Genomic DNA, 57,671 nt, shown 5'->3' with positions numbered 1-57,671 from the left:
CGCCGGGCCGGGCCGACCATCTCCAGCGCCTCCCGCGCCGGCGCCTGCACGACCCTCGGCTCGGCACTGCCGTCCGGCCGGGGCGCCGAGGCCGGCGACGGTACCGTACCGACGGAGGGACCGGGGGCCGGCGGGCGCTGGACGGTCACGCAGCCGGAGAGGGCCGAGACGGCCACGGTGACCAGAAGCGTTGCGGTGGTCGTCGTTCGATGCACCCGCGCAACTCTGCTGCGTCGGCGCCCGCCGGGGTACAGCACACAGGCGGATGATGCCCCGCACGGGTGATCTCCTTCCCCGTACGAGGGGCGCCGCGCCGCCCGGGCTGACGTCAGTCGCCGGTGGCGCCGTCGATCCGCTCGCGGATCAGGTCGGCGTGGCCGTTGTGCCGGGCGTACTCCTCGATCATGTGGGTGTAGATCCAGCGCAGACTGAACGGCTCGTCGGTGAAGTGGCTCGACCCCGTGGAGAGATCGTCCAGGGCGAGTCCGGCCGCGTGGCGCCGGGCGACGGCGATCTCCGCCTGCCAGGTGCCGTACGCCTCCCGCCAGGTGTCCGCCTCCGTGAGATGGAACTCGCCGTCCCGGTCCTCGTCGCTGTAGTAGATCGGCCCCGGGTCGTCGCCCACCAGCACCTTGCGGAACCAGCCCCGTTCCACCTCCGCCATGTGCCGCACCAGCCCCATGAGCGACAGCGGGGACGGCTGAACCGACGCGGTCCGCAACTGCTCGTCGGACAGGCCCTCGCACTTGTGGGCCAGCGTCTGCCGGTGGTAGTCCAGCCAGCCCTCCAGCATCGCGCGTTCGTCGGCGTTCTGGGCGGGTTCACGGCGCTCGGTCGTCATAGCCGCATCCTGACCCACCTCGCTCCGCCCCACCAGGCAATTACGGCCGCCGTATGCTTCCAGCAGACATCGTCGGTCAACCGCTGGGGGAGGGCACGTGAAGGTCGGCTGCATCGGACTCGGCGACATCGCGCAGAAGGCGTACCTGCCGGTGCTGGGCACGCGGCCGGACGTCGAGCTGCACCTGCAGACCCGCACGCCCGGGACGCTCGCCCGGGTCGCCGACGGCCTCCGCCTCCCCGAGGACAGCCGGCACACGACCCTGGACTCCCTGCTCGCCCAGGACCTCGACGCCGCCTTCGTGCACGCGCCCACCCCCGCCCACCCGGAGATCGTCACCCGGCTCCTGGAGGCGGGCGTACCGACGTACGTCGACAAGCCGCTCGCCTACGAACTCGCCGACTCCGAACGCCTCGTGGTGCTCGCCGAGGAGCGCGGCGTATCCCTCGCCGTCGGCTTGAACCGGCGCCACGCGCCCGGCTACACGCAGTGCGCCGACCATCCGCGCGAGCTGATCCTGATGCAGAAGAACCGCATCGGGCTCCCGGAGGACCCGCGCACGATGATCCTCGACGACTTCATCCACGTCGTGGACACCCTGCGCTTCCTGGCGCCGGGCGCGATCGACGACGTCGGCGTGCGCAGCCGCGTCGAGGACGGCCTGCTGCACCACGTCGTGCTCCAGCTCGCCGGGGACGGCTTCACCGCGCTCGGCGTGATGAACCGGCGCAGCGGCTCGGCGGAGGAGATCCTCGAAGTCTCCGGGCAGGACACCAAGCGTCAGGTGGTCAACCTCGCCGAGGTGATCGACCACAAGGGCCAGCCGACGGTGCGCCGGCGCGGCGACTGGGTGCCGGTCGCCCGGCAGCGCGGCATGGAGCAGGCGGTGTGCGCGTTCCTCGACGCCGTGCGCGCGGGCAAGGTGCTCAGTGCCCGTGACGCACTGGAGACTCACGCACTGTGCGAGCGGGTGGTACGCGCGGTTCAGGACCGGTCCGGCGCAGCCTGAGCGCCCGCACGCCCTCGGTGCCGCACAGGGCCACCAGCACGAGCAGCGCGCCGTGCACCGGCCAGTCGCCGAAGCGGACGTACGGCGTGATGCCGTGCGCCAGCGGCACCTCGTACACCCGGGCGGTGCTCGCGTCGGTGCCGAGCCACGGGCCCAGGCGCTGTCCGCTCGGCCCGTAGACGGCGGAGACCCCGGTCAGCGTCGCGTGCACCATGGGCCGGCCGGTCTCGGCGGCGCGCAGCGCGGCGAGCGAGGCGTGCTGCTCGGGCGCCCAGCTGCCCTGGAACGTCGACGTGGCCGACTGGCCGATCAGCACGTCCGCGCCGTCCTCGGCGAGATGGCGGCTCATGTCCGGGAACGCGGTCTCGAAGCACACCAGCGGGCCGACCCGCATCCCGTGCCCGACGTCCATCACGACCTGCTCGGTGCCGCGCCGCCGGTCCTCGCCCGCCGCCTTGCCGACGGAGGTCGCCCAGCCCAGCAGGGAGCGCGCCGGGATGTACTCGCCGAACGGGATCAGCCGCATCTTGTCGTACCGCGCGCCGGTCGGGCCGTGCGGGCCGATCAGGACCGAGCTCTTGTAGATGCCGGGCCGGTCCGAGCGGCGGGCGTCCACGTTGACCAGGATGTCCGTGCCGGTCTCCCGGGACAGGGCCGCGACGCGCCGCGCCAGGTCGGGCCGTTGACCGAGGTCGAAGCCGATGCTGCTCTCCCCCCACACGATCAGGTCGAGGTGCTGCCCGGCGAGCCGCCGGGTCAGCTGCTCCTCCCGGTCGAAGCGCAGCCCCGCGCTGTCCGGACCGCCGATGACGCCGGGCTGGACGACGGCGATCCGCACATGCCCGTCGACATCGGGCCGGGGCGACCAGACCCAGGCCGCCGAGGTCGCCGCCGCCGTGGCGGCGAGCGCGGCGACGGCGGGTATCCGGGCGGCGCGCACCGCCACCAGCGCGGCGACCGCGACGTTGACCGCCACCACCAGGAAGCTGAGCAGCCACACACCGCCCACCGAGGCGAGCCGCAGCGCCGGTTCCAGCTGCCACTGGCTGGAGCCGAGCATGCCCCAGGGGCCGCCGAGCCCCTGCCAGGACCGGACGAGCTCCACCGCCAGCCAGGCGGACGGCAGCACCAGCAGCGCGGCCGCGCACCGGCCGGGCGAGGGCACGCCGCCGAGGAACCGCCGCGTCAGCCAGCCCCAGGGTGCCCACAGCGCGCCGAGCAGCGCGGCGATCAGGAAGATGAAGACGTGCAGGCTAGGCAGCAGCCAGTGGTGCATCGCCACCATGAACCCGAACCCGCCGAGCCAGCCGTCGTACAGCGCCCGCCGCCCGGTCGGCGCCGAGCGCGCGAGCAGCAGCCACGGGACCAGGGCGACGTACGCGAACCACCACAGCGCGGGCGCCGGGAAGGCGAACACCGGCAGGGCACCCGCGAGCGCGGCGACGACGCAGCGACGCCACGGGGAGGTGAGCCACCGGTCGAACGTCTTCATACGTCGCCTCCCTACCCGGCTGGTCCCTCCAGTGTGCGCACGGGAAGCGGATCTCCGACAGGGGGCCTCGGATCATTCGGCCGGGGCCTGGGCCGGGCGGCGCGGCGGCTCATTCGGCCGGGGCCGGGCGGCGCGGGCCGGTTCCGTCGAGCCGGCGCCACTTCTCCTGGACGACCACCTCGCGCAGCCGCCACCCCTCGGCCGTCCGCAGCAGCCCGAAGGAGTACCGGCCGCCGCACACGAAGTCCGGCGCCGTGGAGCCGCCGTCGCCGTCCCCCGCGAACCGCATCGGATTGACGTAGTCCGCCAGCACCCGCGCGGTGTCCCCGGTGTCCTGCTCCAGGATCCCGAACCGCAGCCGCCGGTTGACGATCAGATGCTGGCGCATCGAGAACAGCCCCAAACTCTCCGTCAGCCACGCGGCGACCTGCCCCGCGTCCCCCTCGATCCCGCCGGCCGAACGGTAGTCCGCCCGCCCGTCCGCCGTGAACAGCCGTCGATACGCCGCCCAGTCACCGTCGTCCACCGCCACCGCGTACTCCGTGACCAGCCCGTCCACGGCCAGTCGGTCCAACACGGTCGCGAGCTCCACGCGCTGCGTCATCGGCACAGTGTTGGGCACGGCGCGGGCGGAGCCAAGAGGCTTGCGCCGATATTGAGTGGTGTTCGAGCCGGGGGAGCCCCGACCCTGTTCGAGATGGGTGATGCCGCCAGTTGTGCCCGGATTGCCGGTCAGGGACGCAGGTGGGCCAGGAGTTCTGCGCCGGCGGGGTAATCCTGCTCCTGGGGGAGCAGTCGGGTGGCTGAGTCCAGTTCCCCGTCCCGGACGAGTGCGTGGATCTCGTCGGCGAGCGGGGTCACGTCGCTGATGGACACGATCCACTCGTCCGCGTAACGCGACGATGCCTCACCCGAGAGGCCCAGTTGCAACGAACGGTGCGGCAGGGGACGCAGGTGCAGATCGCGTTCGGGATCCCACTGGACACGGGCCGGTGCGCGCTTGAGGTCACGCTGCCAGGTGCCGCGATCGGGATGCAGTGCGCGAACGTAACTCGACAGGCAGGCATGGCGCAGCGCCCAGTCGAAGCCGTCGCGAGTGATCTCGACGGCGAGGACGGTCTCCTGACCCTCCTTCGTGCCCCAGCCGGAGCGGTACATCATCCACAGGAAACTGGGTTTGATCCACGTCATGCGGTCAGGCTTCCACGCGGCCGGAAAGCGGCCGTCTCGGATGGCGGGCAGTCCGATCTCAGGGGAGTACGCCTGGTAGACGGTGAGCGTGGACGCCGTGTGGAGCGCGCGGATCCTGCGGTGCGGTTCTTCCATGGCGTCCAGCGTGGGCTCGGTCAGCTCAGGTGACCACCGATTTTCGACCTGTTGCTCGATCCGACGGAGTACGCCGGACGCGGGCGGCGGGCAGTCGCCCGTGCGATCCACATCAGCGTCACACACGGTCTGGCCAAAGGGTCTGTGAGCAAGGCTTGGCCTGGGTCATCAAGCCGCGTCACAGCCTCTTCCGTGCTGCGGGCAGCCGCCCAGCCCAGGCTGCTCCACTCCACGTCGAGGCTGTCTCGTGGCTCACCCGCGGAGGGCCTTGCGTCCGGGTCGGCGGCTGCCGTTCGGATCACCCAAGGCTGCCCTTCAGGTGATTGCCGGACGTCTCATGGGCCAGGCAGCTGTCGCAGGGGTACGCCGTCTCAGCAGAGGACGAACCCAGAATGCCGTGAGGAGCTTGGGAATGTACGCAGCAGTCCGGCGATACGAAGGGGTGACCGATCCGGCCGAGGCGGCGCGTCTCGTGAACGAGGGGTTCGTGCCGCTCATGCGCCAGGTCTCCGGCTTCGTGGCCTACTACTGGATCGATGCCGGGGACGGGGTGGTGGTCTCGACCAGTGTCTTCCAGGACCAGGCCGGTGCCGAGGAATCGATCTCCAGGGCTGCGGACTTCGTGCGGGAGAACCTTGCGTCCGTGCTTCCCAACCCTCCCGAGGTCATGGCCGGCGAAGTGGGGGCTTCCGGGTGACAGCGTTCGGACCGGCCACGTGAACGGGAGTCGGCTGGATCCGGGAACCGCCGGAGCCGCCATCGATCAAGGCAGCGCGGAGGTCCCGGACCAGCGGCCCGGGGCGGGAACAACCGCTCGCGTCGGACGGTCGTCAGCTCAGGCTCTGGGACCGGCGGCGGCGCACGATGACGAGCAGGCCCGCACCCGTGACCACCGCCGCGGCAGCCACGCCCGTGATCGGCAGCGCCGAGGACCCGGTCTCTGCCAGGCTGCCGCCATTCGCCGTCGTCCCGTCGTCGCCTGTCGACGACGATCCGTCGGCCGATCCGCCCGAGCCACTGGTCGAGCTGCCCGTCGAGCCGGTCGGCCCCCCGTCCGTGACGTCCAGCGTGATGTCGGCCTTGTCGTTGCCCTTGTCGGGGTCGAACGGCCGCGCCTCGGTGCTCAGCGCCACCGAGCCCTTGGTGTGCGCCACCCGCTTGTCGATCTTCAGTTCGAAGGTGTAGGTCTCTCGTCCGCCCTCGTAGAGAGCCCGCTCGCTCGTGCCGCAGTCGTACGCCTCACCCTTGGCCTTGCAGAACCCGGGGGTCTTGACGACCGACGTTCCGGCGGGCGGCTTGATCATGACCCTCACGGACCGGTCCCCCACCTTGACCATGACCCAGGCGGGCCCGGCGTTGGTGAACTCCACCTTCATCGGCACCGTTTCACCGACACGCCCCTTCAACGCGGCACCCGTCACCTGGTAGTCGGCCGTGTTGATGGAGGTGACGGGCACATCGATCACTTGCGCGGACCCCTCGCCCCCGGCCTGTCCTTCGACCAGTTTCACCGCCGGTGCGGTTCCCGCCACCGGCGGAGTGCCGTTGTCGTCCGCCCCCGGATCGTCCTCCCCGACACGCAGGCGCAGCTCGTCGTTGAGCGCGCGGTCCAGTGCCTTGACACGGAGAGGCCTGTCGGGCGTGTAGACGACGCCCGGCTCCACCGCCTGGTCGAACGCGCACACCATGGTCCACCTCTCGGGCATCTCGTCGTAGGGCCGGACGTGCTGTGTCCGGCAGTTGGAGGGAACCTCCGCGAAGTCGAGTCCCCGGGTGACGGAGTAGGTGACCCACACCTTCTCGGCGGCTCCGGCGCCCTTGTTCGCTACGGTGACCGGCAGATCGAAGGTGCTCCCCGGTTTCACCCCGTCGATCGGCCCGATGCCTCCAATGACCAATTCGGGTGCGGCTTCATCGGCGAAGGCGGCGGGAGCCGCGGCCAGCGCGATCAGGCCAGCAGCGCCGAAGGGGGCAACAGCGACACGGAAGGCGCGACGGATGTGCGGGGGCATCGGCATCGAGAGCACCTCTGTTGGAGCGCGGGTAATCGGACGGTGTCTTCCAGGGGTACATCGCTTCGATCGCTAGACTCCTGCCGGTCCCGAACAGTTGCATGTCCGGTGCCTCCTCCGCTTGGCGATCGCACCCTCCGGACGCCGTGAGTCCCGATCCGATGTCGGCATCGCTCGCAGCGCATGCTCGGAACTTCGAGCCTTCGGACTCCCTCCCTCCGGGGGAACCGTCGCCGGCACGACGAGCGGCGACAGACCGCTGTGAGGGTCAGGAGACCGTCCTCGCCGTCGAGATCGACCGTGCGGGCTTCGGGTGGGCGCTGCGTCATGCCTGTCTGTCGCATCACGTGCCCGTCGGCAGTGGGACCCGGAGCGCGATCTGCACCTCAACGCGCTGCCGTATCGCTCCCTCCAGCTGGGCCTCGCCGGTGCACGCTCTGGTGAGGGCGGGTGAACTCGGCCGGGCGACCGCGTTGTTGCCGGTGGAGCGGCCCTGTCCGTTGGGCGACGACGCGGTCGGACACCTGCGGGCCTGAGCCCCGAACCGTTCCGGACGGGGCGGGTCCCGCGGTCGTAGAGTGAGTCGATCTTCGTGTCCGTCCGCCGCACCAGGAGGTCTCCATGAAACGTCTCGTCACGGTCGTCACCGGCGGCAGCCGGGGGATCGGCGCCGCGACCTGCCTGCGGCTCGCGGCCGACGGGCACGACGTGGTGGTCGGGTACGTCCGTGACGGCGAGGCCGCCGAGACGGTGGCCGAGGGCGTGCGCGCGGCGGGGGCGCGTGCCGTGACCGTGCGGGTGGACACCGCCGTCGAAGCCGATGTGGAACGGCTCTTCGCCTCCGCGGAGGAGCAGCTGGGGCCGGTCACCGGTCTGGTGAACAACGCGGCGGTGACGGGACCGCTGGGACGGCTGGCGGACACCGACCCCGCCGTCCTGCGCCGGGTCCTCGACGTCAACCTGCTGGGCACACTGCTGTGTTCGCGCCTGGCCGCCCGGCTCATGAGTGCGCGGGGGAGCGGCGCGATCGTGAACGTCACCTCGGCGGCCGCGACCCTCGGCAGCCCCGGCGAGTACGTCCACTACGCGGCCACCAAGGCGGCCGTGGACGCCCTGACCCTGGGCCTGGCCAAGGAACTCGGCCCCGACGGCGTCCGCGTCAACGCGGTCGCCCCCGGCGTGATCGACACCGAGATGCACGCGGCGATGGGCGACCCCGACCGCGCGCACCGCATGTCCGAGACGGTCCCGCTGCGCCGCCCCGGCCGGGCGGAGGAGATCGCCGCGGCGATCTCCTGGCTGCTGTCGCCGGACGCCTCCTACACGACGGGCGCGGTACCGCCGCGCCGGACGGTTCAGCCGATGCCGAACGCCCCGTCGGGCGGCACGGGCGACGGCACGGCGTCCTCGTCGCGCACCGGCCGGGCGCCGCCGATGAACTCCCTGAGCGCGGTGCCGTGTTCGACGCGGGCCGGGAACGCGTCGGAGGCGGCGCGCCGGGACAGGGCCGCCGTGTCGACGGGGTGGTGCGAGGCGACGAGGACCGCGTTGCCGAACCGGCGGCCGCGCAGCACGCCCGGCTCGGCGATCAGCGCCAGTTCCTCGAACACGGCCCCGAAGGTCGCCAGTTGGGAGCGGAGGAAGGCGAAGGGCGCCGCGTCGGCGAGATTGGCCAGATAGACACCGTCGGCCCGCAGGACGCGCTCGGCCTCACGGGCGTACGCGAGCGAGGTGAGGTGCGCGGGGACCCGGGAGCCGCCGAAGACATCGGCGACCAGTACGTCGGCCGAGTCGTCCGGCGCGGCCTCGATCCAGGCGCGGGCGTCCGCGTGGTGCAGCGCGATGCCGGCGCCCCGCGGCAGCGGCAGGTGCTCGGCGACCAGCTCCAGCAGTTTTCCGTCGGCCTCGACGACGTCCTGCCGGGAGCCGGGGCGGGTCGCCGCGAGATAGCGGGGCAGCGTGAGCGCGCCGCCGCCGAGGTGCACCAGCTCCAGCGGCCGCCCCGGCTCGCCGACCGTGTCCAGCACGTACCCGAGCCGGCGCGTGTACTCGAATTCCAGATGCGTCGGCTCGTCCAGGTCGACGTAAGACTGCGGCGCCCCGTCGACCGTGAGCAGCCAGGCCCGCTCACGGTCGACGTCGGGCATGAGTTTGGCGGTGCCGTGGTCGGTGGTGCGCAGTACGGGTATCGGGTCGCTCACGTCCCCATTGTGCCGGTGACCGGTGACATCGCGTGCGGGGGAGCCGCGTGACCGGCCGCGCGGCTCCCCCTGGTGCGACGGTCAGCCCACGGACGTGACCGTCCCCGCACCGACCGTCCGCCCGCCCTCACGGATGGCGAACCCGAGCCCCGGCTCCAACGGCACGTCCCGCCCCAGCTCCACGGTCATGCTCACCGTGTCCCCGGGCCGCGCGACGGCCACCTCACCGAGGTCGACGTCCCCGACCACGTCCGCGGTACGGATGTAGAACTGCGGCCGGTAACCGCTCGACACCGGTGTCGTACGGCCGCCCTCGCGCCCCGACAGCACGTACACCCGCGCCGTGAAGTGCCGGCGGGGCTCCACGCTCCCCGGCGCGGCCACCACGTGGCCGCGGCGCACCGTGTCCCGCGCGACGCCCCGCAGCAGCAGCGCCACGTTGTCCCCGGCCTGCGCCTCCTCCATCGGCTTGCCGAAGGTCTCGATGCCGGTGACGACGCTCTCCAGGCCGGCGCCGAGCACGTCGACCCGGTCCCCGAGCCGGAGGGTCCCGCGCTCGACCGCGCCGGTGACGACCGTGCCCCGCCCAGTGATGGTGAGCACGTTCTCGACGGGCAGCAGGAACGGCGCGTCCAGATACCGCTCCGGCATGGGCACATAGGTGTCCACGGCGTCGAGCAGCGCCTCGATCGACGCCGTCCAACGCGGGTCGCCCTCCAGGGCCTTGAGCCCGGAGACCCGTACGACGGGCACGGAGTCGCCCCCGTAGCCGTGCGAGGTGAGCAGCTCCCGTACCTCCAGCTCCACCAGGTCGGTCAGCTCCTCGTCGCCCGCGTCGGCCTTGTTGAGCGCCACCACGATGTGGTCGACGCCCACCTGCCGGGCGAGCAGCACGTGTTCGGCGGTCTGCGGCATGATCCCGTCGAGCGCGGAGACGACGAGGATCGCCCCGTCGAGCTGCGCGGCGCCGGTGACCATGTTCTTGACGTAGTCGGCGTGGCCCGGCATGTCCACGTGCGCGTAGTGCCGGGTGTCGGTCTCGTACTCGACGTGCGCGATGTTGATCGTGATGCCGCGGGCGGCCTCCTCCGGGGCGCGGTCGATGCGGTCGAACGGCACGAACGTGCCGGTGCCGCGCTCGGCGAGGACCTTGGTGATGGCGGCGGTCAGGGTGGTCTTGCCGTGGTCGACGTGACCCATCGTGCCGATGTTCAGGTGCGGCTTGGTGCGGACGTATGCCGTCTTGGGCATGGCTCTACCTCGAAGCCTCGTAAGTGGTGACGGGGACCCCAAGGACTCGCCGACCCTCCCCCTGCGGGGTCCGCCGGACGTTCCGGAGAGGGTCAGCTTCGGGCGCCGTCGACGGCGGCCAGGAAGATCGGCACGGCAGCCTTCGGAGCATCCGCGACCGCGGATGCTGCGAGGACGAAGGCGTACCGGAACATGACGCCGATCATCGCCGACGCCCGGCCCCCCGTCGAATGGTTTTTCGCAGCTCCGCGCAGCCCGGCGGCGCGCCCTCGCCCCGGATGGCCGCCGCGATGCGCGGGGTCAGACCCCGATGTTCTTCAGGGCCTCGCGGACCGTGAGCGGCGCGAACCGGCCCCGCTCGCGCGCCAGGAAGTCCCGGACGGCCTCCGGGTCGGTCTTGGCGTACTCGCGCAGGCACCAGCCGATGGCCTTGCGGATGAAGAAGTCGGGGTGGCCGGACTGGAGCAGGCAGTAGGCGAAGAGCCGGTCGGCGTCGGTCCGCTCCTTGTGACGCAGCTGGTGGAGCAGGGCGGTGCGGGCGACCCACAGGTCGTCGTCCGCGATCCACCGGTCCATGTCGGCGACCAGCTCGGGGTCGGCGGCGACGAGGGCGCCGACGAGGTGCGCGGCGAGCAGGTCGACCGTGTCCCACCAGGGGACGGTGGTGACGAGGTGGCGGGCCACGGGCAGGAAGCCGGACGAGCAGCGGGCCGCGTGCCGGCGCAGGTAGTCGACGGCGAAGTAGTGGTACTCGCGCTCGGGCAGCTCCCAGCAGCGCAGCGCGAGCGCGGTGCAGTCGCTCTCGTCGGGGCGCGGGGTGCCCGCCAGCACCGCGCGGGACAGCGCACGGCGGTCCGGGGTGGGGATCCCGAGGAAGGGGGCCACGTCCTTCATGTACGCCCGCATGGCCGCGGCGCGTTCCGGGTCGGCGGCCGCGGAGTACGCGCCGGTGAGCCGCTCCAGCAGCGTGTCGGCGAGGGCGCTGTGGGGCACGTCCACCGGGCCCGCACCTGTGACGGTCATGAGACGAACCATACGGCGATCAGACATCTTCGTCGGTTAGTGTCACCGGATGCTCGATGCCACCAACCGCTCTGGGGGCACCGCGACGGCCTGTCCCCGGGCCGCCGTCACGGAGCTCACCGCCGCCGTCGCCACGGCGGCGCCCGTGCCGCGCGCGACTCTCGCGGCGCGCTGCACGCGCGTGCTGCTGTCGCCCTGGTCGCGGCTGTCCCTGCTCGTCGTGCTGCTCGCGGCCGCCGCCTCCTCGGTGCTGCTGTTCGAGCCGCAGAAGCTGATCACCCACGGGTGGCCGCCCCAGTTCGGCGGGAGCGCGGCGGTGGCCGCGTTCGTGATGCTGTACGGGGTGTGCACGGTGGCGTTCGTGCCGCGGCCCCTGCTGAACCTGGCGGCGGGCGCGCTGTTCGGCTCCCAGCTGGGACTGGGCGCCTCGCTCGCGGGCACCGTGCTGGGCGGCGCGGCCGCCTTCGGGCTCGGCCGGATGCTCGGCCAGGAGGCGCTGCGACCGCTGCTGCGCGGCCGCTGGCTGAAGGCGGCCGACGGCCAGCTCAGCCGGCACGGCTTCCGCTCGATGATGGCGGCGCGGCTGTTCCCGGGCGTGCCGTTCTGGGCCGCGAACTACTGCGCCGCCGTGTCCCGCATGGGCTGGTCGCCGTTCCTGCTGGCGACGGCGCTCGGCTCGGTACCGAACACCGCCGCCTACGCGGTCGCGGGCGCCCGCGCCTCGTCGCCGACCTCGCCGGCCTTCCTGATCGCGATGGCGTGCATCGCCCTACCGACCGTGGTGGGCGCGGTGGTGGCCTGGCGCAAGCGCCACCACCTGCGCGCGAGCTGACGTTCCGTCACACGTTTTCGAGGATCATGGCGTTGGCGAGTCCGCCCGCCTCGCACATCGTCTGCAGGGCGTAGCGGGCGCCGCGCTCGCGCAGGGCGTGCACCAGGGTGGTGGTCAGCCGGGTGCCGCTCGCGCCGAGCGGGTGACCGAGGGCGATCGCGCCCCCGTGCACGTTGACCTTGGCGAGGTCGGCGCCGGTCTCCTGCTGCCAGGCCAGGACCACGCTGGAGAACGCCTCGTTGACCTCGAACAGGTCGATGTCGCCGATGTTCAGGCCGGCCCGGCGCAGCACCTTCTCGGTCGCCGGGATCACGCCGGTGAGCATGAGCAGCGGGTCCGAGCCGGTGACGGCGAAGCTGTGCAGCCGGGCCAGCGGGCGCAGGCCGAGGCGGGCCGCGGTCTCGCTGGAGGTGATCAGCACGGCGGAGGCGCCGTCGTTGATCGGGCTGGCGTTGCCCGCGGTGACGTTCCACTCGATCTGCGGGAAGCGCTCGGCGAAGCCGGGGTCGTAGTAGGCCGGCTTGAGGCCGCCGAGGATCTCGGGGGTGCTGCCGGGCCGTACGCACTCGTCGCGCGCCACGCCGTCCAGGGGCGCCACCTCGGCGTCGAACAGCCCCGCGTCCCAGGCGGCGGCAGCCCTGTGGTGCGAGGAGACGGCGAAGGCGTCCATCTGCTCGCGCGTGATGGACCACTTCGCGGCGATCAGTTCGGCGCTGATGCCCTGCGGGACGAGGCCCTCGGGGTAGCGCTCGGCCACTCCGGGGCCGAAGGGGTCCTTGCCGGGCGGCACGTTCGACCACATCGGCACCCGGCTCATCGACTCCACACCGCAGGCGACGACCAGGTCGTACGCCCCCGAGATGACGCCCTGGGCGGCGAAGTGCACGGCCTGCTGGGAGGAGCCGCACTGGCGGTCCACCGTGGTCGCCGGGACGGTCTCGGGGAAGCCCGCCGACAGGACGGCGTAGCGGGTGGTGTTCATGGCCTGCTCGCCGACCTGGTCGACGGTGCCGCCGATGACGTCGTCGATCAGCGCCGGGTCGACGCCGGAGCGCTCGACGAGGGTGCGCAGGGTGTGGGCGAGGAGCTCCACGGGGTGGACGTGTGCGAGGGAGCCGTTCGGCTTGCCCTTGCCTATGGGGGTGCGTACGGCTTCGACGATGACTGCGTCACGCATGGTGCGGGCCTCCTTGGCCGCCGGGCGGTGACCGGCGCGATTACCGGTGAGTAGGAAATTCAAACTCACCATAACTCGATGAGTTGGAAAATCAAACCCTCCCCTAGACTGGGCGCCATGGCCGCCACGAAGGATCCGCGCCCCTGCTCCATCGCCGACGCCCTCGCCCTCGTCGGCGAGAAGTACTCCCTCCTCGTGCTGCGGGAGGTGTGCCTGGGCAACGGCCGCTTCGACCAGCTGGTCCGCAACATCGGCGCGCCGCGCGACATCCTGGCCACCCGGCTGCGCCGGCTCGTGGACGCCGGGATCCTGACCAGGTGCGCCTACAGCGAGCGGCCGCAGCGCTTCGAGTACCGGCCCACGCGCGCGGGGCTCGAACTGGAGCCGGTCCTGATGACCCTCATGGCGTGGGGCGACCGCCATCTGCGCAAGGACGACGACCGCCCCATGGTGATCGAGCACATCTGCGGCAACGAACTGCTCCCCGTCGTCACCTGCTCGGTCTGCGGCGACGAGGTGCGCCACGAGGACGTCTCGGCCCACCCGCAGGCGCCGGGCTGGACGGTGGCGGGGCCGACGGCGGCCTGACGGTGAACGCGACGGGGTGAGCGCTCCCGTCAACTCCGCGGCCGTGGGCGACCGGTGAACCCCTGTGTCCGGCCCGTCACAGCGGGGCGCTACGCTGCCCGGGGACACGAATGATCACCATATTCATGATCATCGCACGTCCGTTCGTCGTTCGACCCGCCCCTTCCCCGATCAGCAACTGGACGCCGTACCTCCATGTCTTGGTTTGAATCCCTCGTCCTCGGACTCGTCCAGGGGCTGACCGAGTTCCTCCCGGTCTCCTCCAGCGCGCATCTGCGGCTGACCGCGGCCTTCTCGGGCTGGGAGGACCCCGGCGCGGCCTTCACGGCGATCACGCAGATCGGAACCGAGGCCGCGGTGCTGATCTACTTCCGCAAGGACATCGGCCGGATCATCGCGGCCTGGACGCGGTCCCTGGTCGACAAGTCGATGCGCGGCGACCACGACGCCCAGATGGGCTGGCTGGTGATCGTCGGCTCCATCCCGATCGGTGTGCTGGGCGTGACGCTCAAGGACCAGATCGAGGGGCCGTTCCGGGATCTCAGGGTCACCGCGACGATGCTGATCGTCGTCGGCATCGTCATCGGCATCGCCGACCGGCTGGCGGCGCGCGACGAGACGGGCGGCCGGCACCGGGCGCCCAAGCAGCGCAAGACCCTGGAGAACCTGCGCGTCAAGGACGGCCTGATCTACGGCCTCTGCCAGGCCTGCGCCCTCATCCCGGGCGTCTCCCGCTCCGGCGCCACGATCAGCGGCGGCCTGTTCATGGGCTACCGGCGCGAGGCGGCCGCCCGGTACTCCTTCCTGCTCGCCATTCCGGCCGTACTCGCCTCCGGGCTCTTCGAGTTGAAGGACGCGATGGAGAGCGACGACGTGTCGTGGGGCCCGACGCTCTTCGCCACGGTGATCGCCTTCGTGTCCGGGTACGCGGTCATCGCCTGGTTCATGAAGTGGATCTCCAACAAGAGCTTCATGCCGTTCGTCTGGTACCGCGTCGCGCTCGGCGTCGTCATCATCGGACTGGTGACGGCGGGCGTGCTGAGCCCGCACGCGGCCGAGGTGGCGGAGTAGCGGCGCCGGGAGCCGTGACCAACCCCATACGGTCTGCGTAGCGGTCCGGTAGCGCAGTGTCAGCCCCTGCGCCTACCCTTGTCCGCATGTCCCCCGAATCCGCGACCCCTGGTTCCGTGCGGTCTGCTGCCCAGGTGAACGAGCAGATCCGGGCCCTGTGGCTGCGTGCGGGCGGATACCTCTCGGCCCAGGACCGCGCGGAGTACGAGCTGCTGGTGGTCGAGTGGGCCGAGGCGGTACGGGACGAGATCATCGAGGCGGCCTGACCCCGCCGACGGACCCCGACGCGCGGCCGACGCCCGCTGCTCGACCCCCCGCCTCTCGACCGTCCGCTACTCGACCCGGGCGTCGGCGCGGGCGGCCCCGCGGCTGTCCGTGGCGTGCTTGGTGCGCAGGGTCAGATTCCGTACGTCCGGCACGGTCAGCACCGACGCCGTGACCAGTACGACCAGCCCCGAGCAGCCCCACAGCGAGGCCGTGCGGCCGAACGCCTGCTCGGCGGGGCCCGCCAGCGCCATCGCGAGGGGCAGCAGGGCGACGGAGCCGAACCAGTCGTAGGCCGAGACGCGGGAGAGTTTGTCCTCGGGTATCTCCTGGTGCAGCGCACAGCACCCCTGCGAACGTAACCTCTTTGTATGTCTGACGACTTGGTACAGCGAGCGCACTGGGGAAACCTCGAAGGCCAGAACTGGGCAGGGCTGGCCCGTCTGTCGACCGAGGAAGCTGAGGGCGAACTTGCTTCTGACGACAGCTTAGAAGGGCGTTCCGGCCCCAGGTTCATGACCGGCAGGGACATCAAGAGCACCGAGGAGCAGGAGAGGGACGGCCGTCAGTTCGTCGAGAGCCGAGGCGGACGGTACGTGTACACGTACATGGAGCCGGACACCTCGGCATGGAAGCGCCGGCGCGTGCGCCTGCCGGACGGCAGCATCGGGTATCGCGTCGTACGGCCCGTGTACGAGGGCGCGTTGGAGGACCTGAAGCAGGCGAAGGCCCCAAATGGCGAGCGCATCGACGGCCTGATCGTTTACGACATCGACCGTCTGACCCGCGACCCCCGGCACCTCGAAGACGCGATCGAGACCGTGGAGCACTACCACCGGCCGATCATCGACATCACAGGCACCTTGGACCTGCTGACCGACAACGGGCGAGCCATGGCCCGCGTAGTGGTCGCCATGGCCAACAAGCAGTCCGCCGACACGGCCCGCCGAGTGCGCCGCAACCACAAGGCGAGGCGGGACCGGGGCATACCAGTAGGCGGCACTCGCCCGTTCGGGTGGGATGAGGACAAGCGCACCCTGAACCCGCGCGAGGCTCAGCACATCCGGGAAGCGGTGAAGCGCATCATCCTGGGCGTTGAGTGGCACGCGATCGTAGCCGACTGGAACCGCCAGGGGATCACCACGTCCAAGGGCAACCCGTGGACGTGGATCGGTCTCAGGGACATGATGCGGAATCCGCGGCTGTGCGGCTATCGATCTCACGTCGTGATCGAGTTCGATCCGGAGTCAGGCCGAGAAATCAGGCATCTGACGACCGCGCACGATGACCAGGGCGAGCCGGTCAAGGGCCAGTGGACGCCGATCTTGGAGGTGGCCGAGTGGGAGGCTATCCAAGAGATCATCGGCGACGGTCCGATGCGTGGGGGCAGCCACAACACACGCGTCTACCTTGCCAGCGGCACCCTTCGCTGCGGCAAGGAGGGCTGCGGCTCGTTGCTGCGCGCGATGAAGGCTGCGCCGAGCCGGGGCAAGCCGGAAGGCTACTTCTATTACGTCTGCCCGGCGAAGACCACGGGCAGGGGATGCGGCGGGGTCAAGCTCCCCGGGCCAGAGACAGACGAACTAATCCGCAAACTGGTGATCGCGAGGTACGAGGAAGAAGCCAGCCAGCGGCAAGCCGTCAAGGCGCCGGAGGTGTGGCCGAAGGAGGCCGAACTGGCGTTGGTCCGTGAGGACCTCTCCGACCTCAAGAAGGCCCGCCGTGATCGGAAGATCAGCGCCGAACGGTACTACTCCGATCTCGCCGAGTACGAGGCCGAGGAGCAGCGGCTAAAGAGGGAGCGCAACGCGTGGCAGCGCAAGATGCTCGTGGACCAGGGCGAGCCCGTGGATATGGCCGAGGAGTGGGACAGGGACGGAATCACACTGGCTGAGCGTCGGTCATACGTCGCGAGGACGCTGACGGCCCTGGTTGCGCTGCCTGTCGGGAGTGGACGGCGAGTGCCCCTGCGTGACCGGTTGGTTCCGGTCTGGGCCGAGGAGTAGGAGTCAGGAGCAACAGGTGCCCGTCATCGCGAAGGTCGGCGGTGACGGGCTCCGTCGCGTGTGGAGACCTCCAGGCCGAGGGCAGCATTCATGCGACGCCACTGCGCATCTGACCAACGGGGAGCCCTACGCGCGTGTGCCCGAGCCCAGACCATGTCCTGATCTTCGTGGTCGTCATGCGGACGCGGCACCCAGCCACCCCCACTCAGCCGCCAGGGACTTGGTGATCTCTCGATTCGTGGCGATGTCTTCGGCGACACCGGCAGCAATGAGGGCTGCGCCGGGGGTGTGGCCAGAGCCCGCGTAGCGCCATTGCCGTTCGGTGACCGCGCCGGGGACGTGGTCGTGGCCCATGTGGTGCGCTCGTTCGGCGCGGAGTGCCGCGTAGGTGGTGGAGTAGGCGCGGGATTTGGTGAGGATGTGGCCGCGGTAGCCCAGAGTGTGAGTCCAGGCCCGGAGGCGGAGGGGTTCGTACTCGGGTAGGCCGCCGAGGCGCCAGCAGGCGCGCATGAGGGTGCGCACGTGTGTACTGACCGATGCGGTGGTGATGTCGGTCCAGGTGGTGAGCGGGTGGTCGAGGCCGGCGCCTGTCTCACTCGCTCCCTTGGTGACGTATTTGGCCACGTACGCGGCCACGGCGTCGTCATCGGGGCCATTGCTCTTGGCGCGAAGTGGCCGGACGTCGAGCTGGGCGCCCCAGCGGAGTTCCAGTTCCCCCACGGCGGGGTTGTAGGGCGTGCGGACCAGGACGCGCCGGGCGGAGGCGCGTACGGCGTCGATGAGCAGTTCCGGGGTGCCCCAGACCGGGGGTTCGTCGTCGGGCCCAGACGGGCCGTCGAGGCGAACCACGGCGTGCACGTGGACGGCCGCCCGCTTCTGGTATTCGGCGACGCGGGCGAAGGACAGCCGGGCGTGTCGGGCGAAGTGGGACTGTACGAGGCCGACGGATGAGGCGAGGCGCCGCCGGACGTCGATGACGAATCGGTCCCACAGTTTGGAGGCGTGCGCGTGCCACAGCACATGGGCGGAGTAGTCATAGCAGTCGGGGCAGAGCGGTTGGCCGACGAGCAGGGCATCCGGGGCGTGGACGACGCCGCAGCCGAGGGGCCAGCCGTGCTCGCAGACGCCGCCATTCCTGCGGGGATGGCACGGCTCTCCCGCGCGGTGGACCGGGCCGAAGGAGGGGGCGGTCAGAGTGACGAAGAGCCGGGGACGGTGGCGGACTGCGGCGGGGATGTTCTTGCCGCCGAGGAGGCCGGCGCGGACCAGCTGGAAGGTGTCTCCGGCGTGGAGGCGGGAGCAGGCTGGGCAGACGGTTGCTCGTCGGTTGCGGCAGCGGACGAGGAGGCGTTCCCCGGGTTCGTCACTGGTGTCGTAGTGATGAAGGAGCTCGCCGGTCGTGCCGTCCAGGGTGGTGGTGGAGCCGGATAGGTGGACGGGGTGGGAGCAGCCGCCGGTTGCGGTGATCTGCTCCAGTAGTCGGGGAAAGTTCGGGCCTTGGGCGAGGTGGATGGCGTCGCGGTCTGTTTCCGGGAGCTGACGCAGGCGCGCCGCGCGATCGAGGGCGGCGCGCCTGTCAGCCGGGGTGAAGTCCGGGGTGATGGTGGTGACCTTCCGGGGTGGGCCGCCGAAGCGGCATGGTCGGTGGTGGGTGGTGGTGCGCCGGTGTCCATGGGGATCACCTCCGGTGGGTGGTCGGGTGGTGCTGGTTCAGCGGATGGTGCCGGTGCCCCGGCAGACACGGCAGCGCCTAACGCGGCCGGTCCAGGTCTTGCGGGCTCCGTCGCCCTTGCAGTGCGGGCACCTCACGCGAGGCATAGGCATAGCCGTGCGTCCTTCCGGATCAGAAGTGGGCGAAGCCGCTGAGGACCCAGGTCATGAAGCCGTTGATCGTGAGGCTGACCGGGGTCTGGCCGAGGTACATGCCGAAGAGGGCGATGCAGGCCGCTTCCCAGGTGCGTACGTCGCGGGAGCGGACGAGGAGGAAGGTGATGATCCCGAAGACCACCACGAGGGACACGGCCGTACCGGTGCTGATCACTTGCCGTCTCCTTCCAGGGCCGCGAGGGCGGCGCCGACTGCGGGCAGGTTCGGGGTCATCCCCGCGTACTTCCTCGTGATCGCCACGGCCTCATCCGTGGAGGTGAGGTGGGAGCGAGCGCGGCTCCAACCGCCGTCCGGCCCGGTGCACACGGCCACGCCGCGTTCCTGCGCCGTGATCGACTGGGCGACAGCCACGGCGTCCTTGTTCAGATCACCCAAGGCCATTTCGGCGGTGCCGGGGTCGTTGACGCGGTGGCAGATGCGGCCGCCGAGTTGGGCCCGCAGGGCGGTGACGCCGGCGCCGAGGTCGGAGCCGACTCGCTGGCCGGCGACGACCAGGTGGATGCCGAGCGCGGCACCGAGCTGCGCCAGGCGGAGCAGGAGCGTCGAGCACTGCTCCGCCTCTGCCTTGCCTTCGCGGGTGCCGTCGGCGAGGTACAGTTCCGCGATCTCGTCGACGATCACGACGACCGGTACCGGCCGCAGCTTGTCCGGGAGCTCCCAGATCGAGCGGACTCCGGCCGACCGGCACGCGCTCATCCGGTCCTGCATGTCGACGACCAGGGCCGAGAGCACGGCGACCGCTTCCCTGCGGCAGGTGGCCAGCGCGCTCAACCTCCCCGCGAACAGGCCGAGTTCCATGCCGCCCTTGCAGTCGATGCCGACCAGAGCGACCCGCTGCGTCGCGAGTTGGGTGATCAGCCGGGCCAGCAGGGTGGACTTACCCGAGCGGGTGGCCCCGGCGATGAGCCAGTGCGGCACGAGCCGCAGGTTCATCACCCAGGCCCCGCCGCTCTCCAGAACACCGATGAGCGCCGAGAGAAGTTCGGCAGGAGCCGTGGCTAAGCCCGGCCGCTGAAGCGGATCCGTCGCCGTGGCAGTCAGCAACACGAACCCACGTTCCGGTGAGGTGACCCGGACCGCGTGGACCTTCCACGCGTGCACCAGCGCGTCCGCCGCCTTCATGTACGTCGCCGGAGTCTGACCCGCGTGCAGGCGCACAGCCACGGTCAGGCCAAGGCGGTTCGCCCTGGGGAAGGACAGCCGCGGAGTCACCGGCCGCAGCGGATCGCCCTTGACGACCAGGTCCCCGAGCAGCCCACGCGACGGGCGGTGGGAGACGGTGAGGTCGTTGAGCAGCGCGACCTTTCGCCAGGTCACCAGCACCCGGAACGTGGTGGCCGGGTAGCCGATCAGGTACCAGTGCCAGGCCGGACGGTGCCGGCGCACCAGGTCACCGAGGACGAGCAGCCAGGCCAGTACGGCGAGCGCGAAGGCGAGCAGGATCGGCCCCATCACGCGTCACCGCCCTTCGCGTGCGCCGCCGGGCCGCCGTGTACGGGTGTGATCGCGTCGGCGCGGAAGCTGACGCCGTGCCGGTCGCCCATCGACCACATGAACGCCGTCAGGCCGGTGACCTTGACGATCTGCCCCTCTTCGATGCCCTTGGGCTGGCCGCTGACGGCGATCTCGATGACAGAGATGCGCCGGCCGTCCTGGCGGACGGTGACGGCGACGGTCCAGACCGGGTTGCCGTCCCGGTCCCTCTTCACCTCCTGTGTCTCGGAGTTGGTGATCTTCGCTTCGGGCGCGATGGCGCACCGCAGTACGCCCAGGCGCGCCGTGTCCACGGGAATGGACTGCATGTTCTTTGGCCTCCTTGGCCACTCACGACGTCAGACTCGACCTGACGTCACTTGTCCTAACGAGTTATGACTATGAAGTCCTGTACGACGGGGATGCAACTACTTATGCTGACGAGTGATGTCGCGCGTGCGACGTGCCTACGACCTCACCCGGAGATGCCGAGATGTCAGAGATCCAGCGCCCCGGAGCCCTCTACCAGCAGGTGGCCGCCGCGATCCGCGAAGCGATCCTGTCCGGCGAGTTCGCGCCCGACTCCCTGCTTCCGTCCGAGGCCCAGCTCATGACGCGTTACGGGGTATCGCGCCCCACCGTCCGCAACGCCATCGCGGCCCTGCGCGCGGAAGGGCTCATCGACGTCCGCCACGGCAAAGGCAGCTTCGTACGCTCCGACGGACAGCCCGCCCTCACCATCGAGCGCCGCATCAGCCGCACCACCGACGGCCGCTTCGTCATGCCCAACGGCGACATCTGGCAAGAGGCCGAGGAGCCCAGCACCTACCGCACCCGCACCACCAAGGCCACCGGCCGACTCCTCCAACTCGCCGAGGAGGAGGCACTGTTCGGGTGCGACCGACTGCTCGTCGACCCGACCACCGGGACGCGGGCCATGCACCGCACCCTGATCCCCTTCGAGGTCGCCGAAACCGTCCCCCTGCTCGCCGAGGAGCCCTGCAAGCGCCCAGCCGCGATCTACCGGCTGCTCACCCAGGACGGACAGAAACTGTCCTGGACCGAGACGGTACGAGCCCGCATGCCTCTGCCCGACGAACGAACCACGCTCCAGCTCCCGGACGCGACCCCGGTCCTGCATGTCTTCCGCGTCGCGCACGGCAGCGACGACCGCCCCCTGATCCTCGAAGAGCTCCGCTTCGGCGCGGACCGTGCCGAACTCGCCTACCGGATCACCGCCGACAAAGAGCCCACGCGACGCACCCGCGCCTGAGCAGCAACGGGCATCGGTCGAAACCGCCTTCACTTCCTCAAGGGCGCGCCTGCGGCGCGCCGGGACGCCCGGCCGCCCCGGCCGGGCGTGCGGCGTGACCGCCGGTCCCGTCCGGACGGCCAGCGCCCCCGACCGCAGCACGCCCAACGAGTCAAGGCACTGACCAACCATCGGTGCCGAGACTCGGGCGGTACCGGCCCCGACGATCCAGAACGGCGAAGCGTGGTTGCCGCCGGTGGGTGCCTGAGCGAGACATACGCGCGCCAGCCCGTTCGTCACATGGCATCGTCGTGGCTGACTGTCTATGGCTGAGGCATCGGGCACGGCAGGAGTTGAGCCAGGCAGCCGAATACCAGCAAGAAGACCCCTCACGCTGCACCACCGTGACCACGGCTGCCCTCCAGGAGCCGGGTGAGCCGCTCGACCGCACCGGTCCGGCCCGCCAGTCGCACGACCCCACGCCCGCCTTCGTCCGCGGAGGCAACGGCCCGCACGGCGGACAGCTCGAAGCCCACGGCCAGGAGGGCCCGGTTCAGCCGATCAGCAGCCTCATGTGCCTCGCGCCACCCCGCGATGTAGTCAACGCCGGACACCCAGAGACCGGAGTCCGAGCCCGCCATGTCGAGACCGTCGTTCAGCCAGTCCTCACCGGAGCCAGTCACCTTGTCCACCTCTGCCCTGATCTAAGTAACGGGTCATCAACTTCCTTGGACCAGGGCCAGAACGCAGCACGACGGCCCCGGTACCATCAGGCACCGGGAACCGCCGTGTTCCCAGCCGGGCCACCCTTCGCTTTCCAGGGCAGATGGGGTGGCCCGGTCTCGGTATGGGGTTGTGAAGCGCGGCCCCTCACCAAGGAGGAGTGCGAGGCTCCAGGGAAGGGGCCGCGCCCTATCGGCCGGAGTGGTCAAGCTCCGACCAGTGGCCGGGGAGCCGCCGCTCCCGATCGCGAGGGAGCTCAGCAGGGCGACGCCCCGGCGTCCGTCAGGCCGAGTAGTCGGCTCTCAGCTGGTCGAGATCGAAACGGGACCACACGGTCTTGCCGCCCCTCACTCCGGAGGACCACCACACCGACTCGGCCAGACGCTGAGCGATGAGCAGCCCGCGGCCCCGATCCGGCACCAGCGCTTCGACAAAGTCGCCCGTCAGCTCAGGTGAAACGAAGTCACCCGGCGGAAGATCGGGAGGCGTGGAGTCCTCATCCGAAACGCCGAGGACCAGCACCTCCGGCCACGTCATCAGGCAGACATCGATGCGACGTCCGGCGCCGGGCTGCGCCAGGTGGTTGTCCGGAACCGCGTGATGCACGACGTTGCCAACCAGCTCCGACACGACGAGCTGCACGGCATCGACTGCGTGTGCCAGACCCCAGGTTTGCAGATAGCAACCGACCATGTCCCGAGCGGCTTTGGCGCAGTCTGGCGACTCGGCGTAGACAGTCAGCGAGCGGAAGTGTCCGTTCGCCGGGTCGTGGATCGAGCGATGATGAGCACCCACCGTCGAGGCGTTCGCTGCGTGTTTGCTCTGCTGCGCTTCCACCGCGTTCCCTCCTGGCCGCTGACGGGCTCTAACGCCCGTTGATCTGTGCAGACCAGTGAACGACGCGGGAGGCTAGGCCGGGAGCGTTCACCCAGGGGTTCAGATGAACACGGGCAAAGGCAAAGGGGGTTCAGCAATGAACCCCCCAGAGCGATACTGCTGTGACAAGATGAACACTCGCCGTCATTCTCGGGTTGGCAGGGGAGCATGAGCCGAGAGCCGAACGCGCAGTTGATCGCTGTCATGGACGAAGCGCAGGTCTCCAACAAGGGGCTGGCCAAGCGCATGACGGACGAGGCCGCCGAGCGCGGCATCGACCTCGGGACCACGCACATTGCCGTAAAGCGATGGCGCGACGGAGCCGGCATCAAGCCTCAGACATCGGCGATCATGGCTGCCGTCCTCTCGGTCAAACTCGGACGCCGCATCACGCCGGGCGATCTCGGGTTCTTCGATCACACCAACTCGACTGCACCCGAGCCGGTCGGATACCCGCGTATGGTTCCCGATGTCCTGTCCATGCTTGACGGACTCGCCCAGGAACGTGCCGACGTCCCCGCACCGGACCAACTGACCATCGCCGACGCCGATCTGAGTTCCGCCGTCCTGTCATGGATGATCTCCCGACCTGACGGCATCCAACAGGACAGGCCCGCTCACCAACGCGTCGGCATCCGTGACGTCCGCGCGATCAGAGATGCCGCCGGAACGTTCATGGCACTCGACTTCAAGTACGGCGGAGGCCACGGCCACAAGGCCCTACGCCACTACTTCCGCCACGAAGTACTGCCCCTCCTGGGCGCGAGCTACAGCGAAAAGGTCGGCACCGCGTTATACGGCGCCGCCGCCGAAGTCTCCCAGCTGCTCGCGTGGACGGCCTACGACGCCGGAAACCACAGGCTCGCCCATCGCTACCTCATGTCCACACTGCGCCTGTCCCAGGTCATCGACGACCGTATGTTCGGCGCGCGCATCCTCGGCAACCTCAGCCACCAGGCCAACTACCTCGGCAACCACGCCCAGGCCATCCAACTGTCCCGCGCCGCAGTCGAGGGAGCCAAAGGCCGAGCCACCCCACGCGCCATGGCGAACTACTCGGCCATGGAAGCCCGCGCTCTGTCCAACGCAGGCGACCCAATCGGAGCAGGCCGCGTCATGAACGAGGCGGAACGCCACTTCGAACGCGCCGACACCGCCGAAGACCCGGCATGGCTCAGCTACTTCGATGAAGCCGAACTCATGGGCGAACTCTGCCATTGTTTCCGCGACTTAAAGATGCGCCGAGAGGCGGTTGAGCAAGCCCAGCGAGCCGTCGACAGTACAGACCCAAAGTACGCCCGAACACTCGGGTTCTGCCGAATGGTGCTCGCCCAAAGCCAGCTACTGAACGGTGAGTTGGAAGCTGCCGTCACCACCGCGAGCCTCGCAGTCGACGGCGGAGACTCCCTCCAGTCCACCCGCTTTCAGCGCTACGTGACCGACTTCCAGAACGAGGTGAGCGTCCATACGACGGACCCCGCCGTGGCCGCCTTCCAGGAGAAGGTGCACGACGCGCTCGCCCGCCTGGACGAAGACGACGACTAGTAGCTACCAGGGCCGCCAGTCTCGAGGCGCGTCATCGTTGCGCAACCCAGCGATGCGCCGGCGGTACTCGGCTTCTGTTTCCTGGTCTTCCTGCACGTTCTGCATGAGCCAGGTCGTCATGCCGAACTCTTGCAGCCTGCGAAGCGTGTCGTATCCGTACCAGTCGTACAGGTCCCGGCCGTACGCACGCACGAAGTCTCTGTACTGCGCTTCCGTCTGCCACCCAAGGCTGTGATGCTCTGTGGCCGTGACCATCAAGTCCCATTCGGGGTGATCGAAGCAGAATGCCTCGAAGTCGATCAGGATCACTTCATCCTGGTCGTTCACCATGAGGTTCTGCACATGAGCATCACCGTGCACTGGCCCCTTGTGCGTCACGAACTCCAACGCCTCGTACTGATCGCGCAGTTCCTGCCACCGCTTACGGAGGAAGAGCTTGTCGTCTTCCGGGATCACGGCGCGGCTGACCCGCAGTTCTTGCTTGTCGAAGGGATTGAACGAAGGCAACTCAAGTCCATCCGGTAACGCCATGGAGTGCAGGTCACGCAGGACGCCGCCCAGTTCCCCGTAGGTCGCCTTGCGGCCGCCCTCGACGATGAGACGCCAAAACGTAACCGGATGACCCTCGACCAAGAACGGCTGCTCCAAGCCATCGACCAGGCGAGCGGCAGGAAAGTCCTCGCTGGCCAGCCACCGCGACACGCCCACCTCAACCCGAGCCTTGGGTAGCCACTCCTCCCCGCGGGCCACACGCACGATCACCGGTGCTGATGCCAGACGAAACAGAGCGTTCTCCCCTAGGCGGATCAGCTCCGCCCCTCCGTCATCCAGACCGGCCAACCGACACGCGGCACTCATCACCCGCGCAGCCCTCGCCGACGTGAACCCCTCTTCCGACCGAGCAGCGTCAACCGCCATGCCCGTACCAGCTCCCCTAGTCGCGCGCGATCAACCAGCGCACGCCTACGGGTGACCAACCCACGTGCGCCAGACACTCCACTGACCGTACAGAGGTCTGGCGGCACGGTGCGAGAGCGGATCAACTCGACCGCTGCGACGCCTGCCCCAGCCCCGAAAGCCTCGGAGAGATCTGCGGCCTTCGACCGCCCAACTGCATAGCGATGCGAGCCATCAGCTTGGGAAGCTAAGGGCATCTAGGGCTGGCTCCGATCCTGAACTGCGGCGGAGAGATGTAGACGCTTGGTGGACGGTGGACGGGTTGCCCGCTGTTCCCCGTGGCTCCCCGCACGATCTGGCACGAGTCATTCGTCGTCGCACCTTTCCAAGACCAGGCTTGCGGAGCCCCCTTCGAGTCCGTCGTGCTCCTCCAGGTGGAGGTGAGCGCCATCCGGTGTGCCGTCCTGGGCGAGTGTGAGGAGATGGCCGGCCAGGGTCTTCAGCCCGGCGGCGTTGGCTTCGATGGCGATCTCTCGGCCGAGGTCGCGGACCTCGATGCGTGCGTCTTCCTCCCAGGTGAAGACTCTGGTGGTTCCGTCGGTCACCGCACTCAGCTGAGTGGTCATCGACGGTGCGGCGCTAGGTTCTGGGGCCATACCTAAGCATCGCGTACTCAGGGACCGTCAGGCACCGAGGGCGCACGCTTTCCAAGTTTGTTGGCGGGGAGGCAGGGTGCGGCCGTGGCCGTTCACCTGCGTTCATGGGCGGATGAGTGCCGGTGCGGTCGCTGCCGATGGACCCGTCTGTACGGCGGTGAACGTGGCTGAATGAGACGGAAACTGAGACGGCCTGGCACGAGGCCCGAACTGTCTCTACCGGGTGCAACCTTTTGATCCGTAGCTCTACAGAGATCGGTCAGTGGAGGTCATACAGGTTGCCCGGAGGCCCATGACGGCCAGTGCGGGGTGCTGCCAGTTGCTGGGGTTGCTGTACTTCGTTGCTGTACCGCAACTCCCTGCCGCCGTCCCGTTGTCAGTCCCCCTTGCTAGCTTGCCTGGCGGACGACGTACTCAGGGCTGCACAGCCGCTCGATGCGCGCCCCCCACGCTCTGCGCAGGGGAAGCTTGGGTGTCTTAAGACGCATCGGTGGCCAGACGGCCGCGTGCATGACGAGATCAGTGATTGACCCATCACTGAGCGGCGTCTGACGCTACGATCAGCGCAAGTCGACCCGTCAGAGGAAGCGCGCTCGTGGACTACAACTACGAAACTCTTTTGGACCAGCGATTTCAGATGCTGTGCCAGTCCCTTCTTCTGACTGAGTACGAAAACGTTCAGTGTTTCCCCGTAGGTAAGGCTGATGGCGGCCGTGATGCTACCTCTCGGGCAGAGGGACGCCTTGAAACCGTATTTCAAGTGAAGTATTCGCACAATCCGAGCGCCATCAAGAAACCGGCAAAATGGATTATTGACTCGCTAGAAGGAGAAAAAGAAAAGATCAAGCGACTCAAAGATCGCGGAGCCTCACGTTACGTACTTATCACCAACGCATTTCCCACCTCAAACCTTGATTCGGGCGCCATCGATCAGGTCAATGAGTACTTGGATAAAAATATCCCTATCGAGGCATATTGTTGGTGGCGAGATGATCTCGACCGTCGCCTGGATAGCAACTTTGACCTCAAGCTGAAGTATCCCACATTGCTATCCGGAGCCGACATGTTGCGGCTCCTGTGGGAAAATCTTGGCAATAAAGAAGAAACGGCGCGTCGGAAGATGGCCTTGAGTGCTTACTTCGCGCATCAAGCGGAGCAAGATTCAACCATCCGATTCAAGCAGGCGGAGCTGCTCCCTAGCTCGCTCTTGGATCTTTTTATCGATGTTCCTGCACTTCCCCGAGGGGCAGGGGAAGGACAACTTTCCGGCGTCTTCAAGGGTTACGTAGACCATGTGATGCGGAAAAGCCAAAAGGGCATCGGCAGTCTTGAGGAACGGGAAAACCTCCTAGAATTGCAGCGCCTTGTCGAGTTTGGATACTTCGAGCCTGGCAGAAAGGTGGCGAGCGGCTTTTCTCTCAATTACCTTAACCGTCCTGGAGTGTCAATCGGTGCAGCGGAACTTCTCCTAGATTCCCGCTTCAATGATAACTACCCATTCATTGTACTTGAGGGGGCACCGGGACAGGGAAAAACGACGCTTTCGCAGTATCTAGCCCAACTGCAAAGGCTTCGTATCCTTGATCGTAAAGAAGACCTGAAGCGGGTCCCTGCTGAACATGAGGGGACTGCGGTCATGCTTCCACTGAAGATTGAACTACGAGATCTAGCCTCCTGGATTAAAGGAGTAGATCCTTGGGCCGGTGCCCCTAACACCACCCATGCGAAGCCGAGTACCCTCGAAGGCGCCGTAGCAGGACACGTAGAAAAGTACTCCGGTGGATTCTCTTTCAACGTTGCCGATTTGGCCTTTGTGATCCAAGCGCGTCCAGTCCTGTTGATTCTTGATGCACTCGATGAAGTTGCGGACATGGACGATAGACGGGCTGTCGTCGAAGAAGTGGTGGCAGGGGTAGCTCGTCTCCGCCAGGGCGCTGAAAATCTGAAGGTTTTGGTTACAAGTAGACCTACTGCGGTCGCCGGGGCTCCGTCTTTTCCGCACAATCTATTTGAGTACCTTTCACTTGCTCCGATCCCGACAGGGCTCGCCTCGACGTACGCACAAAAATGGGGAAAAGCCAGAAAGCTACGAAAGGCCGATATCGAAGATATCGGGAACACTCTTGATCAAAAGCTGTCGGCTCCACATATGGCTGAGTTGGCAAAGAACACCATGCAACTATCCATTTTGCTGAGTCTCATTTACCATCGGGGATCAAGTCTTCCTGACAAGCGTACAGAGCTCTATGACGCCTATATCGATAGTTTCTTTAATCGAGAAGTTGAGAAGAGCGCTGTGGTGCGGGAGCATCGGGTTCTGCTCGTCAACCTCCACCAGCATCTTGCGTATTACATGCACTCACAGGCTGAGAGTAGCCGCACCACAGGGCGGATCACGCAAGAAGAACTGACACGAGTCGTAAAAGAGTACCTAGTCCGGCATAAAGAGGCCGAGGGGGCACTAGACTCACTTCTTACCGGAGTAGTTGAAAGGGTTGTGGCTCTCGTATCGCGTGTTGAGGGCACGTACGAATTCGAAGTTCAGCCACTTCGTGAATATTTTGCCGCGAGATACCTCTACGATACGGCTCCCTACGTGCCGGCCACCAGTGTTGGCCACGGTACGAAGCCTGACCGATTTGATGGCATCGCCCGTAATCCTTATTGGATGAACGTAACTCGATTTTTTGCTGGTTGCTTTACGCAGGGCGAACTTCTTGATCTAGCTGAACGTGTTTGCTCTCTCTGTGATGCACCGGAAATGCAAGGAAACTACTACCCTCGTGCGCTAGCGCTGGCGCTCTTGCAGGACTGGGTATTTTCTCAGTCGAACCTAGCAACGGAAAAGGTCATCGATAAGGTATTCGATGATTATGGCATCCGCTCTAGCTACCTGGCGGATGTGCAACTTGGTAGGTCGCCGTGGCAAGCTATTTCATTCGATTTGGCTCTGTCGAAAAAAATCGGCAGTAAGTACTTGGTGGAGACGAAGGTTAGTCGACTTTTTTCAGCTGCTCAGGTAGAAGATGTAAGGGCGCTGGCACACGTTCTAGGCAAGCAAGTAGACATGCGGGATTCCTTGCGAGATCGGTGGCAAGAGGAGTATCGATCAGCCAGAATCAGTGAGAGGATGAAGCTCCTCGACATCGCTAGATGGATGCGACTACAGAAAGCTGATATTGCTCCAAGTACCTTCTCTTCTGATGAGGATTCCGAGCTGCTCGCTGCTTCACTGAATTCCCCCTGGGCGGGCCCCACGGTACCTGACGCGCGAGAGCGAGAAGTGGTACTAGCTGTACTCAACAGCCCGAACCAGTACTCCACCAGCTCTGATGATTCACCACTCTCTCGAGTTCTCGGTATTACTTCTACAGCTCTGTGGTCGTATGCGCTGCAAAGCATGTCCCCTGGGGTTTTCGTGCAGCTACCCCGCCGTGAACAGATCCAGGACCAGTCCTGCACTGCTTCTCTGTTTGAGATTGCCGAATTCGTGGTTAGTAGAAACCCTGATTCACTTCAAGAGAACCTAGACGCGTGGCGCTTCTACGTCGAGCACATGGAGCGGGAATTCGGCCCGACGTGGAACACCTGGCTGATTTCATTGATGTCAGGTCACGTAAAGGCGAATGATGAACGTGTAGTTGGGGTTGACGGGTTGTTCTCCCAAGAGCATTCTTCGTGTGACTGCATTCGATATGCAAAACGGAAATCGAAGCAGGCTGATTGGTGGCTAGGTCAGCTTGAGCTGGCAAGTACTGCTGAAACGCGTGAGCGATGGCTGTCTGCTGCCTATTGCTGGGCTAGTGCTACCACTCTCAGCGAAATCTGGGTGCAGTTCGAAGCCTGCTTGAATGCGGTCTCGCAGGCATCATTCAACCGCTTGTTCCGGCTAGCGGAGAAAAGTCGTTTCGTAATGCGAGACCGCCTGCGAGAGGAAGTGCGTTGTCCGGCCTCATGGTTTCGGTCAGTCAATCTTTCCTCGCGCATGCTGTCTATTTTCTTCCAGAGATTCCCGGCTGGGGCTGCTAAGGACCGAGTGTTGAGTAAACGCGCCACTCAAGACATGGCTCCGGAACTGGCAGGTCGGCTGATCTCGTACGCCTGGCAAAGACTGGCAGCAAGTCATATTAGCGAGGACGAGTTCTTCCGGGCTGTGAAGAAGTTTTATTTGCCCGAGGTTTTGACTCAAGGTGACTTGCCCTCTCCCTCATCGGCGGCCGACAAGAGAATGCTTCGACCCGTATGTATGCAGCTCGTTCAGCCGGGGCAGTTGACAGCGGATATCGTTATGCGTTCGGCCGAGACAATCTTGCGCTCCACTGCTAAGAAGAGTAGGCCTGTTCTTCGTACAGCGAACCGAGAGAAATGGTTCGCTCAGTGAGGGGAACCCTCATGATACGTCAGTGGAGTCTCAATGAGTGCGGCAAGCGCCGGCCATTGTAGGCAGCAGGACAGCCCTTGCCCTCTCGCCCGAAGACGTGAGGGTGCGACGCTGGTGCATGGCAGGCCCAGATGCTGCATAGCAACAACTGATCTACGCGGCCGGACCTGAGGTCGCTTTATCGATCATGCTGCCTGCTGCTGAGCTATCGCAGTGGTTGGCGTAAGCCAGTTCAATCCGAGTGCGGCTCCGCGAGACCACCACGTAGTTAGGGTGAGCTCGCAGGGCCGTGCGTTGGGTGCCCCCGCCCGGAGCTGTTGATGTCATCCGTGCATGTCAGCTCGCAGCTCGCACTCCCTCCTCGGCTGCGGCATCACTGAACCTTCCGGCCTACGGCGGCTACTTGCCATGCCGCATTCACTCGAGTTGCCTAATACAAAGTGCGGTATCGAGAGCGGTACGGCTCACTGAGGGCATGAGGATAGACATTCCATCGTTCGGCCAAAGCGAAGTGGATCGACTGCAGAAGGTCCTGGGATCGCAGATTGATGCGTCTAGGCTCGCGAAACTCATCGCTGAGATTGTGGCCAAAGAGGCGCTAGAGCAGGCGGCCGGTATAGTACCCCCAGCCTCAACGATGACTGAGCAGCGCCAAAATCGAGTTCGATCGATTTTGAAAGAATTGGACGCTGATAATGCTGAGATTGTAGTAACGGCACTGTTCAAGATCCCGCCTTCGTCAGCCAGGAGGCTCATTGAGACAACTGCAGCGCGTTTTGACATTGAGATGCTCGACAAGATTGTGGGATCCGTCAGGGCTGCATTTAGAGATTCCCGAGTTCGATGGCTGCCGGAAAAGACGCAAGCCTGGGAAATCCCCTTGTCGTCCTCGATGGTTCGAAAGTGGATCCAGGAACAGATCAGCTTGGGCGGGCAGCCTCCTTTGCGCAACTCGGGGCGAGGAGGATATGTGCTACTTCCCGATGGTTCTTACCGTTTTATTTGCGGCGTAGTTGAGGTCACGCCAAAGCCTAGGCCGAAGAAATGAAAGTAGATAGCCTGATATCGGGCGGCTTGTTTGGGGTGGTCAGCGCCGTAGTGGCAATCTTGGCGATCTCGTTTTCCGCATTGTGGGCCTATTATGAAAAGGTGGGGGACTCTCCTCATCCGCCTGACTACCCGGTGCTGGAAGCGATTGCGAGTAAGTATCGCCGGTGTAGGATCGGTTTCGTTTGCCTTGCTGTGGGGGTTGCAGCGATCTTGATATTGCTGCTCCCCGCGTTCATTCAAATTGTGGGCTCAATATCGCCAGGCAAAGAGGTTAACATCCCTCGCGGCGCGCTCTTTCTGTATTATCTTCTCCTGCTCTGCGTGGAAGTTATGGTGTGGCTATTCGTGCGTCGCATCGGTGGAAAGGTCGCACGGCTGGAGGCGAGGGTTGCCGAACTGAAAAGTGCGTAATCGCTACCTTCGGGAAGCGGAGGATAGGTCGGTGGAGCGGCTTTGGGGTGGCGCTGCTTTGGCGCGGGTGATCATGGCCCCGTAAGCTTCCGGCGCGTCGGGCAGTCTGTGGACCTGCCCGGTAAAGCACGACGTTGGGGCCATGGTCTTCGAGGCTCGCGCCAAAGTGGCTCCGTAAAGCCGTGGAGCCGACCGCCCCAGCCACGACGTACCCCCCTCTGGCATCAGGTGGCTGATTGCTGTGCGCGGCATGGGCGCCGGCCGGGCTGGAGCGGGGCGGAGATAGGAGCGCAGGCCCGGCCGGGGGCCGGGCCGCGCGCGGTGAGCGGAGCGAGCCGCCTTGAACCAGTAGGGAAAGTTGCAACTCAGCTGGTGTGAAGGTCGGTGTGAAGGTCGGTGTGAAGGTCGGGGCGCGAGGCAAGGGGTTACTTTCACCGAGGTGTTGCGCGCGGGGCCAGGACATCCCAAGGATCAAGAAGTCGGCTGCGAGCGTGGCTGGACGTGGATCATCAAGCGACGTTCACAGACTTAACTCAAGTGCGGATGATCTACTCCACTTCGACGCCGTAGTCCACGACGAGTTCCTCCAGGCCGCCCATGTAGCCCTTGCCGCCGAGGACGAAGTCCCAGTCGCCGTTGGGCCTTCGGCGGAAGGAACCGAGTACCAAGGCGGTCTCGCGGGGCCGGCCGTCGGAGACCTCAAGCCGTCCCAGTTCGGTCATCCTTGGATCGAGAAGCCGGATGCTCGCGTCCGTGAAGCCGGAGAGGTCCGCGTCCGGGTTGATCTCTGGGTCGATGGCGGCCACGAGTACGAATCGGTCGGCAGCCTCTGGCAATCCGTCGAAGGCGACGCAGATCGCGGCCTTGTCAGGTGCAGTAGGAGGTAGGGCCCGCACCATGCCCTCGGGTGTCTGATGGTTGTTGAAGAAGACGAAATGATCATCGCTGAGGACGCGGTTGCCGTGGCAGACGAGAGCGCAAACGTCCAAGGCGACGCTTCCGGTCCATGACATGCCCAGAATGTTGTAGTCGGCGGGCAGTGGCGTGTCCGGGCCTGTCGGGGTCTGTTGCACCGTGGTGGGGCGGCTTCCTTCGCCCAGTCGCCCACGCAGTCCATGACGGTGCAGTAGGTCTACGAGCTCCGTTCCTGAGATCAGTTCCAGCGGTTTGCCGTTGGCGAAGGTGCGTGAGCCCGGGCCGAACCCTGACGTTGTCACGAGGACGCCCTTGTTGGCGCCGGCATCCTGCACGGTTCCGTACAAGTCACGCACAGCGGTGGGCGGCACTGTGTTGCGGTAGCGCTTCACCTGCACGACGATCTTGCCGCCGCGAATCGGGGTCGGGTCCAGCGCGTCGACGTCCACACCGCCGTCGTTGGAGCGCTGGGTGGTCACCGCCTGCATCCCCATGGCTCGGAAGAGGTCGGCCACGAGGTTCTCGAATGCGATCGGATCCATGTCGTACAGGTCCGGTTCCTCGTCGCTGCCATGAGCGACAACGCGGTTGCCGACGTCTCGCGGCCGGCGGCTCGGTCGTACTGGGGTGAGCTGGTCCGGCCGTGCCGAAAGCTGCCCTCGCAGTCCGTCGGTCAGGCAACTGACCGCGTCCACCTGCGCCAGGTGCAGATCACGGAACGACGACCGCGACGCCATGACAGTCGTGAGGACGATGCGGCCGCGTCGGCCGGTCGTAGGGTCGTGTTCATCCACAAACCCGTTGAAGGCCACGGACTCAAGTGCCCCCTGCGCGTCTGCGGCGAAGAGCTCATGCAGGACGAGAAGCACGCACTGCGCGACGACCTCTCGGTACAAGGCCCGACGCTGGCCCACCGGGCGAGGGGACTCCTTGTCCTGGTCGAGGGAGGACACATACCGCACGGACTTCGCTTCGGGGACCACGCCGTACCCGGGGAGCTCCCAATCGAGGACCAGCTGCCGCGCTGCTGAGTCGTAGGCCGCAGACACCTGTCGAGGGAAGTCCTCAGGCCATGCGGTCGACGAGTAGAGAGCGGCGGAGAAGAACTCGACCACCGATTCCGGGTCTTTGCGTCTGACCCCCTCGGTCACCTCGCGAACGCCGGCATTGTGTCTGCGAACCTCCGCCAGCTGGGTGCCGGCCCACTGCTCGTACTCCCTCTGAGATGCAGCAAGCTGCTGCTGGCGCTGAGTCTCTGCGGTCTGTGCAGCCTGCCAGTCCCGTTCGAAACGCGCCTGCGCTTCTGCCTGAGCTTGCGCGCGGCGGCTCGCAGTCCAGCCACCCTGTGCCTGGTACTGATCCGGGCGTGGCATGGGCACGGGGTAGGCCAACGCTCCCGGCGAGAAGGGCTGAACCTCCTCGGTCCGCATCAGTGCGGCCGCTGTGAAGGCTGGTGCCTGGCTCCCGGCAGCGAGAAAGCTTTGGAGTGACACCACCTGAGAGTCCAGCTCTTCGGTGCGACGTTGGGCTTCTGCCTGACGATATTCGCGGTGGCTCTGCGCGGCTCGGCGCTGGTAGGCCCGGGCCTGCTGCTCCTCTTGTCTCCGCCGTCTGGCCTCGGCTTCCAGCTGGCGCTGCTGCTGTCGTTGCATTTCTGCCCAGACACCAACAAGACCGGTAGAGCGACGACTCATGTGCTGCAGGCCCTCCCCAGGACGGTGGCAGCCGAAAGGCAGCTTGGTTGTCCCCACAACCAGCTGTAACGAGACGACTCTATCCAGCAATCGCCGTCTCGCATATCCACTCGGCAAAGGCAGCACTCTCAGGCCATCCCCGCAGGTCAGCGTAACTGAAGGGTAGCGATCACCGCTCCGGGTCGCAGCGCCCATGCAGTCGCCCTTTCCAGCGTTGATCCCGCCGGGTTCACCAGTCGCAGCAAGGTCTGTGAGCGCCGCTTGACATGGATCAAACCGTCGTCCCTCAGGAGTGCCCACCCGCAGTTCGTTGGGCTCGTCGGGGTCGGGAACGGAGGGATCAAGGAGTTCGTTCCAGGAGTGATCGTTCCTGAGAGAGCACTCGGGCTGCACGGTCCCCTGCCCCGTCGTGGTGTCTGCCGTGCGCCTGGATCATCCATAGGAACGGCGACTTGATCCATGTCAAGCCTCGCTCACAGACCTTTCGGGACGGGGCTACCGGCTTGATGGTCCTGTCAAAAGCAGGAATACCCGCCGGCGCAGAACTCCTGGCCCACCTGCGTCCCTGACCGGCAATCCGGGCACAACTGGCGGCATCACCCATGGGGTACAGGGCGGCACAGGTCTGTGAACGCTGCTTGATGATCCACGTCATACGGTCCCGCTTGCACACGGTAGGAGAGCGGCGTCGACACACTGCGTGTGCGCCGATCTCGGGAGTGCCGATGTCCCGTGCCATCGAACCTTGAGCCTCTGCCACCGGAGTTTGATTGGCTCGCACTGAAGCTCAGCGGATCTCCAGCGGACAGGCCTCACTACGGAGCAGTCTCGAAGTACTCAGCAGCAGCGACCGGAGGGCCGTCGGCGACGGCGAGCGCGTAGCGTTCGCCAGCAATCTCGACAAACTGGCGCCGCATCGGGTCCGCGGAAAGGTCGGCCGAGAGCCCCCACCCACGACCGCCGGTCACCCAGTGCTCGCGTGCGATCTCACCGCGGAAGTGGCCGTCGAACATGTCCCGGAGCGCGGCCTCGTCTAGGTTCCCGAGCCTGAAGTCGGACTCCCAGTTGGTAACGATGAGGTTGGCGAAAAGGATCTGCTTCCTCCGGATGGCCGTCATTCGCGTATGCGGCGGCTCCCAGCACGGAAGGAGCGACGGGTCGCCGAGCGCCAGGACGATCAGCTCTCGATGCGCATCGCGCCGCGCGGCTTCCTGGGCTATCTGAGTCTGTCGAGCCTGGTACCACAGCGAGGCAGCCACTCCGGCCAGTGCAGCTGCAGAAAAGAGCACGGACAGCGCACCGTAGGACTGACTGACGTTGCTCAGCCGCCCCCAGTCCAGATCATCTGGGGCAAGCACGTTCAGGATGAACGGGGTCCCGAGGATGAGCCCCAAGGTGGACAAGGCGCAGGAGACGACCACAAATGTTCGGCCTTTCTGAGACGGCCTTCCCCGAAGACTGAGCATGATTCCCCCACTGTGAGTCGCTGGCCAATCCGAACATGGTGGCAACTGGCAGGCAGCCCATCAATTGGGCAGGTGAGCAGTGTCCGGTCGGCACTGCCCAAACTTCCCTACGGCACCCGCTCAAGATCCGATGGCACAGGACAGCCGGAGCTGCACCAGTCGAGTGGGAGGCTCCCTGATTCGTTTCGAACAGGTGATCTAACTTGGCTATCGCTCCCTGAGCCCGCGTTGCCCGTTCGGATTTTGGCGTCCGAAAGATACTGCTGATGGCAGCGCGAGGCCGCGCAGGAGTCCACGGGCGGGAGATTGCCCGTCGTGGCCGCGGGGACCCCGGTGGCCGCCCGGACACTCTGGGTATCCAGGATCACCAGGGTCGGGTCCTCTCATCGCCGGTTCCTCTCCCGCACCTGGCAGCGCAGGAGTTCATGGATCTGCTGGTCGGTGCCGTCGTCCCGCCAGGCGGCGAAGTAGTAGTACGTCGCGCTCTTCGGTGGCAGGTCGTTCGGCAGGAGAGCCCACTGGCAGCCGGTCCGGGACTGGTAGAGGATCGAGTTCACGATCTCCCGCATCGAGTAGCGGCCCTGGTGGCCGCTGACGGAACGGTGCTGGTTCTTCCAGGCCGTGAGCACCGGCTCGATCAACGCCCATTACTCGTCCGTCAAGTCGCTCTGGTACGGCTTGCGTTCACTCGCCCCACCGATCCCAGCAGGCCACCGGCATTGGACCAGCACGTTCCGTCTCCGTCCACACCGTCAGGCGACACCAGAATGACCCATATAGTCAAGAACCGCTCACTCATATCGGGAATGACGGTTTGATCCACGTTAAGCTGTGCTCACAGACCTGTTGATGGTGTCGACTCAGCGTTGATGGCGATGCAGACTCTGGATCATTGGGGCACAGCGTGGATGCATGTGTTCTGTTGCACATCAGTTGCCTGAAAACGGGCTTGCGGGCGTGATGGTTTCGGAATCATGTCTGCATGACGTTGTGGCAGGTATTGCGCTGGGTGGGGGCTGCTGTCGGCCTGGTCGCTCTGATTGTGTTCTTCGCCCTGTTGGGGCTGGATCGGGCAGATCAGTTGAGCAGCGTGCTGAGTCTGTTTTTCACGGTGGCCGGGTTCGTGCTGGCGGTGGTGGGTCATCTGCAGCAGCAGCCTGTGAATGGGCCCCCACCTGTCGCGCGTGGTGGGTCGATCGCCTCGCGTGGGAGTGTGCGTGGTTCGAAGGCTATCGACACTGGTTCGGGTTCCGCTCCGTCCGGTTCGCCGTCTCCGCCGCGAAGAGGCATCGGACCGCTGGCTGACGGTGGGTCGATCGCGGCAGACGGTGACGTCCGGGATTCCGAGGCTCGGCGAGGTTCGTAGTGGGACGCCGGAAACCGAGCCGAACAAAGCGCGGGGGTGGGACACCGGGTCTGTCGGCCGACAAGGGCTCGATCGTGGCGGGCCGTGATGTCAAGCGCGCCACGTCTTTTCACACCCACAACATGGTGTTGCCCACGGGAGCACTAAAGAGCGCACCGAGGGTGAAGGCGCAGGCCGGTCTGAGCAATGTGCCGCGGCCGCACGGGTTCGTCGGGCGTGATCGCCAACTTGACGCGCTGGATACGGCGTTCGCCACATCGGGAGAAGTGGTCGTACAGGCTCTTCACGGCCTGGGAGGTGTCGGTAAGTCCACGCTCGCCGCATACTGGGCCAGGACGCGATCACGGAGTTCCCCGCAATGGTGGATCACCGCTGAGTCACCCGCCACCCTGGACGCCGGGCTGGCGGACTTCGCAGTCGCTCTTCATCCCGTTCTCACGAGCATGGAGATGGGAGCCGACGATCTACGAGGATGGGCCCTGTCGTGGCTCGCTACTCATCGGAACTGGCTGATCGTGCTGGACAACGTCGACGACCCTCAGCATGTCCGTCCGGTCATTGAGCGGGCCGGACACGGTGGACGCTTCCTCATCACCAGTCGCCGTGCCACCGGCTGGCACCAGTTGTCCTCCACTGTCCCCTTGGACGTCCTGGAAGAAGCAGAAGCGGTGGAGTTGTTCACCGGCATCCTCACTCACGAGAAGCAACGGGACAGCACCGGTGCCGCCGAGGTGTGCGCGGAGGTAGGCTTCCTGCCCCTTGCAGTGGAGCAGGCAGCCTCGTACTGCGCCGAGACCGGCGTGTCTCCCCGCGCCTACCTGGACCTGCTCACCAGCAAGCCAGCCGAGATGTTCGCCACGACCGCAGAGGGCGGAGACGTGGACCGCACGATCGCCCGGATCTGGAGCATCACCCTCGACCGGCTCAAGGACACCCCGCTGGCGGGAGAGGTACTACGAGCACTGGCCTGGTACGCGCCCGATGGTATCCCCCGCAACCTCCTCGACGACCTCGCCTATCCATCTCTCATACGCAAGCCGGCCGCACAGCTACGGTCTCAAGCCGCAAAGGAGGTCACTGGCCGACGTCTCCGGCTTCTCAAGCTCGCCCGCTCCCATATGGAGCAACTCGCTGACCCGCAGGCGCTGAACACCGCGATTGGCAGGCTGGCCGCCTACAACATGATCAGCGAACAGGACGGCATCATCACCGTGCACCGGCTGGTCCAAGCCCTCGCCCGGACACCCGATCCCAAGGATCACCACCGTCGCGCCAAAGACATCACCAGCGCACAACAAGTAGCAGCGAACGCCCTGTACTCCCGCCTTCCTGTAGACGCCGACGACCCCGGCGCCTGGCCGACATGGCATGCCTTGCTGCCCCATGTCATCGCCCACACCGATCACACCCCGCCGGAATCGGAAACAGCCGCCACCGCTCGGCTTCTGGCGAAAGCGTCCCAATTCCACCTCGAACAGGGAGCACTGGCCCGCGGCACAGCCGCTGGAAGCCGAGCAGCCCAAATTCACGAACGCCTGCTCGGAAAGAGACACCGCACCACCCTGACCAGCGGCACCAACCTCGCGGCCGTCTACCAGGCCGCGGGGGACCTCAGACGCGCCATTCCCCTGTCGGAGTCCGTCCTCGCCGACAGCGAACGCATCCTCGGCACCGACCACCCTGACACCCTCACCCGCCGCAACAACCTCGCAACCGCATACCTGGACGCCGGGGACCTCAGACGCGCCATTCCCCTGTCGGAGTCCGTCCTCGCCGACAGCGAACGCATCCTCGGCACCGACCACCCCAACACCCTCACCCGCCGCAACAACCTCGCCTCCGTCTACCAGGCCGCGGGTGACCTCAAGCGCGCCATTCCCCTGTTGGAGTCCAACCTCGCCGACAGCGAACGCATCCTCGGCACCGACCACCCCGACACCCTGACCAGCCGCAACAACCTCGCCTCCGTCTACCAGGCCGCGGGTGACCTCAAGCGCGTCATCCCTCTGTTGGAGTCCGTCCTCGCCGACAGCGAACGCATCCTCGGCACCGACCATCCCGACACCCTGACCCGCCGAGGCAACCTCGCCTCCGTCTACCAGGCCGCGGGTGACCTCAAGCGCGCCATCGCCCTGTTCGAGTCCGTCCTCGCCGACAGCGAACGCATCCTCGGCACCGACCACCCCAACACCCTGATCAGCCGCAACAACCTCGCCTCCGTCTACCAGGCCGCGGGTGACCTCAAGCGCGCCATCCCCCTGTTGGAGTCCAACCTCGCCGACAGCGAACGCATCCTCGGCACCGACCACCCCAACACCCTGATCTACTGCAACAACCTCGCAACCGCCTACCAGGGCGCCAAAAACCTCAAGCAGGCCATCGCCCTGTTCGAGTCCAACCTCGCCGACAGCGAACGCATCCTCGGCACCGACCACCCCGACACCCTGACCCGCCGAAGCAACCTCGGCCGCGCCTACCAAGACGCCAAGAGACTGCACGGGCCACTTGGATGAACTCGTTCAGGGCTGCCACAGCAAGGTGAACAGCATCGCGTCTGCTCTGGGCGCGAGTATCGACTGTCCCCTTGGCGCCGACCAAGGCGCGACGAAATTTGACATATTTCGGACATGGCTAGAGCAGTGGCTTGCCTCCGAAAGAAGTGACCCGGCGAAGCAGAAATCGAAATTTGCATGGAAGGTTACGTTCATCAAGGCGTTGCGCGGTCATCCAGGAGACCCCGAAGATCTCCACGGTCGCCCCGGCCGCGAACATGACCGCGCACAGGGCTCCGGCCGACACCGGCACCGCCAGTGCGGCGGAGGGCAGGGCCAGCGGGAAGACGCAGAGGGTGCCGGCGAGGAGCAGTCGGCGCGGTTTCCAGCGGGTCATGACCAGGGCGCCGGCCACCGTGCCCGCGCCGAACGCGCCCAGCGCCAGACCCCAGGGGCCCGCCCCGCCCAGGCTGTCGCGGGCCACGAGGGGGCCGTAGACCGCGTCCGCCGCGCCCACGACCGCGTTGGCGACGGAGAACTGGACGACGATGCCCCACAGCCAGGGCCGGCCCGCGAACTCCCGCCAGCCCTCCCGGAGATCGGCGAGCAGGCCGTCGCCCGGTGTGCGCGGCCGAATGTGACTCACGTCGAGGAAGGACCGCAGCAGGGCCGCCCCCTGCATCCCCATCCGGAACACCGCGAAGGCCCGCCCGGCGTGTTCCCCGTCGACGGACGACATCAGCATGCCCTCCGCGGCCGGGCTGAAGAACGCCTGACCGGTGCCGCCGAGCGCGGTGAGCAGCATCATGTGCCAGAGCCGCGGCTCACCGAGCAGCACGAGCAGCGCGAAGGCGCCCTGCGAGAGGAAGTTGAGGGCGTTGGCGGCCACCATCACCCGGTGCCGGGGGAGCCGGTCGGCGACCGCGCCGCCGATCAGCAGGAAGAGCACGAGCGGGAGGGTGCGGGCGGCCGCCACCAGTCCCACGTCCCCGCCGTTGCCACCCGCGTCCAGCACGGCGAACGCGGCGGCGACCAGCGCGCCGTTGCTGCCCAGACTCGTCACGATGGCGGCGGCGGTCAGCAGCGAGTAGTTGCGGCCCGCCCAGGCGGGGCGGCGAGAGGGTACGGGGGAGTCGGAGGAGGAGGTCACCGGCCGACTATCGCCGCCCGGGACCCCCGTGCCAAACCATTTGCCCAAGGGGCGTGCCCGGTGCCTCTCAGCTCTCGGTCGGGTCCCCGTGGAGCCGTACCGTGCTGAGGATCTTCATGATCGTCTTCGTGTCGACCTCGCCCTTCACGCCCTTGGCGCCGTAGAGGTCGAAGGACACGATGTCACCGGCCGAGTTCATGAAGGCGAACGAGATGGCCTTGCCGTCGCTCGCGCACTTGCCCTTCTGCGGGGTGTTCGTCGAACGTGCCCAGGCGTAGGCGCCCTTGACGCCCGACGCGGTCGTGTACGGGGTGGCCTTCTTGTCGAAGGAGACGCTCTTCTTGTCGGGCTGGGTGTAGCCGCCGTAGATGTACCACGGCACGCGCGTGACCGCGGCGTCGGACGGGCTCTTCGCGCCGCTCTCGCCCCGGGTGCCCACCACGGCCAGCGCGGTGTCCTCGTTCTTGCCGTCCCGGTCGATGTCGGACGTGCACCACTTCGACTTGTACTCGGCCGGGCCGGACACGGAGGTGAGCAGCTTGTTGTCGGCCTTGCGGTCCTCCATGGCGATGGAGATGCCCGGACCCTCGACCTCCCAGTCCGCGGGGACGTCGAACGCCGTGCCGAACTTGGGGTTGGCGACGACCTTCCAGCCCGGGACGGTCGGCTTGTCGGTCTCGTCGCCGCGCGGGTTGTCGGTCGAGCCGGACGACGAGGGGGAGGGCGCGGACGAGGTCGGCGACTGGCTGGGCTTCTTGCCCGAACCGCCGCCCTCGTCGTCCTTCTTGCCGCCCAGGACCAGGAATCCGGTCACGCCGGCCGCGACGACGACCGCCACGGCCGCGACGATCGCGATCACCTTCGTCCGGTTTCCGTCCCCACCGCCCTGCGGGGCCTGCGGCGGCTGGGGCCCGCCCGCGGGGGACGGAGCGCCCCACTGCCCCTGCTGCCCATAGGGGTTGGGCTGCGGATACTGCTGGTAGCCGGGCTGCTGGTACGGATTCGGCTGTTGGTAACCCGGCTGCTGATACGGGTTGTTCTGCGGGTTCTGCTCGCCCCCGGGCGGCTGCTGTCCTGGCCACATGGGCAGTTACCCTAGCCGCGCCGGGGACACGATTCGGTCACTGCCCCTTGTCAGGGACGTACCGAATCAGGAGTCGGACCCGGTGTCGTACAGCCGCACCGTACGCAGGATCGCCCGGATCGTCGTGTCCGGAACCTCGCCCTTGACTCCCTTGGCACCGACGAAGGACCACGAAAGCGGCCTTCCGGCCGCGTTCTTGAAGGCGAACGTCGTCGCCTTGCCGTCCGAGTCGCACTTCTTCTTCCTCGCGACCCCGGAGGACTGCGAGCTTGCGACGCTGCCCTCGATGCCGGAGGCCGTGGTGAACGGGGTCACCGGACCGGTGGTGACCTTCTTGCGGTCCGGCTGGGTGTACCAGCCGTAGACCCACTCCGCCGAGTCCTGACGGGCGACCTGCTGCGAGCTCCGGCCGGCGGCGATGCCGCGCGTGCCCACGTTCGCCAGGGACGTGTTCTCGCTGCTGCCGTCCTTGTTGTCGTCGGAGCTGCACCACTTCTCCTTGAAGACCGCGGGGGCCTTCATGGCGATCAGGATGTCGTCGTCGGAGCCGGCGTCGTCGGTGACATAGGTGACCCAGCTCTTGGAGCGCGGGGACCAGTCGGGCGGCACGTCGAAGGCCACGCCGATGTCCGGGTTGACCACGACCTTCCAGCCCTTGACCGTCGGCTTCAGGGCGTCGTCCTCGGAGCGCGGGTTGTCGGTGGCGGAATCCGAGGAATCGGTGGAGTCGGCGGAGTCGGACGGGCTGCCGGACGCCGATGTCGAGGGGGTGGCGGGACCGGCCTTGTCGTCCTTGCCGCCGCCCAGGACGAGGAATCCGGTGACGCCCGCCGCGACGACCACGCAGGCAGCGGTGACGATCGCCACGAGTCTGGTGCGCCGTCCTCCGTCGCCCGGCCCCGGCGTCGGTGGCTGCGGCGGCGCGCCCCACGGGGCCGGCTGCGGCGCACCCATGTACGGGTTGGGCTGCTGGTAGCCGGGCTGCTGGTACGGATTCTGCTGCGGATGCGTCCCGCCCGTCGGCGGCTGTTCCCCTGGCCACATGGGCCGAAACGATACAGCGATCATCACACCCGCTCTGGCCAGCCCTCCTACTCGTGAGTAACATGTCGGCATGAGCGCAGATCAGATGTCGATCGGCGAGTTGCTCGCCGCTACGGTGCCGATGGTTCGAACCCTGAACCTGGAGTACCTGGAGACCACTCCGGAGCGGGCCGTGCTGTCGCTGCCGGACCAGAGCGAGTACCGCAACCACGTCGGCGGCCCGCACGCCGGGGCGATGTTCACCCTCGGCGAGTCCGCCAGTGGCGCGATCGTCCTCGCCGCGTTCGGCGACCAGCTCTCGCGCGCCGTGCCGCTCCCGGTCACCGCGGAGATCGCGTTCAAGAAGATCGCCCTCGGCCCGGTCAAGGCCACCGCGACCCTCGGCCGCCCCATCCCCGAGGTCGTCGCCGAACTCGACGCGGGCAAGCGCCCCGAGTTTCCGGTCAGCGTCGCCATCCAGCGCGAGGACGGCGCGGTGACGACGGAGATGACGGTGATCTGGACCCTCCGTCCCAACAGCTGACACCGGTCCGCCGAGCGGCGGACCACGCGCGGGGCCCGGCCGGGTGCGGTCGGGCCCCGTTGGCGTGCTCGAAGCGTGCCGTGAACCGCCTCCCGCCTTGCGGGGGTGGGAAGTTGGAGATTCCGTGTGCCATCGGGCTTTCCTCGTGCACAAGTTGGCCCTTCCGCGAGGGTGATTTCGAATGCGGGTGCGGATACCGTCGGTAACTTATTGGAATTTCCCGCGCGTTGGGCCTGGGGCGTTCGAACTTCTTGTTTCCCTTGAGTCGCATGTGCGAAAGTGAGCCTCCTCTTGACGGGGCCGGGCCGGGACCGTACGGGAAGCCCGACTCCGACAGGTACGCACCAATCAGGCACTGCATTCCGACGGGACGCCATTCCGTATGCCGTCCTGTGGCTTGGAAGGAAATGGTTCAGTGCAGCCCCCCACACCCCCACATCCGCCCTACCCACCCCACCCCGGCGCGACCCCGGGAGACTCCGACCGTGAACTGGTCGCCCGCCTCGCCGGTCCGGGCGAGGGCCGCCACTGCGCCGTCGCCCTGCTGCTCGCCCGGCACTGGCGCGCGACGTGCGACTACGCGGTCGTCTGCCTCGCCTCCGCCACGGACGCGGTCCACTACGTGGCCGCCGCGGCCTTCCACCGGGTGCTCGGCCGAGCGGCGGCCGGCGCCGTCGTCGGCGCCCTGCGCCCGCAACTCCTCGTGGCCGTACGGGAGACGGTCCGTGAATGGGCCGCCGACGACGTCGTGCGCATCGTGCTCCCGGAACTGGGCAAACCCACCGGTGGCCGCGGTCTACGCGCGGTGCCCCCCGGTGTGCCCGAAAGGCGACACCTCACCGAGCGCGCTTTCTCGGCCCTTCCGGGAACCTCCCAATGCCTGCTGTGGCATACCGAGGTGGAGGCGGAGCCGATATCCATACCCGCTGGTCTGTCGGGTGTGGACGCCACCACCGCGGCGGCCGAACTGGAGCAGGCGCGCGAACAATTCAGGGCGGGTCTCGTACGCGCCCACCGGGAACTCGCGCCGTCCAGGGAATGCCGTTTCTACAATCGTCTCCTCGATGTCCCCATTCGCCGCGGCGGCACTCTGCTGCCGGATGTCCGCCGGCATCTGACGCGGTGCCGGTACTGCCGTCATGCCGCCGAACAACTCGGCCACGTCGATGGGGGCCTGGACGCCCTGCTCGCGGAGACCGTGCTCGGCTGGGGTGCCCGCCGCTACCTCGACTCCCGCCCGGGGCGAGGCGCCGCGGTGCAGTGGCCGCCCGTCCACGAGCCGGCGGCCCCGCCGAGCGGCGGCCGCCACCGCACCGCACCCGAGGGCCGACGCCGCACGATGGTGGCCTTCGCCGTCGGCCTCACCTCCCTCGTGCTGCTCGCCACCGTGCTCGCGGCCCGGAGCTGGTCCGACGACCACGGCGACGGCGGGCCGCACGTCGCCTGGGGAGCCCCCGCCGGGGCCTCGGCCCGGCCGGGCACCGCCGATGCGTCCTCCTCCGCCGGCTTCCCGTCGACCGTCGACGCCGAGGGCGAACCCGTCGAGGTCGCGCACGGCAGGCTCCGCAGCCTCACCACCGGACTCTGCCTCGATGTCGAAGGCGGCCGGGCCGAGGAGGGGGTGCGGGCCGTCGCGGTGGCTTGTTCCTCCGCGGAGTCTTCCGGCAGGGTTTCCTCCGGCTCTTCGTCCGACTCTTCGTCCGGGTCTTCGTCCAGGTCTTCGTCCGCCGGATCGCAGCAGTGGAAGTACGAGAGTGACGGGCGGCTGCGGAGTGCCGCCGACCCCACGCTCTGCCTCGCCGCCGACCCCGAGTCCCGCACGGTCGTGCTGTCCGGCTGCCTCGTCCACCCGGGCGAGGTGGCCTACGACCTCACGGCCCGCGGTGAACTCCTGCTCCGGTGGCGGGACGGGCTCGCCGTGGCCCCGGGCTCCGGCGCGGCGCGCGGCCAGGTCGTCGTGGCGGACCGGAACGGCTCCGAGCGGCAGCGCTGGGCGCTCGACGCCGGGTCCGGCCCGGCGGAACGCGGAGCGGTACCGGGGGAGGGGGAGGGGCGAGGTGCGTCCCCGGCCCCGATCGAGCGACCCACCCGGAAGCCTTCGGGGCGGGAGACGCCCCGCGAGGAGTCCGGGCAATCCGAACCTCGGCGCTACGACACACGGGTCGCACAGGTCGGTTTCGACAACGGCGCGGCGTGGCGGCCCGCTGCCACCGACGTCGTACGCGCCCTGCCGGCCTCGGTCGACGAGGTGACGTCCCTGCCGGCGCGGGCGGTCGGCGGCTTGCCGTCCCGGGTGGCGGCGACCGTCCCGTTCTACGGCGAGGGATGATCCCCGGCCGTTTCTTCAATGGTTTACTAGAATTTTTCCCGGTTCGCGTTTCGCCGGAGGGAATTGGTTTCCGGTGCGCCCCGTTCGAGCCAGTTGGCCGAAGTCATGCGGATTTTACAGTTCCCCTTGGCGCGACCCTTCGCGTTGCAGCCGGGTGAGTGCGGGGTGAATGCGCCGGACGCTTTGACGGGCTTGTGGCGTTGTGGCGTCCGCGGGCGGTGCCTGATGCCGCGGGGAGACTGAAGGGAATTGCTCGGATTTTCGGCTCTTGCGGCGAGTCCCGGCCGCTGGCCGGATCGATTCCACAGGTCGCGGAGAGTCGGCGCGGTTATTGACCCGTCAGTAGGCAGTCGCTAGTTTCCGGGGGCCGCACCAGAGTTTGCATGTCGCACAACCCCCCACCGTGCTGTCTTGCCGATTCTTTCGGAGCATCATGACGCCTGATGTGCGCGCCCTGGAATTGATCATTTGTGTCACCCCTTTCGGAGAACCGGACGCCCGGCTCGCCACGGCTGCCTGCCGCGCCGGCGGACTCGGGGTCCTCGATCTGGGTGTGGGAGACCGAAGAACCCGTGAGGCGCTCGGGCGCATGAGACGAGCGGCATCGGACCCCTACGGAGTGCGGGTCACTGGCCGCTGCCGTATGCGCCCCGAGGAACTCGAAGCGGCGGGAGAGCGGGGTGAGGGCGGTCCCGACACGGTGATCCTGGCCCCGGACGCGCCCTGGCCGATCGGCGAAGTCGCCGCACGCCACCGTGTGTTGGCCGAGGTCACGGACTTGGTCCAGGCGCGGGAAGCCGTCCGCGCGGGGGCGCACGGACTCATCGCCCGGGGCAGTGAGAGCGGCGGCCGCGTCGGTGAGCTGAGCACCTTCGTGCTGCTCCAGCACCTGCTCGCCGAGGCGGGGCCGGACGTTCCGGTCTGGGCCTGCGGTGGCATCGGTCCCCGGACGGCGGCGGCCGCCGTGGCCGGCGGGGCGGCCGGTGTCGTCCTCGACAGTCAACTGGCCCTGCTGGCCGAGTCGGGTCTGCCGGAGGCGACGGCGGCCGCGCTGCGTTCCCTGGACGGCTCGGAGACCGTCGTGGTGGCGGGCCACCGGGTACTGCACCGACGCGGCCCCCACGTCCCGAGTCCCCAGGCCGACGACCCGGACGCGGTCGCGTCCCTGCTCGGCGCGCAGGATCCGCACACCCAGTTCCTGCCGGTCGGCCAGGACGGCTTCCTCGCTGCCCGCTTCGCGGAGCGCTGGCGGGACGTGCGCGGGGTGCTGCGCGGGCTGAGAGCCGCCGTGGAGGAAGCGTTCGCTGGGGTTGAACCGATGGGCGGCGCACAGGGTGTGTCGCCGGAGGTCGAACGCAGCGGCTCCGCGCGGGGCTTGGCCGTGGGGCCGGTAGCGGCGGGGGCTGAGCAGGGTTTGGTCCCGAGTCCGGAGGTGGCGGGGGCCGCGCAGGATGTGTCGCCGGAGTCCGAACCCGGCCGCTCAGCACAGGGCTTGGTCGCGAGGTCCGAAGTGGCAAGGGCCGCACAAGGCTTGGTCCCGAGACCCGAAGCGACGGGGGCCGCGCAAGGCTTGGTCCCGAGGCCCGACGCGACGGGGGCCGCACAGGGCTTTAGGCCCGCAGCGACCGGGGCCACGCAGGACCTGACGCCGGGGCCCGAACCCGCCCGCTCCGCACAGGACATGGCCACCAGGCCCGCGCCCACCAACTCCGCGCAGGACCTTGCGGCCGGGCCCGATCCCGCCTCGGCCGCCGACACACTGGCCCCAGCCCCGGCCTCAGCCCCGACCTCGGCCTCAGCCCCGGCCCCCGCCCGAGCCCTGCGCCCCGGCTCGCCCATGAGTCGCGCCCTCGGGACCCGGCTGCCCGTGGCGCAGGGGCCCATGACCCGGGTCAGTGATCAGGCCGGATTCGCGGCCGCCGTCGCCGAAGAGGGTGCGCTGCCCTTCCTGGCGCTGGCCCTCGCGGACGGCGTACAGGCGCGGGCGATGCTGACGCGCGCGCGAGCCGAACTGGACGGGCGGCCCTGGGGTGTCGGCGTGCTCGGGTTCGCGCCCGAGGAGCTCAGGAACGCCCAGCTCGAAGCCGTACGGGAGCTGCGCCCCAGCCACGCCATCGTCGCGGGCGGGCGGCCCGCCCAGGCCGAGGCGCTGGAGCGGGCCGGTATCCGCACCTTCCTGCACGTGCCCTCGCCCGGGCTGCTGCGGCAGTTCCTGGAGGCCGGGACACGCCGGTTCGTCTTCGAGGGCTCGGAATGCGGCGGCCACGTCGGACCCCGCGCGAGCTTCCCGCTGTGGGAGGCCCAACTCGCCGTCCTGGAAGACTTCTTGGCCGACGCGGACGACGCGACGGCGCGCGCGGTGGAGGTGTTCTTCGCGGGAGGGATCCACGACGAGCGCTCGGCGGCGATGGTCGCCGCGCTCGCCGCACCGCTCACCGCACGCGGCGCCGCCGTCGGCGCCATCATGGGAACCGCTTACCTCTTCACCGAGGAGGCGGTGGGCCGGGGCGCGATCCAGCCGCTCTTCCAACGGCAGGTTCTGGCCGCCACCGAGACGGCGTTGCTGGAGACCGCGCCCGGGCACGCCACCCGCTGTGTCCCCAGCCCGTTCACCCTCGACTACCACCGGCGCGAGGCCGAGTTACGCGCCCGGGGCGTCCCGGACCGGCGGATCTGGGAGGAGCTGGAGCGGCTCAACGTCGGCCGGCTGCGCATCGCCGGCAAGGGCGTCGAGCGCGCCGCCGACGGTGAACTCGCGCCCGTCACGGAACAACGCCAGCTCGACCAGGGCATGTTCATGGCCGGGGAAGTGGCCGTCCTGCGCTCGGCGACGACCACGATCGGCGCCTTGCACCGCTCGGTGACCGACGGGGCCGCGGACTTCCTCACCGCGCGCGCCCACGCACTCGGTCTGGAGACGGTCGCGGACTCCGCCGCCGTCCAGGAACCGCCCGCGCCTCTCGACATCGCGATCGTCGGTATGGCCTGCATGTTCCCGCAGGCCCCCGACCTGGCCACCTTCTGGGCGAACGTCGTCGCCGGACACGACGCCGTCACCGAGGTCCCGCACGACCGCTGGGACCCGGCCGTGCACCACGCCGATGGCGCTACGACGTCCAAGTGGGGTGGCTTCCTGCCCCGTATCCCCTTCGACCCGCTGCGCTACGGCATCCCGCCGGCCTCGCTCGGCAGCGTCGAGCCCGTCCAGCTGCTGTCCCTGGAGGCCGCCCGGCGCGCGCTGGAGGACGCCGGATACGGCGATCAGGGGCGGGAGTTCGACCGCTCGCGGACCTCCGTAGTCTTCGGCGCCGAGGCGGGCAGCGACCTCTCCAACGCCGCCACCCTGCGGGCCGTACTGCCCTCGTACTACGGCAAGGTGCCCGACGCCCTGGACGAGCAGCTGCCCCGGCTGTCCGAGGACTCCTTCCCCGGCATGCTCGCCAACGTCATCTCCGGCCGGATCGCCAACCGGCTGGACCTCGGCGGGGCCAACTACACCGTCGACGCGGCCTGCGCGTCCTCGCTGGCCGCGGTCGACGTCGCCTGCAAGGAACTCGTGGCCGGCACCAGCGACGTCGTGCTGTGCGGGGGCGCCGACCTGCACAACGGCATCAACGACTACGTCCTGTTCTCCTCGGTGCACGCGCTCTCCCCGACCGGCCGGTCGCGGGCCTTCGACAGCTCGGCCGACGGCATCGCGCTCGGCGAGGGCGTCGCCTGCGTCGTCCTCAAGCGGCTGGCGGACGCCGAACGCGACGGCGACCGTGTGTACGGCGTGATCAAGGGGCTCGGGTCGTCCAGCGACGGCCGCTCCCTGGGCCTGACCGCACCCCGGCCCGAGGGGCAGCGGGCGGCGCTGGAGCGGGCGTACGGCAACGCCGGTGTGTCGCCCGCCGAGGTCGGCCTGGTCGAGGCGCACGGCACCGGGACCGTGGTCGGCGACCGCACCGAACTCACCATCCTCGGCGAGGTGTTCACCCGGGCCGGGGCGCGGCCGGGCGGCTGCGTCCTGGGCTCGGTCAAGTCGCAGATCGGGCACACCAAGTGCGCCGCAGGACTGGCGGGTCTGATCAAGACCACGCTGGCCCTGTACACCGGCGTGAAGCCGCCGACCCTGCACATGGAGCGGCCCAACGCGGCCTGGAAGGAGGAGGACAGCCCCTTCGCCTTCCACACCCGGGCCCAGCCCTGGGCCGTGCCGCCCGGCGAACGGCTTGCCGGGGTCAGCGCGTTCGGCTTCGGCGGCACCAACTTCCATGTGGTGCTGGCGGCCCACGGGGACGGCACACCGCCCGAGCAGGGGCTCAACGCCTGGCCGGCCGAACTGTTCATGTTCCGGGGCAGGGACACGGCCGCGGCACACCGGGCGATCGAGGAGCTCCTGCGGGCCGCCGAGTCGGAGGGCCGCCCGTGGCGGCTGCGCGACCTCGCGCTCGGCGCGGCCCGCCGCTCCGACGCCTCACCGGACCCGGTGCGCGTGGCGGTCGTGGCGACCGATGTGGAGGGCCTGACCGCCCAGTTGCGCAGAGCCCTGGCCGGGGAGCACGATCCGGCCGCCGGGATCCATACCGCCCCCGACGACGACGGCGGCAAGGTCGCCTTCCTCTTCCCGGGGCAGGGCAGCCAACGGCCCGGCATGCTCGCCGACGTCTTCGTCGCCTTCCCCGAGGTACGGCACTGGCTGGAGCTCGGCCGGGCCCACGCCGAACGCCTCTATCCGCCGGCCGCGTTCGACGACGCGGGCCGGGAGCGGCAGCGGATCGCGCTCACCGACACCCGGGCCGCGCAGCCCGCGCTCGGCATCACCGGCCTCGCCGCCCACGCCCTGCTGACCGCCGCGGGCATACGGCCGGACATGGCGGCCGGGCACAGTTACGGCGAACTGGTCGCCCTGTGCGCGGCCGGCGCGATCGAGCCCGAGACGCTCCTGGAGCTGAGCGGCGAGCGGGCGGCGGCCATCCTGGCGGCCGCGGGCGACGAACCCGGCACCATGGCCGCGGTCTCCGCCGGCGCCGAGGACGTGGCGGACGCCCTGCGCACCACCTCAGCCCCCGCCTCCGTCGTCGTCGCCAACCGCAACTCGCCCGAGCAGACGGTGATCTCCGGCCCGACGGACGACGTCACCACCACCGTACGGCTGTTGCGCGAGGCCGGGTTCGGCGTCCGGCGCGTCCCCGTGGCCTGCGCCTTCCACAGCCCCGTGGTGGCCGGTGCCGGGGAGCGGTTCGCCGAGGTCCTCCGGGACAGGACCGTACGGCCGCCCGAGTTCCCGGTCTTCGCCAACCGTACGGCCGCTCCGTACGGGTCGGACGCGGACGCCGTGCGCGCCGAACTGGCCGCCCAGATCGGTGCCCCGGTCGCCTTCGTCGCGCAGATCGAGGCGATGTACGAGGCCGGGGCCCGGACCTTCGTCGAGGCCGGACCCGGCACGGTCCTGACCCGGCTGGTCGGCCGGATCCTCGGCGACCGCCCGCACCGCGCCGTCGCCTGCGAGCCCCGCCCCGACGGCGGACTGCACGGCTGGCTCGACGCGCTCGCCCAACTGGCCGTGGCCGGAAGCCCCGTGCGCGCCGCATGGCTCCTGCGCGGCCGCGACGCCGTCGACGCGGTCCGCACCCCGGCGCCGAAGCGGCCCGGCTGGACGGTCGACGGACATCTGGTCCGCACCGCCGCCGGCGAACTCCTTCCCGGTGCCCTCGCACCGGCCCGACGAGTCGTGGAGACGACTGTGACGACGAACCACCCGTACGGCGTCCCGGCCGGTCAGGACGCGTTGATCTCCGAATTCCTGCGCACCGGCCGGGAGATGGTCGCCGCCCAGCGTGATGTGCTGCTCACCTACCTCGGGGCGGTTCCGGGTGCCGCGCCGCTCCCGGCACCCCCGGTCCCCGGCGTTCTGCCGGAGCCCCGGATCCTGTCCGCCGCACTCGTCGCGGCCCCGAATGCCGACCCGGAAGCGATCCCGCAAGCGGTCCCCGAGGTCATCCCGTCGGCCGCCGACGGCGGCGCGGGGACGGACGTGGCGCGCGTCGTCCTGGAGATCATCAGCCAACGCACCGGCTACCCCGTCGACATGATCGAGCCCGACCTCGACCTGGAGGCGGACCTGAGCATCGACTCGATCAAGCGGGCCGAGATAGCGGGCGAACTCGCCAAGCGCCTCGGGATCGGCGCCGGGGCGGACGTGACGGCCCTGGACGACGCCGAGGTGGAGGAACTCGCCAAGGCGCGCACGGCGGCCGCGGTCACGGCCTGGCTGGCGGCGCGGATCGGACCGGCGGCCGGGGAGCCGACGCCCGCACGGCCCGACGTGGCCGCTTCCGTGGGCGAGAACGGGAATGTGAACGAGGATGCGAACGAGGCCGAACTCAGAGGCGTCGCGCCGAAGCGCTTCGAGCTCCGCCCGGTGCTCCTCGACCGGGCGGACGAAGACCCGGCGGATCCCGCCCCCGTTCTGTCCGGTCGGCGGTTCGTCGTCCTCGGTGACGGCGCGGGCGCCGCGCCGCGGATCGTGGAGCGGCTCGCCCCGTACGGCGCCGACGTGGTGACCCTCGACGCCGGGCACCTGCTCAGCGAGGCGGACGGCGTGGTCGACGGCGTGCTGTACCTGGGCGCGCTCCCGGGCGCCGAGTCGCCGGTGCTGCCGGACGCCTTCCCGGTGTTCCGGGCCGCGTTGGCCCGCGCCCCGCGCTGGCTGCTGGCCGCGCGCCCCGCGGACGGTGACGCCGACGCGCCGCGGTCGGCGGGCCTGGACGGCCTGTTCCGCACCGTCGCACGGGAGTACCCGCGGACGGTCGCCCGGACCGTGGTCCTCGACGACACCGGCCCGGCCGCCGTGGCGGACGCCCTGCTCGCCGAACTGCTCGCACCGGAGCCGGCCCCCGTCGTACGGCGCACCGCCGCAGGACGCCACGGCTTCGAGCTGGTCGAGGCACCCCTCGGCCCGCTGGGCAGCACCGGTGCGGGACCGGCCGCCGACGGCGCCGCCGAGGCCGCCGCGCTCGGCCTCGACCGGGACTCCGTCGTGCTGCTGGTGGGCGGGGCCCGCGGGATCACCGCCAAGGTCGCCGCGTCGCTCGCCACGGCCTGCCGCTGCCGTGTCGAACTGCTGGGCAGGACACCCGCACCCACCGGCCCCGAGGCCCCGGACACGGCGGCGGCCCGCACCCCGGCCCAGCTGCGCGCGGCCGTCGCCGCCCGTGGCTCGCTCACCCCCGCCGAGGTCAACCGGACCGCCGAACTGATCCTCGCCCAGCGGGAGATCGGCGAGACCCTCGCACAGCTCACCGCGCTGGGCAGCCAGGTCCGCTACCGTTCCGTGGACTTCCGCGAGCAGGACGCCGCGCTCCAGGCGGTCAAGGAGATCCACGCCGAGCACGGCAGGCTCGACGGGGTCGTGTTCGCGGCCGGGGTGATCGAGGACCGGCTGATCGCCGAGAAGTCCGACGCGTCCTTCCAGCGGGTGTACGGCACGAAGACCGGCGGCGCCGCGACGCTGCTCGCGGCGCTGGAGGAACTGCCCACCGGGCCCGCCTTCACCGTCCTGTTCGGCAGTCTCTCCGCCGTGCTCGGCAACCGCGGCCAGGCCGACTACGCCGCCGCCAACGACGCCCTGCAGAGCCTCGGTGCCGCCTGGGCCGCCCGCACCGGCAACCGGGCGCTGACCGTGCACTGGGGGCCATGGGCGCCCACCGGCGGGCACACCGGGATGGTCAGCCCGGAGCTGGGCCGGGAGTACGCCCGGCGCGGCATCCGGCTGATCGACCCCGAGGAGGGCACCGCGGCCCTGCTGCGCGAACTCGCCTGGGGCGACGCGGCGGTCCGTGCCGTCGTCCACACCTCCTCGAGCTGGTGACATGACCACCCCACAGACGCCCGTCGCCATCGTGGGCATGGCGGCGCTGCTGCCCGGTGCCGCGGACCTCGACGCCTACTGGCGCAACCTGCGGGACGGCGTGGACGCGATCAAAGAGGTCCCCGCGGGCCGCTGGGACGCCGACTACTACCGCCCCGGTTCGGCCACCGGGCCCGCCGTCGCCGACCGGGTCTACTGCCGGCGCGGCGGATTCGTGGACGACCTCGCCGAGGTGGAGGTCACCCGGTACGGCATCATGCCGACCTCGGTGCCCGGCACCGAGCCCGACCAGCTCATCGCGCTGAACGTGGCCGCGGCCGCCCTCGCCGACGCGGGCGCCGGGGAGCGGCTGCCCGACCGGCACCGCGTCGGCGTCGTCCTGGGCCGGGGCGGCTACCTCACCCCCGGCCTGGTCCGGCTCGACCAGCGGGTGCGTACGGCGGGCCAGCTCGTGCGCACCCTGGGCGAGCTGCTGCCCGACCTGGACCCCGGTCAACTCGCCCGAGTCCGGGAGGCGTTCACCGAACGCCTGGGCCCGGCGAGCCCCGAGTCCGCCATCGGCCTGGTCCCCAACCTCGCGGCCTCCCGGATCGCCAACCGGCTCGACCTGCGCGGCCCCGCGTACACCGTGGACGCCGCGTGCGCCTCCTCGCTCGTCGCCGTCGACCAAGCGGTGCGGGAACTCGTCTCGGGGCGCTGCGATCTGATGCTGGCCGGGGGAGTGCACCACTGCCACGACATCACCCTGTGGAGCGTCTTCTCCCAACTGCGCGCGCTCTCCCCGAGCGAACGCATCCGCCCCTTCCACCGCGACGCCGACGGCATCCTCATCGGCGAGGGCACCGGCATCGTCGTACTGAAACGCCTCGCGGACGCCGAACGCGACGGCGACCGCGTCTACGCCGTGATCCGGGGCACCGGCGTGGCCAGCGACGGCCGGACGGCCGGACTCGTCACCCCCGACCCGGGCGGCCAGACACATGCCGTCCGTCAGGCCTGGGAAGCCGCCGGACTCGACCCCGCCGCCGCGGGCTCCGTCGGCCTCCTGGAGGCGCACGGCACCGCGACCCCGGCCGGCGACGCGGCCGAACTCGCCACACTCACCGAGGTGTTCGGGCCCGGCGACGCCCACGGCGAGGAGCGGGCCGTGATCGGCTCGGTGAAGTCGATGATCGGCCACACCATGCCGGCCGCCGGGGTGGCGGGCCTGATCAAGGCCGCCCTCGCGGTCCACCACCGCACCCTCCTGCCCACACTCCACTGCGACGATCCGCATCCGGCCCTCGCGAACACCCGGTTCCGGGTGCTGGAGAAGGCCGTTGCCTGGGAGACCGGCGCGGAGCGGCCGGTGCGGCGGGCGGCGGTGAACGCGTTCGGGTTCGGCGGGATCAACGCGCACGTGGTGCTGGAGGAGGCACCCGGTGCGGGCGGACCCTCCGCCGTGGACCGGGTGCCGCGTCCCACGGCGGTGGTCGCCGAGCCCGAGCGCGTCCTGCTGCTCGCCGCCGACAGCCCGGGCCGGCTCGCCGCCCTGCTGGACGCGGACGACACCGCCGTCCTGGCCCGCGGTCTGGACACCGACCGTACGCACCCGCAGGCCGGCCCGGCCCGGCTGGGCATCGTCGACCCGACCGCCAAGCGGCTCGCGCTGGCCCGGCGGGCGGTCGCCAGGGGCCGCGCCTGGCAGGGCCGCAACGACGTGTGGTTCCGGCCCGGACCCCTCCTCGGCACGGGAGCCGGGCGGCTCGCCTTCCTCTTCCCGGGCCTGGAGGGCGAGTTCACGCCCCGCGTCGACGACATCGCCGCCCACTTCGGCCTGGCCGGACCCACCGGCGACGGCGCGGAGGTGCGCGTCGGTGACGTCGCCCGGCACGGCTTCGGCGTGATCGGCGTGGGGCGGCTCCTCGACACCGCGCTGCGCCGCATGGGCGCGGTGCCGGACGCGGTGGCCGGGCACAGCGTCGGCGAGTGGACGGCCATGGCGGCGGCAGGGCTGTACTCGGCCGAGCAGGTCGACGCCTTCATGGTGGATTTCGACCCCGACGCGGTGAGCGTGCCCGGCCTGACCTTCGGCGCGGTCGGGGCCTCGGCCGAGCGCGTCCTCGCCGCCCTGGCCGACGGCTGGGCGGGCACCGGGATCGTGCTGTCCCACGACAACGCGCCCAACCAGTCCATGGTGTGCGGTCCGGACGGGGCCGTGGACGCCTTCGTCCGGGCCTTCAGGGCCCAGGGCGTGGTGTGCCAGGTGCTGCCCTTCCGGTCCGGGTTCCACACCCCGATGCTGGCGCCGTACCTGACGCCCATCAAGGAGGCCGCCGCCCGGTTCCGCCTGCACCGGCCGACCGTGCCCGTCTGGTCGGGGACGACGGCGGCACCGTTTCCCGAGGGCGAGGCCGCGGTCCGCGAACTGTTCGTCCGGCACCTGCTGGAACCCGTCCGCTTCCGGACCCTCGTCGAGTCCCTGTACGCGGCCGGCCACCGCACCTTCGTCCAGACGGGCCCGGGCCGGCTCACCTCCCTCGTCGACGACACCCTCGGCGACCGCGACCACCTGTCCGTCGCCGCGAACTCGCCCCACCGCTCCGGCCTGGCCCAACTCCGGTGCGTGGCCACGGCGTTGTGGACGGCGGGCGCCCGGGTGGCGCCCGCGCTGCCACGCACCGGCGACGGCGAGGCGTCGGCCCGGGAAGGCGTTCGCCGGGCGGCGGGGCGTTTGCCCGTCCGGCTGGACCTGGGTGGCGCGCTCGTGTCCCTCGACGGCCGCGTCCTCGACGGGCTCCGGGCGGAGCTGCGCGCCGGGGCCCCGGGGGCGGCGAGCGGCGTCCGGATCGGTGCACCCGAGTCCGTCCCGGCCGTCCCCGTCTCCGCCCTCGCCCCCGGGCACGACGCCCTGAGCGCCCTCGCCGGCCGCCATCCGCTTGCCGCCGAACTGAGCGCCCTGCTGCGGGACACGGCGGACACGGCGGCGGCAGTGATCAGCGCCGGGAACCGACGTCACCGGACCGACAGCGCCGCCCGTGCGGCGACCGTCGCTCCCACGGCAACGGCCACTGCCACGGCTACGGCCACTGCCACGGCTACGGCCACTGCCACGCCACCCGCCGCTCCCACGCCACCCGTCGCCCCCGTGCCGTCCGCCACCGCTCCGCCCGCGCCCCCGGCACCGCCCGGCCACGAGGGCCCCCGTACCGCCCCGGCGGCCCCGGCCGCCCCCGACACCTGGCACACCACCGTCCAGGTCTCCCCGGACACCATGCCCCACCTCCTCGACCACTGCTTCTTCCCCCAGCGCCCCGGCTGGCCGGACGTGGCCGACCGCTGGCCGGTGGTCCCGGCGACCACGATCGTGCGGCACATGACGGACGCGGCCGAACAAGCCGTCCCCGGCACGCGCGCCATCGCCGTGCACGGCGCCCGGTTCGACCGGTGGCTGACCGCGACCCCGGCCGTCGACGTCCCGGTCACCGTGCGGCGCACCCCCGAGGACCCGAACCGTGTCGCCGTCTCCT

40 protein-coding genes and 4 pseudogenes (1 of these 44 running past the window's edge) are annotated in these 57,671 nt (G+C 68.9%); 19 read left to right on the top strand and 25 right to left on the bottom strand.

The features are described from left to right. Together IPZ69_RS07760 and IPZ69_RS07755 are read right to left on the bottom strand one after the other, a co-directional pair. Positions 1–215, bottom strand: the 5' end (the start) of a protein-coding gene (locus IPZ69_RS07760; RefSeq protein ID WP_235453255.1) for a hypothetical protein. Its footprint begins 253 nt before the window's first position; 215 of the gene's 468 nt are visible here — the first part of the coding sequence; the start codon lies at positions 213–215; its stop codon lies off the left edge, out of view. Between the two features lie 113 nt (positions 216–328). Next, positions 329–841, bottom strand: coding sequence for a DinB family protein (locus IPZ69_RS07755; RefSeq protein ID WP_235453254.1), 513 nt, complete (start codon positions 839–841; stop codon positions 329–331). Between the two features lie 97 nt (positions 842–938). Here IPZ69_RS07755 and IPZ69_RS07750 point away from each other — a divergent pair, with 97 nt between their 5' ends. Next, positions 939–1,850: a Gfo/Idh/MocA family protein gene (locus tag IPZ69_RS07750; RefSeq protein WP_235453253.1), complete on the top strand. Its 912-nt coding sequence runs from the start codon at positions 939–941 to the stop codon at positions 1,848–1,850. On the opposite strand, the gene lnt is transcribed toward IPZ69_RS07750, so the two are convergent. From lnt to IPZ69_RS07735, 3 genes are all read right to left on the bottom strand, one after another. Then, positions 1,768–3,342, bottom strand: coding sequence for an apolipoprotein N-acyltransferase (lnt, locus tag IPZ69_RS07745; protein WP_235453252.1), 1,575 nt, complete (start codon positions 3,340–3,342; stop codon positions 1,768–1,770). The genes IPZ69_RS07750 and lnt overlap by 83 nt on opposite strands. 109 nt (positions 3,343–3,451) lie before the next feature. Beyond that, positions 3,452–3,946 carry a nuclear transport factor 2 family protein gene (locus tag IPZ69_RS07740; RefSeq protein ID WP_235453251.1) on the bottom strand — a complete coding sequence of 165 codons (495 nt, stop codon included), beginning with the start codon at positions 3,944–3,946 and terminating at the stop codon, positions 3,452–3,454. 128 nt (positions 3,947–4,074) lie between these two features. Continuing rightward, a complete protein-coding gene (locus IPZ69_RS07735) occupies positions 4,075–4,668 on the bottom strand; it encodes a DUF4291 domain-containing protein (RefSeq protein WP_235453250.1) in 594 nt (197 codons plus the stop codon). A gap of 412 nt (positions 4,669–5,080) precedes the next feature. On the opposite strand from IPZ69_RS07735, the gene IPZ69_RS07730 reads away from it, so the two are divergent. Further along, positions 5,081–5,365: a hypothetical protein gene (locus IPZ69_RS07730; RefSeq protein WP_235453249.1), complete on the top strand. Its 285-nt coding sequence runs from the start codon at positions 5,081–5,083 to the stop codon at positions 5,363–5,365. A gap of 133 nt (positions 5,366–5,498) precedes the next feature. Here IPZ69_RS07730 and IPZ69_RS07725 read toward each other — a convergent pair whose 3' ends face one another. Next, complete coding sequence (locus tag IPZ69_RS07725) at positions 5,499–6,686, bottom strand: hypothetical protein (RefSeq protein ID WP_235453248.1); 1,188 nt, start codon at positions 6,684–6,686, stop codon at positions 5,499–5,501. Between the two features lie 257 nt (positions 6,687–6,943). On the opposite strand from IPZ69_RS07725, the pseudogene IPZ69_RS07720 reads away from it, so the two are divergent. Both IPZ69_RS07720 and IPZ69_RS07715 read left to right on the top strand, forming a co-directional pair. After that, positions 6,944–7,216 (top strand): annotated as a pseudogene (locus tag IPZ69_RS07720) (DUF4291 family protein); the annotation flags it as partial. Between the two features lie 85 nt (positions 7,217–7,301). Next, a pseudogene (locus IPZ69_RS07715) lies at positions 7,302–8,018 on the top strand (SDR family NAD(P)-dependent oxidoreductase); the annotation flags it as partial. Between the two features lie 17 nt (positions 8,019–8,035). Here IPZ69_RS07715 and IPZ69_RS07710 read toward each other — a convergent pair. The 3 genes from IPZ69_RS07710 to IPZ69_RS07700 all read right to left on the bottom strand — a co-directional run bounded on the left by IPZ69_RS07710 (position 8,036) and on the right by IPZ69_RS07700 (position 11,155). Then, a complete protein-coding gene (locus IPZ69_RS07710; RefSeq protein WP_235453247.1) occupies positions 8,036–8,881 on the bottom strand; it encodes a spermidine synthase in 846 nt (281 codons plus the stop codon). An 81-nt stretch (positions 8,882–8,962) separates the two neighbouring features. Then, a complete protein-coding gene (gene tuf, locus IPZ69_RS07705; RefSeq protein WP_235453246.1) occupies positions 8,963–10,132 on the bottom strand; it encodes an elongation factor Tu in 1,170 nt (389 codons plus the stop codon). Between the two features lie 300 nt (positions 10,133–10,432). Then, a complete protein-coding gene (locus tag IPZ69_RS07700; protein WP_235453245.1) occupies positions 10,433–11,155 on the bottom strand; it encodes a DNA alkylation repair protein in 723 nt (240 codons plus the stop codon). Between the two features lie 49 nt (positions 11,156–11,204). Here IPZ69_RS07700 and IPZ69_RS07695 point away from each other — a divergent pair, with 49 nt between their 5' ends. Beyond that, entirely contained in the window at positions 11,205–11,987 is a 783-nt protein-coding gene (locus tag IPZ69_RS07695) for a TVP38/TMEM64 family protein (RefSeq protein ID WP_235453244.1), read from the top strand. A 7-nt stretch (positions 11,988–11,994) separates the two neighbouring features. On the opposite strand, the gene IPZ69_RS07690 is transcribed toward IPZ69_RS07695, so the two are convergent. Continuing rightward, entirely contained in the window at positions 11,995–13,164 is a 1,170-nt protein-coding gene (locus IPZ69_RS07690) for a thiolase family protein (RefSeq protein WP_235453243.1), read from the bottom strand. A gap of 117 nt (positions 13,165–13,281) precedes the next feature. On the opposite strand from IPZ69_RS07690, the gene IPZ69_RS07685 reads away from it, so the two are divergent. The 3 genes from IPZ69_RS07685 (at position 13,282) to IPZ69_RS07675 (ending at position 15,089) form a co-directional block, all read left to right on the top strand. Continuing rightward, positions 13,282–13,752 carry a winged helix-turn-helix transcriptional regulator gene (locus tag IPZ69_RS07685; protein ID WP_235453242.1) on the top strand — a complete coding sequence of 157 codons (471 nt, stop codon included), beginning with the start codon at positions 13,282–13,284 and terminating at the stop codon, positions 13,750–13,752. A 195-nt stretch (positions 13,753–13,947) separates the two neighbouring features. Next, on the top strand, positions 13,948–14,823 hold the full coding sequence (locus IPZ69_RS07680; protein WP_235453241.1) for an undecaprenyl-diphosphate phosphatase: 876 nt from the start codon (positions 13,948–13,950) through the stop codon (positions 14,821–14,823). An 86-nt stretch (positions 14,824–14,909) separates the two neighbouring features. Next, positions 14,910–15,089: a hypothetical protein gene (locus IPZ69_RS07675; protein WP_235453240.1), complete on the top strand. Its 180-nt coding sequence runs from the start codon at positions 14,910–14,912 to the stop codon at positions 15,087–15,089. 66 nt (positions 15,090–15,155) lie between these two features. Here IPZ69_RS07675 and IPZ69_RS07670 read toward each other — a convergent pair. Then, a pseudogene (locus tag IPZ69_RS07670) lies at positions 15,156–15,428 on the bottom strand (MFS transporter); the annotation flags it as partial. 30 nt (positions 15,429–15,458) lie between these two features. On the opposite strand from IPZ69_RS07670, the gene IPZ69_RS07665 reads away from it, so the two are divergent. Then, positions 15,459–17,093 (top strand): recombinase family protein, encoded by a 1,635-nt coding sequence (locus IPZ69_RS07665; RefSeq protein WP_235453239.1) that lies wholly within the window; start codon positions 15,459–15,461, stop codon positions 17,091–17,093. Between the two features lie 174 nt (positions 17,094–17,267). Here IPZ69_RS07665 and IPZ69_RS07660 read toward each other — a convergent pair whose 3' ends face one another. From IPZ69_RS07660 to IPZ69_RS07645, 4 genes are all read right to left on the bottom strand, one after another. Continuing rightward, on the bottom strand, positions 17,268–18,638 hold the full coding sequence (locus IPZ69_RS07660) for a replication initiator (protein WP_235453316.1): 1,371 nt from the start codon (positions 18,636–18,638) through the stop codon (positions 17,268–17,270). A 298-nt stretch (positions 18,639–18,936) separates the two neighbouring features. Then, positions 18,937–19,134 carry a hypothetical protein gene (locus IPZ69_RS07655; protein WP_235453238.1) on the bottom strand — a complete coding sequence of 66 codons (198 nt, stop codon included), beginning with the start codon at positions 19,132–19,134 and terminating at the stop codon, positions 18,937–18,939. After that, positions 19,131–20,432, bottom strand: a complete 1,302-nt coding sequence (locus tag IPZ69_RS07650) for an FtsK/SpoIIIE domain-containing protein (RefSeq protein WP_235453237.1) — start codon at positions 20,430–20,432, stop codon at positions 19,131–19,133. The genes IPZ69_RS07655 and IPZ69_RS07650 overlap by 4 nt, the downstream gene beginning before the upstream one ends. Continuing rightward, positions 20,432–20,782, bottom strand: coding sequence for an SCO3933 family regulatory protein (locus tag IPZ69_RS07645; protein ID WP_235453236.1), 351 nt, complete (start codon positions 20,780–20,782; stop codon positions 20,432–20,434). The genes IPZ69_RS07650 and IPZ69_RS07645 overlap by 1 nt, the downstream gene beginning before the upstream one ends. Positions 20,783–20,946: 164 nt before the next feature. On the opposite strand from IPZ69_RS07645, the gene IPZ69_RS07640 reads away from it, so the two are divergent. Continuing rightward, complete coding sequence (locus IPZ69_RS07640; protein WP_235453235.1) at positions 20,947–21,726, top strand: GntR family transcriptional regulator; 780 nt, start codon at positions 20,947–20,949, stop codon at positions 21,724–21,726. A 368-nt stretch (positions 21,727–22,094) separates the two neighbouring features. Here IPZ69_RS07640 and IPZ69_RS07635 read toward each other — a convergent pair whose 3' ends face one another. Continuing rightward, complete coding sequence (locus tag IPZ69_RS07635; RefSeq protein ID WP_235453234.1) at positions 22,095–22,388, bottom strand: hypothetical protein; 294 nt, start codon at positions 22,386–22,388, stop codon at positions 22,095–22,097. A 322-nt stretch (positions 22,389–22,710) separates the two neighbouring features. Further along, the gene (locus tag IPZ69_RS07630; RefSeq protein ID WP_235453233.1) at positions 22,711–23,265 is read right to left on the bottom strand and encodes an ATP-binding protein; all 555 of its coding nucleotides are present in this window, start codon (positions 23,263–23,265) and stop codon (positions 22,711–22,713) included. 207 nt (positions 23,266–23,472) lie between these two features. Here IPZ69_RS07630 and IPZ69_RS07625 point away from each other — a divergent pair, with 207 nt between their 5' ends. Beyond that, a complete protein-coding gene (locus IPZ69_RS07625; RefSeq protein WP_235453232.1) occupies positions 23,473–24,849 on the top strand; it encodes a sporulation protein in 1,377 nt (458 codons plus the stop codon). Positions 24,850–24,852: 3 nt separating this feature from the next. On the opposite strand, the gene IPZ69_RS07620 is transcribed toward IPZ69_RS07625, so the two are convergent. Continuing rightward, positions 24,853–25,767: an aminoglycoside phosphotransferase family protein gene (locus IPZ69_RS07620; RefSeq protein ID WP_235453231.1), complete on the bottom strand. Its 915-nt coding sequence runs from the start codon at positions 25,765–25,767 to the stop codon at positions 24,853–24,855. Positions 25,768–26,111: 344 nt separating this feature from the next. Beyond that, positions 26,112–26,372, bottom strand: a complete 261-nt coding sequence (locus IPZ69_RS07615) for an Imm32 family immunity protein (RefSeq protein ID WP_235453230.1) — start codon at positions 26,370–26,372, stop codon at positions 26,112–26,114. Between the two features lie 625 nt (positions 26,373–26,997). Between IPZ69_RS07615 and IPZ69_RS07610 the strand changes: the two genes are divergently transcribed. The 3 genes from IPZ69_RS07610 to IPZ69_RS07600 all read left to right on the top strand — a co-directional run bounded on the left by IPZ69_RS07610 (position 26,998) and on the right by IPZ69_RS07600 (position 32,244). Next, positions 26,998–30,783, top strand: a complete 3,786-nt coding sequence (locus IPZ69_RS07610) for an NACHT domain-containing protein (RefSeq protein ID WP_235453229.1) — start codon at positions 26,998–27,000, stop codon at positions 30,781–30,783. Between the two features lie 475 nt (positions 30,784–31,258). After that, on the top strand, positions 31,259–31,831 hold the full coding sequence (locus IPZ69_RS07605; RefSeq protein WP_235453228.1) for a hypothetical protein: 573 nt from the start codon (positions 31,259–31,261) through the stop codon (positions 31,829–31,831). Next, positions 31,828–32,244, top strand: a complete 417-nt coding sequence (locus IPZ69_RS07600) for a hypothetical protein (protein WP_235453227.1) — start codon at positions 31,828–31,830, stop codon at positions 32,242–32,244. Before IPZ69_RS07605 ends, IPZ69_RS07600 begins: the two co-directional genes overlap by 4 nt. A 548-nt stretch (positions 32,245–32,792) precedes the next feature. Here IPZ69_RS07600 and IPZ69_RS07595 read toward each other — a convergent pair. From IPZ69_RS07595 to IPZ69_RS07585, 3 genes and pseudogenes are all read right to left on the bottom strand, one after another. Continuing rightward, positions 32,793–34,853: a restriction endonuclease gene (locus tag IPZ69_RS07595; protein ID WP_235453226.1), complete on the bottom strand. Its 2,061-nt coding sequence runs from the start codon at positions 34,851–34,853 to the stop codon at positions 32,793–32,795. An 815-nt stretch (positions 34,854–35,668) separates the two neighbouring features. Next, the gene (locus tag IPZ69_RS07590; RefSeq protein ID WP_235453225.1) at positions 35,669–36,247 is read right to left on the bottom strand and encodes a DUF6082 family protein; all 579 of its coding nucleotides are present in this window, start codon (positions 36,245–36,247) and stop codon (positions 35,669–35,671) included. Positions 36,248–36,627: 380 nt separating this feature from the next. Then, a pseudogene (locus IPZ69_RS07585) lies at positions 36,628–36,960 on the bottom strand (transposase); the annotation flags it as partial. Between the two features lie 799 nt (positions 36,961–37,759). Here IPZ69_RS07585 and fxsT point away from each other — a divergent pair. Next, entirely contained in the window at positions 37,760–40,198 is a 2,439-nt protein-coding gene (fxsT, locus tag IPZ69_RS07580; protein WP_235453224.1) for an FxSxx-COOH system tetratricopeptide repeat protein, read from the top strand. 118 nt (positions 40,199–40,316) lie between these two features. Here fxsT and IPZ69_RS07575 read toward each other — a convergent pair whose 3' ends face one another. The 3 genes from IPZ69_RS07575 to IPZ69_RS07565 form a co-directional block, all read right to left on the bottom strand. After that, positions 40,317–41,327 (bottom strand): MFS transporter, encoded by a 1,011-nt coding sequence (locus IPZ69_RS07575; protein WP_235453223.1) that lies wholly within the window; start codon positions 41,325–41,327, stop codon positions 40,317–40,319. Between the two features lie 67 nt (positions 41,328–41,394). Continuing rightward, on the bottom strand, positions 41,395–42,411 hold the full coding sequence (locus IPZ69_RS07570; RefSeq protein ID WP_235453222.1) for a hypothetical protein: 1,017 nt from the start codon (positions 42,409–42,411) through the stop codon (positions 41,395–41,397). A 66-nt stretch (positions 42,412–42,477) separates the two neighbouring features. Then, on the bottom strand, positions 42,478–43,455 hold the full coding sequence (locus tag IPZ69_RS07565; RefSeq protein ID WP_235453221.1) for a hypothetical protein: 978 nt from the start codon (positions 43,453–43,455) through the stop codon (positions 42,478–42,480). Positions 43,456–43,540: 85 nt separating this feature from the next. Here IPZ69_RS07565 and IPZ69_RS07560 point away from each other — a divergent pair, with 85 nt between their 5' ends. The 4 genes from IPZ69_RS07560 to IPZ69_RS07545 all read left to right on the top strand — a co-directional run. Next, complete coding sequence (locus tag IPZ69_RS07560) at positions 43,541–43,978, top strand: DUF4442 domain-containing protein (protein ID WP_235453315.1); 438 nt, start codon at positions 43,541–43,543, stop codon at positions 43,976–43,978. 415 nt (positions 43,979–44,393) lie between these two features. After that, positions 44,394–46,307, top strand: coding sequence for an RICIN domain-containing protein (locus tag IPZ69_RS07555; RefSeq protein ID WP_235453220.1), 1,914 nt, complete (start codon positions 44,394–44,396; stop codon positions 46,305–46,307). Between the two features lie 433 nt (positions 46,308–46,740). Then, the gene (locus IPZ69_RS07550; RefSeq protein WP_235453219.1) at positions 46,741–54,162 is read left to right on the top strand and encodes a type I polyketide synthase; all 7,422 of its coding nucleotides are present in this window, start codon (positions 46,741–46,743) and stop codon (positions 54,160–54,162) included. A 1-nt stretch (position 54,163) separates the two neighbouring features. Next, positions 54,164–57,671 (top strand): type I polyketide synthase (locus IPZ69_RS07545; RefSeq protein ID WP_235453218.1); only part of this gene is annotated, 3,508 nt, incomplete at its 3' end.

Origin of the sequence: Streptomyces olivochromogenes (genome assembly GCF_021538895.1) — a bacterium.
Lineage (GTDB): Bacteria > Actinomycetota > Actinomycetes > Streptomycetales > Streptomycetaceae > Streptomyces > Streptomyces olivochromogenes_A.
Note: the sequence above shows the minus strand (reverse complement) of the source record. Positions and strands in the feature narration are given on the sequence as shown.

Excerpts from the sequence above, each read along its gene's own strand:
- IPZ69_RS07645 (WP_235453236.1), bottom strand. The coding sequence starts at position 20,782 with ATGCAGTCCATTCCCGTGGACACGGCGCGCCTGGGCGTACTGCGGTGC.
- IPZ69_RS07605 (WP_235453228.1), top strand. The coding sequence starts at position 31,259 with ATGAGGATAGACATTCCATCGTTCGGCCAAAGCGAAGTGGATCGACTG.
- IPZ69_RS07550 (WP_235453219.1), top strand. The coding sequence starts at position 46,741 with ATGACGCCTGATGTGCGCGCCCTGGAATTGATCATTTGTGTCACCCCT.
- IPZ69_RS07740 (WP_235453251.1), bottom strand. The coding sequence starts at position 3,946 with ATGACGCAGCGCGTGGAGCTCGCGACCGTGTTGGACCGACTGGCCGTG.
- IPZ69_RS07560 (WP_235453315.1), top strand. The coding sequence starts at position 43,541 with ATGTCGATCGGCGAGTTGCTCGCCGCTACGGTGCCGATGGTTCGAACC.
- IPZ69_RS07650 (WP_235453237.1), bottom strand. The coding sequence starts at position 20,432 with ATGGGGCCGATCCTGCTCGCCTTCGCGCTCGCCGTACTGGCCTGGCTG.
- IPZ69_RS07565 (WP_235453221.1), bottom strand. The coding sequence starts at position 43,455 with ATGTGGCCAGGGGAACAGCCGCCGACGGGCGGGACGCATCCGCAGCAG.
- tuf (WP_235453246.1), bottom strand. The coding sequence starts at position 10,132 with ATGCCCAAGACGGCATACGTCCGCACCAAGCCGCACCTGAACATCGGC.
- IPZ69_RS07725 (WP_235453248.1), bottom strand. The coding sequence starts at position 6,686 with ATGCCGATGCCCCCGCACATCCGTCGCGCCTTCCGTGTCGCTGTTGCC.
- IPZ69_RS07615 (WP_235453230.1), bottom strand. The coding sequence starts at position 26,372 with ATGACCACTCAGCTGAGTGCGGTGACCGACGGAACCACCAGAGTCTTC.
- IPZ69_RS07675 (WP_235453240.1), top strand. The coding sequence starts at position 14,910 with ATGTCCCCCGAATCCGCGACCCCTGGTTCCGTGCGGTCTGCTGCCCAG.
- IPZ69_RS07570 (WP_235453222.1), bottom strand. The coding sequence starts at position 42,411 with ATGTGGCCAGGACAGCAGCCGCCCGGGGGCGAGCAGAACCCGCAGAAC.
- IPZ69_RS07595 (WP_235453226.1), bottom strand. The coding sequence starts at position 34,853 with ATGAGTCGTCGCTCTACCGGTCTTGTTGGTGTCTGGGCAGAAATGCAA.
- IPZ69_RS07695 (WP_235453244.1), top strand. The coding sequence starts at position 11,205 with ATGCTCGATGCCACCAACCGCTCTGGGGGCACCGCGACGGCCTGTCCC.
- IPZ69_RS07755 (WP_235453254.1), bottom strand. The coding sequence starts at position 841 with ATGACGACCGAGCGCCGTGAACCCGCCCAGAACGCCGACGAACGCGCG.
- IPZ69_RS07600 (WP_235453227.1), top strand. The coding sequence starts at position 31,828 with ATGAAAGTAGATAGCCTGATATCGGGCGGCTTGTTTGGGGTGGTCAGC.
- IPZ69_RS07730 (WP_235453249.1), top strand. The coding sequence starts at position 5,081 with ATGTACGCAGCAGTCCGGCGATACGAAGGGGTGACCGATCCGGCCGAG.
- IPZ69_RS07700 (WP_235453245.1), bottom strand. The coding sequence starts at position 11,155 with ATGACCGTCACAGGTGCGGGCCCGGTGGACGTGCCCCACAGCGCCCTC.
- IPZ69_RS07690 (WP_235453243.1), bottom strand. The coding sequence starts at position 13,164 with ATGCGTGACGCAGTCATCGTCGAAGCCGTACGCACCCCCATAGGCAAG.
- IPZ69_RS07620 (WP_235453231.1), bottom strand. The coding sequence starts at position 25,767 with ATGGCGGTTGACGCTGCTCGGTCGGAAGAGGGGTTCACGTCGGCGAGG.
- lnt (WP_235453252.1), bottom strand. The coding sequence starts at position 3,342 with ATGAAGACGTTCGACCGGTGGCTCACCTCCCCGTGGCGTCGCTGCGTC.
- IPZ69_RS07680 (WP_235453241.1), top strand. The coding sequence starts at position 13,948 with ATGTCTTGGTTTGAATCCCTCGTCCTCGGACTCGTCCAGGGGCTGACC.
- IPZ69_RS07665 (WP_235453239.1), top strand. The coding sequence starts at position 15,459 with ATGTCTGACGACTTGGTACAGCGAGCGCACTGGGGAAACCTCGAAGGC.
- IPZ69_RS07625 (WP_235453232.1), top strand. The coding sequence starts at position 23,473 with ATGAGCCGAGAGCCGAACGCGCAGTTGATCGCTGTCATGGACGAAGCG.
- IPZ69_RS07735 (WP_235453250.1), bottom strand. The coding sequence starts at position 4,668 with ATGGAAGAACCGCACCGCAGGATCCGCGCGCTCCACACGGCGTCCACG.
- IPZ69_RS07685 (WP_235453242.1), top strand. The coding sequence starts at position 13,282 with ATGGCCGCCACGAAGGATCCGCGCCCCTGCTCCATCGCCGACGCCCTC.
- IPZ69_RS07640 (WP_235453235.1), top strand. The coding sequence starts at position 20,947 with ATGTCAGAGATCCAGCGCCCCGGAGCCCTCTACCAGCAGGTGGCCGCC.